The sequence below is a fragment of the Micromonospora sp. KLBMP9576 genome, from assembly GCF_050941805.1.
In the GTDB taxonomy this organism is placed as follows: Bacteria; Actinomycetota; Actinomycetes; order Mycobacteriales; family Micromonosporaceae; genus Micromonospora.
In genome coordinates this window covers 6251192-6306467 of record NZ_CP194567.1, presented here as the reverse complement: position 1 = coordinate 6306467, position 55276 = coordinate 6251192, and the positions used below count along the sequence as shown (strand labels likewise).

57 protein-coding genes and 1 pseudogene (1 of these 58 only partly in view) are annotated in these 55276 nt (G+C 73.4%); 21 read left to right on the top strand and 37 right to left on the bottom strand.

The window, feature by feature from the left end; translation table 11 throughout:
* The 3 genes from ACQ452_RS28120 to ACQ452_RS28110 all read left to right on the top strand — a co-directional run.
* On the top strand, positions 1-225 hold the 3' portion of the coding sequence (locus ACQ452_RS28120; RefSeq protein ID WP_433388788.1) for an OsmC family protein. Its footprint begins 207 nt before the window's first position; 225 of the gene's 432 nt are visible here — the last part of the coding sequence; the start codon falls outside the window, past its left edge; the stop codon is at positions 223-225.
* Positions 226-378: 153 nt separating this feature from the next.
* Positions 379-723 carry a metallopeptidase family protein gene (locus ACQ452_RS28115; RefSeq protein WP_363623047.1) on the top strand — a complete coding sequence of 115 codons (345 nt, stop codon included), beginning with the start codon at positions 379-381 and terminating at the stop codon, positions 721-723.
* Positions 724-802: 79 nt separating this feature from the next.
* Positions 803-1525: an AIM24 family protein gene (locus ACQ452_RS28110; protein ID WP_433388786.1), complete on the top strand. Its 723-nt coding sequence runs from the start codon at positions 803-805 to the stop codon at positions 1523-1525.
* A 75-nt stretch (positions 1526-1600) separates the two neighbouring features.
* Here the strand turns inward: ACQ452_RS28110 and pheA are convergent, their stop codons facing one another.
* The 5 genes from pheA to ACQ452_RS28085 all read right to left on the bottom strand — a co-directional run bounded on the left by pheA (position 1601) and on the right by ACQ452_RS28085 (position 5175).
* On the bottom strand, positions 1601-2554 hold the full coding sequence (gene pheA, locus ACQ452_RS28105) for a prephenate dehydratase (RefSeq protein WP_433388784.1): 954 nt from the start codon (positions 2552-2554) through the stop codon (positions 1601-1603).
* A gap of 9 nt (positions 2555-2563) precedes the next feature.
* Positions 2564-3070 carry a hypothetical protein gene (locus ACQ452_RS28100; RefSeq protein WP_433394469.1) on the bottom strand — a complete coding sequence of 169 codons (507 nt, stop codon included), beginning with the start codon at positions 3068-3070 and terminating at the stop codon, positions 2564-2566.
* 274 nt (positions 3071-3344) lie between these two features.
* Complete coding sequence (locus ACQ452_RS28095; RefSeq protein WP_433388782.1) at positions 3345-3731, bottom strand: ACT domain-containing protein; 387 nt, start codon at positions 3729-3731, stop codon at positions 3345-3347.
* A 75-nt stretch (positions 3732-3806) separates the two neighbouring features.
* Entirely contained in the window at positions 3807-4265 is a 459-nt protein-coding gene (locus tag ACQ452_RS28090) for a hypothetical protein (RefSeq protein ID WP_433388781.1), read from the bottom strand.
* Positions 4266-4434: 169 nt separating this feature from the next.
* On the bottom strand, positions 4435-5175 hold the full coding sequence (locus tag ACQ452_RS28085) for a hypothetical protein (RefSeq protein WP_433388779.1): 741 nt from the start codon (positions 5173-5175) through the stop codon (positions 4435-4437).
* Between the two features lie 163 nt (positions 5176-5338).
* Between ACQ452_RS28085 and ACQ452_RS28080 the strand changes: the two genes are divergently transcribed.
* Positions 5339-6568 carry an arginine deiminase gene (locus tag ACQ452_RS28080; RefSeq protein WP_433388777.1) on the top strand — a complete coding sequence of 410 codons (1230 nt, stop codon included), beginning with the start codon at positions 5339-5341 and terminating at the stop codon, positions 6566-6568.
* Positions 6569-6620: 52 nt separating this feature from the next.
* Here the strand turns inward: ACQ452_RS28080 and ACQ452_RS28075 are convergent, their stop codons facing one another.
* The 12 genes from ACQ452_RS28075 to ACQ452_RS28020 all read right to left on the bottom strand — a co-directional run bounded on the left by ACQ452_RS28075 (position 6621) and on the right by ACQ452_RS28020 (position 18760).
* Positions 6621-7505 carry a DUF5926 family protein gene (locus ACQ452_RS28075; protein WP_433388775.1) on the bottom strand — a complete coding sequence of 295 codons (885 nt, stop codon included), beginning with the start codon at positions 7503-7505 and terminating at the stop codon, positions 6621-6623.
* 61 nt (positions 7506-7566) lie between these two features.
* Positions 7567-7983: an ATP-binding protein gene (locus ACQ452_RS28070; RefSeq protein WP_433394468.1), complete on the bottom strand. Its 417-nt coding sequence runs from the start codon at positions 7981-7983 to the stop codon at positions 7567-7569.
* A 67-nt stretch (positions 7984-8050) separates the two neighbouring features.
* Positions 8051-9508: an ATP-binding protein gene (locus ACQ452_RS28065; protein ID WP_433388773.1), complete on the bottom strand. Its 1458-nt coding sequence runs from the start codon at positions 9506-9508 to the stop codon at positions 8051-8053.
* 61 nt (positions 9509-9569) lie between these two features.
* On the bottom strand, positions 9570-10361 hold the full coding sequence (locus ACQ452_RS28060; RefSeq protein WP_433388771.1) for a glycerophosphodiester phosphodiesterase: 792 nt from the start codon (positions 10359-10361) through the stop codon (positions 9570-9572).
* A 10-nt stretch (positions 10362-10371) separates the two neighbouring features.
* A complete protein-coding gene (locus ACQ452_RS28055; RefSeq protein WP_433388770.1) occupies positions 10372-10707 on the bottom strand; it encodes a rhodanese-like domain-containing protein in 336 nt (111 codons plus the stop codon).
* A 55-nt stretch (positions 10708-10762) separates the two neighbouring features.
* The gene (locus ACQ452_RS28050) at positions 10763-11701 is read right to left on the bottom strand and encodes an LCP family protein (RefSeq protein ID WP_433394466.1); all 939 of its coding nucleotides are present in this window, start codon (positions 11699-11701) and stop codon (positions 10763-10765) included.
* Positions 11702-11920: 219 nt separating this feature from the next.
* On the bottom strand, positions 11921-13135 hold the full coding sequence (locus tag ACQ452_RS28045) for an LCP family protein (protein WP_433388769.1): 1215 nt from the start codon (positions 13133-13135) through the stop codon (positions 11921-11923).
* 233 nt (positions 13136-13368) lie between these two features.
* Positions 13369-14604: an LCP family protein gene (locus ACQ452_RS28040; protein WP_433388768.1), complete on the bottom strand. Its 1236-nt coding sequence runs from the start codon at positions 14602-14604 to the stop codon at positions 13369-13371.
* 66 nt (positions 14605-14670) lie between these two features.
* Complete coding sequence (locus tag ACQ452_RS28035; RefSeq protein ID WP_433388766.1) at positions 14671-15648, bottom strand: UDP-glucuronic acid decarboxylase family protein; 978 nt, start codon at positions 15646-15648, stop codon at positions 14671-14673.
* A gap of 88 nt (positions 15649-15736) precedes the next feature.
* Positions 15737-17410: a solute symporter family protein gene (locus tag ACQ452_RS28030; RefSeq protein WP_433388764.1), complete on the bottom strand. Its 1674-nt coding sequence runs from the start codon at positions 17408-17410 to the stop codon at positions 15737-15739.
* The gene (locus tag ACQ452_RS28025; RefSeq protein WP_433388762.1) at positions 17388-17759 is read right to left on the bottom strand and encodes a DUF485 domain-containing protein; all 372 of its coding nucleotides are present in this window, start codon (positions 17757-17759) and stop codon (positions 17388-17390) included. Before ACQ452_RS28025 ends, ACQ452_RS28030 begins: the two co-directional genes overlap by 23 nt.
* 248 nt (positions 17760-18007) lie before the next feature.
* Entirely contained in the window at positions 18008-18760 is a 753-nt protein-coding gene (locus ACQ452_RS28020; protein ID WP_433394464.1) for a flavin reductase family protein, read from the bottom strand.
* Positions 18761-19443: 683 nt separating this feature from the next.
* On the opposite strand from ACQ452_RS28020, the gene ACQ452_RS28015 reads away from it, so the two are divergent.
* The gene (locus tag ACQ452_RS28015) at positions 19444-20229 is read left to right on the top strand and encodes a helix-turn-helix domain-containing protein (protein ID WP_433388760.1); all 786 of its coding nucleotides are present in this window, start codon (positions 19444-19446) and stop codon (positions 20227-20229) included.
* Positions 20226-20423: a DUF397 domain-containing protein gene (locus ACQ452_RS28010; protein ID WP_433388758.1), complete on the top strand. Its 198-nt coding sequence runs from the start codon at positions 20226-20228 to the stop codon at positions 20421-20423. The genes ACQ452_RS28015 and ACQ452_RS28010 overlap by 4 nt, the downstream gene beginning before the upstream one ends.
* Positions 20424-20567: 144 nt before the next feature.
* On the opposite strand, the gene ACQ452_RS28005 is transcribed toward ACQ452_RS28010, so the two are convergent.
* The 3 genes from ACQ452_RS28005 to ACQ452_RS27995 all read right to left on the bottom strand — a co-directional run bounded on the left by ACQ452_RS28005 (position 20568) and on the right by ACQ452_RS27995 (position 23584).
* A complete protein-coding gene (locus tag ACQ452_RS28005) occupies positions 20568-21062 on the bottom strand; it encodes an SRPBCC family protein (RefSeq protein WP_433388757.1) in 495 nt (164 codons plus the stop codon).
* A gap of 81 nt (positions 21063-21143) precedes the next feature.
* Complete coding sequence (locus ACQ452_RS28000; RefSeq protein ID WP_433388755.1) at positions 21144-22835, bottom strand: ABC transporter permease; 1692 nt, start codon at positions 22833-22835, stop codon at positions 21144-21146.
* Positions 22820-23584 (bottom strand): ABC transporter ATP-binding protein, encoded by a 765-nt coding sequence (locus tag ACQ452_RS27995; RefSeq protein WP_433388753.1) that lies wholly within the window; start codon positions 23582-23584, stop codon positions 22820-22822. The genes ACQ452_RS28000 and ACQ452_RS27995 overlap by 16 nt, the downstream gene beginning before the upstream one ends.
* A 181-nt stretch (positions 23585-23765) precedes the next feature.
* Between ACQ452_RS27995 and ACQ452_RS27990 the strand changes: the two genes are divergently transcribed.
* Positions 23766-24266 carry a SigE family RNA polymerase sigma factor gene (locus tag ACQ452_RS27990; RefSeq protein ID WP_433388751.1) on the top strand — a complete coding sequence of 167 codons (501 nt, stop codon included), beginning with the start codon at positions 23766-23768 and terminating at the stop codon, positions 24264-24266.
* Positions 24259-25110, top strand: coding sequence for a hypothetical protein (locus ACQ452_RS27985; protein ID WP_433388749.1), 852 nt, complete (start codon positions 24259-24261; stop codon positions 25108-25110). Before ACQ452_RS27990 ends, ACQ452_RS27985 begins: the two co-directional genes overlap by 8 nt.
* Positions 25111-25149: 39 nt before the next feature.
* Here ACQ452_RS27985 and ACQ452_RS27980 read toward each other — a convergent pair whose 3' ends face one another.
* The 3 genes from ACQ452_RS27980 to ACQ452_RS27970 form a co-directional block, all read right to left on the bottom strand.
* Positions 25150-26790: a cation acetate symporter gene (locus ACQ452_RS27980; RefSeq protein ID WP_433388747.1), complete on the bottom strand. Its 1641-nt coding sequence runs from the start codon at positions 26788-26790 to the stop codon at positions 25150-25152.
* 1 nt (position 26791) lies between these two features.
* Entirely contained in the window at positions 26792-27142 is a 351-nt protein-coding gene (locus ACQ452_RS27975) for a hypothetical protein (protein WP_433394462.1), read from the bottom strand.
* Positions 27143-27451: 309 nt separating this feature from the next.
* Entirely contained in the window at positions 27452-28111 is a 660-nt protein-coding gene (locus ACQ452_RS27970; RefSeq protein WP_433388745.1) for a DUF5701 family protein, read from the bottom strand.
* A 497-nt stretch (positions 28112-28608) separates the two neighbouring features.
* Here ACQ452_RS27970 and ACQ452_RS27965 point away from each other — a divergent pair, with 497 nt between their 5' ends.
* The 3 genes from ACQ452_RS27965 (at position 28609) to ACQ452_RS27955 (ending at position 30385) form a co-directional block, all read left to right on the top strand.
* Positions 28609-28917: a hypothetical protein gene (locus ACQ452_RS27965; protein ID WP_433388743.1), complete on the top strand. Its 309-nt coding sequence runs from the start codon at positions 28609-28611 to the stop codon at positions 28915-28917.
* Between the two features lie 137 nt (positions 28918-29054).
* Positions 29055-29516, top strand: a complete 462-nt coding sequence (locus ACQ452_RS27960; RefSeq protein WP_433388742.1) for a sigma-70 family RNA polymerase sigma factor — start codon at positions 29055-29057, stop codon at positions 29514-29516.
* Positions 29513-30385, top strand: a complete 873-nt coding sequence (locus ACQ452_RS27955) for a hypothetical protein (protein WP_433388740.1) — start codon at positions 29513-29515, stop codon at positions 30383-30385. Before ACQ452_RS27960 ends, ACQ452_RS27955 begins: the two co-directional genes overlap by 4 nt.
* Before the next feature lie 25 nt (positions 30386-30410).
* Here ACQ452_RS27955 and ACQ452_RS27950 read toward each other — a convergent pair whose 3' ends face one another.
* The 4 genes from ACQ452_RS27950 to ACQ452_RS27935 form a co-directional block, all read right to left on the bottom strand.
* On the bottom strand, positions 30411-31172 hold the full coding sequence (locus ACQ452_RS27950; RefSeq protein ID WP_433394460.1) for a LytR/AlgR family response regulator transcription factor: 762 nt from the start codon (positions 31170-31172) through the stop codon (positions 30411-30413).
* Positions 31173-31195: 23 nt separating this feature from the next.
* Entirely contained in the window at positions 31196-32446 is a 1251-nt protein-coding gene (locus tag ACQ452_RS27945; protein ID WP_433388738.1) for a sensor histidine kinase, read from the bottom strand.
* Between the two features lie 38 nt (positions 32447-32484).
* Positions 32485-33996, bottom strand: coding sequence for a sugar transferase (locus ACQ452_RS27940; protein WP_433388737.1), 1512 nt, complete (start codon positions 33994-33996; stop codon positions 32485-32487).
* Between the two features lie 324 nt (positions 33997-34320).
* Positions 34321-35181, bottom strand: a complete 861-nt coding sequence (locus ACQ452_RS27935) for an Fpg/Nei family DNA glycosylase (protein ID WP_433388736.1) — start codon at positions 35179-35181, stop codon at positions 34321-34323.
* A gap of 136 nt (positions 35182-35317) precedes the next feature.
* Here ACQ452_RS27935 and ACQ452_RS27930 point away from each other — a divergent pair, with 136 nt between their 5' ends.
* Positions 35318-36586, top strand: a complete 1269-nt coding sequence (locus ACQ452_RS27930; RefSeq protein ID WP_433388734.1) for a glycosyltransferase family 4 protein — start codon at positions 35318-35320, stop codon at positions 36584-36586.
* 315 nt (positions 36587-36901) lie between these two features.
* Here the strand turns inward: ACQ452_RS27930 and ACQ452_RS27925 are convergent, their stop codons facing one another.
* The 5 genes from ACQ452_RS27925 to ACQ452_RS27905 all read right to left on the bottom strand — a co-directional run bounded on the left by ACQ452_RS27925 (position 36902) and on the right by ACQ452_RS27905 (position 40877).
* Positions 36902-37339, bottom strand: coding sequence for a hypothetical protein (locus ACQ452_RS27925; RefSeq protein ID WP_433388732.1), 438 nt, complete (start codon positions 37337-37339; stop codon positions 36902-36904).
* A gap of 201 nt (positions 37340-37540) precedes the next feature.
* On the bottom strand, positions 37541-38266 hold the full coding sequence (locus ACQ452_RS27920) for a CDP-alcohol phosphatidyltransferase family protein (protein ID WP_433388730.1): 726 nt from the start codon (positions 38264-38266) through the stop codon (positions 37541-37543).
* Complete coding sequence (locus ACQ452_RS27915; RefSeq protein WP_433388729.1) at positions 38241-39308, bottom strand: iron-containing alcohol dehydrogenase family protein; 1068 nt, start codon at positions 39306-39308, stop codon at positions 38241-38243. The genes ACQ452_RS27920 and ACQ452_RS27915 overlap by 26 nt, the downstream gene beginning before the upstream one ends.
* Positions 39296-40027 (bottom strand): sugar phosphate nucleotidyltransferase, encoded by a 732-nt coding sequence (locus tag ACQ452_RS27910; RefSeq protein ID WP_433394458.1) that lies wholly within the window; start codon positions 40025-40027, stop codon positions 39296-39298. The genes ACQ452_RS27915 and ACQ452_RS27910 overlap by 13 nt, the downstream gene beginning before the upstream one ends.
* A 79-nt stretch (positions 40028-40106) precedes the next feature.
* Entirely contained in the window at positions 40107-40877 is a 771-nt protein-coding gene (locus ACQ452_RS27905) for a hypothetical protein (protein WP_433388727.1), read from the bottom strand.
* A gap of 201 nt (positions 40878-41078) precedes the next feature.
* Between ACQ452_RS27905 and ACQ452_RS27900 the strand changes: the two genes are divergently transcribed.
* The 4 genes and pseudogenes from ACQ452_RS27900 to ACQ452_RS27885 all read left to right on the top strand — a co-directional run.
* Positions 41079-41537, top strand: coding sequence for an ester cyclase (locus ACQ452_RS27900; RefSeq protein ID WP_433388725.1), 459 nt, complete (start codon positions 41079-41081; stop codon positions 41535-41537).
* A gap of 130 nt (positions 41538-41667) precedes the next feature.
* A complete protein-coding gene (locus ACQ452_RS27895; protein WP_433388724.1) occupies positions 41668-42762 on the top strand; it encodes a PLP-dependent aminotransferase family protein in 1095 nt (364 codons plus the stop codon).
* Positions 42763-42996: 234 nt separating this feature from the next.
* Complete coding sequence (locus tag ACQ452_RS27890) at positions 42997-44310, top strand: CorA family divalent cation transporter (protein ID WP_433388722.1); 1314 nt, start codon at positions 42997-42999, stop codon at positions 44308-44310.
* Positions 44311-44401: 91 nt separating this feature from the next.
* Positions 44402-44573: pseudogene (locus tag ACQ452_RS27885) on the top strand (B-box zinc finger protein); the annotation flags it as partial.
* A gap of 105 nt (positions 44574-44678) precedes the next feature.
* Here the strand turns inward: ACQ452_RS27885 and ACQ452_RS27880 are convergent.
* Positions 44679-45110, bottom strand: coding sequence for a PH domain-containing protein (locus ACQ452_RS27880; protein WP_433388720.1), 432 nt, complete (start codon positions 45108-45110; stop codon positions 44679-44681).
* Between the two features lie 89 nt (positions 45111-45199).
* Between ACQ452_RS27880 and ACQ452_RS27875 the strand changes: the two genes are divergently transcribed.
* The 3 genes from ACQ452_RS27875 to ACQ452_RS27865 all read left to right on the top strand — a co-directional run bounded on the left by ACQ452_RS27875 (position 45200) and on the right by ACQ452_RS27865 (position 48022).
* Positions 45200-46372 (top strand): thiolase family protein, encoded by a 1173-nt coding sequence (locus ACQ452_RS27875; protein WP_433388718.1) that lies wholly within the window; start codon positions 45200-45202, stop codon positions 46370-46372.
* A gap of 52 nt (positions 46373-46424) precedes the next feature.
* Entirely contained in the window at positions 46425-47426 is a 1002-nt protein-coding gene (locus tag ACQ452_RS27870) for a phosphotransferase (RefSeq protein ID WP_433388716.1), read from the top strand.
* An 83-nt stretch (positions 47427-47509) separates the two neighbouring features.
* Positions 47510-48022, top strand: a complete 513-nt coding sequence (locus tag ACQ452_RS27865) for a hypothetical protein (protein ID WP_433394456.1) — start codon at positions 47510-47512, stop codon at positions 48020-48022.
* A gap of 89 nt (positions 48023-48111) precedes the next feature.
* Here the strand turns inward: ACQ452_RS27865 and ACQ452_RS27860 are convergent, their stop codons facing one another.
* Together ACQ452_RS27860 and ACQ452_RS27855 are read right to left on the bottom strand one after the other, a co-directional pair.
* Positions 48112-49713: a ricin-type beta-trefoil lectin domain protein gene (locus tag ACQ452_RS27860; protein ID WP_433388714.1), complete on the bottom strand. Its 1602-nt coding sequence runs from the start codon at positions 49711-49713 to the stop codon at positions 48112-48114.
* A gap of 126 nt (positions 49714-49839) precedes the next feature.
* On the bottom strand, positions 49840-52125 hold the full coding sequence (locus ACQ452_RS27855) for a hypothetical protein (RefSeq protein WP_433388712.1): 2286 nt from the start codon (positions 52123-52125) through the stop codon (positions 49840-49842).
* Between the two features lie 58 nt (positions 52126-52183).
* On the opposite strand from ACQ452_RS27855, the gene ACQ452_RS27850 reads away from it, so the two are divergent.
* Positions 52184-52888 carry a glycosyltransferase family 2 protein gene (locus ACQ452_RS27850; RefSeq protein ID WP_433394454.1) on the top strand — a complete coding sequence of 235 codons (705 nt, stop codon included), beginning with the start codon at positions 52184-52186 and terminating at the stop codon, positions 52886-52888.
* Positions 52889-53014: 126 nt separating this feature from the next.
* On the opposite strand, the gene ACQ452_RS27845 is transcribed toward ACQ452_RS27850, so the two are convergent.
* Positions 53015-53917, bottom strand: coding sequence for a transketolase family protein (locus ACQ452_RS27845; protein WP_433388710.1), 903 nt, complete (start codon positions 53915-53917; stop codon positions 53015-53017).
* Positions 53918-53919: 2 nt separating this feature from the next.
* Complete coding sequence (locus tag ACQ452_RS27840) at positions 53920-54681, bottom strand: transketolase (protein WP_433388708.1); 762 nt, start codon at positions 54679-54681, stop codon at positions 53920-53922.
* A gap of 47 nt (positions 54682-54728) precedes the next feature.
* Here ACQ452_RS27840 and soxR point away from each other — a divergent pair, with 47 nt between their 5' ends.
* Positions 54729-55193 (top strand): redox-sensitive transcriptional activator SoxR, encoded by a 465-nt coding sequence (gene soxR, locus ACQ452_RS27835; RefSeq protein WP_433388706.1) that lies wholly within the window; start codon positions 54729-54731, stop codon positions 55191-55193.
* Positions 55194-55276 lie beyond the last annotated feature (83 nt).

Below are 55276 nucleotides of genomic sequence, written 5' to 3'. Positions count from 1 at the left end.
GGCTCGCCGCCCACCTCCGTGGAGACCACCGCCAAGGTCCACCTCGACAAGACCGACGCCGGCATGGCGGTGACCCGGATCGAGCTGGAGACCGTCGGCCAGGTGCCCGGCATCGACGAGGCGGAGTTCGCCAAGCTCGCGGAGACCGCCAAGGACAACTGCCCGATCTCCCGACTGCTCGCCCCGGGCGCCCGGATCAGCCTGACCGCCCGCCTCGCCTCCTGACCGCCCGCCCGGCCCCACCCGCCGGGCCTTGCGGGCCTCCGCGTGCCCGGCCTCCCGGCCGGCCGCCCGGGTCCGCCTGAGCGCCGTACCGCCCGCGCCGGTCCCGACCGGCGCGGGCGGGCCCGGTCGTCGGGCAGAATGGGCGAGGTGCCGGTGGAGATGAGTCGCGAACGCTTCGAGGAGCTGGTCGGCGACGCGCTCGACGAGGTGCCCGAGGAACTGCTCGCCCTGATGAGCAACGTCGTGATCCTGGTGGAGGACGACCCGCCCCCCGGCGAGGACCTGCTCGGCCTCTACGAGGGGCACGCCCTCACCGAACGGGGCTGGGACTACGCCGGTGTGCTGCCCGACCGCATCCTGATCTATCGCAACCCCATCCTGCGGATCTGCCACGACGACGAGGACGTCGTCGACGAGGTCGCGGTGACGGTGGTGCACGAGATCGCCCACCACTTCGGTATCGACGACGCCCGCCTGCACGAGCTGGGCTGGGGCTAGGGCGGGCCGGCCGGCGGGCGGGCGGTTGTCGCGGTCGCCTACCGTCGACCCAGGTACGACGACTTCAGGAGGCACTTCCATGCGCAGCGAGCTGTTCTCGGCGGAGAACCTCGAGAAGGAGTCCGCGCAGCCCGGCATGCGGCTGCAAAACTCCAAGATGTTGAAGATCGAACTCAACGGCGAGGCGATGGCCCGGGTCGGGTCGATGGTCGCCTACCAGGGGCAGGTGCAGTTCCAGGCGCTCGGCTCCGGCGGGCTCGGCAAGTTTCTCAAGCAGAAGCTGACCGGCGAGGGCGTCCCCCTGATGAAGGTCTCCGGCCACGGTGACGTCTTCCTCGCCGACTTCGCCAAGGACGTCCACGTCATCGACCTGGAGCCCGGCGACGCGCTCTCCATCAACGGTTCCAGCGTGCTGGCCTTCGACTCCAGCCTCCAGTACGACATCCGCATGGTCAACGGGGCCGGCATGGCCTCGTCGTCCGGCATGTTCAACTGCGTCTTCAGCGGTCACGGCCGCATCGCCATCACCACCAAGGGCACGCCGGTGGTGCTCAACGTAGACGCCCCCACCTATGTCGACCCGCAGGCCGTGGTCTGCTGGTCGGCCAACCTCCAGACCGGCTACCACCGGGCGGAGCAGCTCGGCCTCGGCACGCTGCTCGGCCGCCGCACCGGCGAGTCGTTCACGATGAGCTTCGCCGGCCAGGGCTTCGTGGTCGTCCAGCCCTCCGAGGAGCCGCCCGTCATGGGCAGCGGCACCCAGGAGCAGCAGGGCGGGCTCCTCGGCGGCCTGCTCAGCTGACCCGCACCTCCCCGCACGCCCCGCCCGCGCCGGCCGGCCACCACCGGAACCGGAGCGGGGCCGGGGGCGGCGCCGTCAGGTGAGGTCGCCGGCGCGGAGACGGGTCAGCCAGGCGCCCGCGTCGACGTAGTCGACATCCGAGAGGCCGGGCGGGGCCGGGACGGGGCGGTCGCCCGTGCCGGCGAACCGGTGCCGGGGGTACGAGCCCAGGAAACGCACGTCGGCGCAGACCCGGCGCAGCCCCTGCAACGCCTCGCCGAGCCGTACGTCCGCCACGTGCCCGGCGCAGTCGAGGAAGAAGACGTACCGGCCGAGTGCCTCCCCCGTCGGTCGGGACTCGATCCGGCTCATGTTGATCCCCCGGACGGCCAGCTCCATCAGCACCGACAGCAGTGCGCCCACCCGGTCGTGCGCGATGTAGACGGCCAGGGACGTCACGTCGTCGCCGGTCGGGGGCGGGGGCGGCCCGGGGCGCGACACCAGCGCGAAGCGGGTCACCGCGTCCGAGTGGTCGGCGATCTTGTCCGCCAGTACGGTGAGCCGGTGCCGGGCCGCACCGATCGGGGCGCAGATCGCCGCGTCGTGCTCGCCGGCGGCGGCTCCGGCGGCAGCCGCACCGTTGGAGAGCACGTCGACCACCACGGCGTCGGGCAGGTGCGTGCGCAGCCAGCCCCGGCACTGGGTGGAGGCCTGCGGGTGGGCGGCGACGCTGCGTACCTCCGGCGGCGTCGTGCCGGGCCGCGCGGCGAGCACGAACTCCACGGGCAGGACCACCTCGCGGGTGATCACCAGGGGCTCGCCCTCGGCGAGTTCGTCGAGGGTCACGCCGACCGCGCCACCGATCGAGTTCTCCAGCGGCACCAGGGCCGCGTCCGCCTCCCCGGTCCGTACGCTCTCCAGCGCCTCGGGCACGCTGCGGGCCGGCGTGCGGCTGCCCCGCTCGGCGGCGGGAAGGGTGTTCAGGGCCTGCTCGGCGAAGGTGCCCTCCGGCCCGAGGTAGACGAAGCGCGTCGGCGGTGTTCCCGGCATGGCGACAGCCTACGCACCCGGTACGGGGAGCGACCCGGCGTCGCAGACGCGCGACCGGATGCCCTCCGGGCCGGTGGCGCGGACCTCGGCGGTGCAGACGTCGGTGCCGGCGGTGACCAGTCGCGGTGCGCGGGGTTTGCCCTGGGTGACGACCTGGAGCACCTCGTACCCGGTCACGTCGAGCACCGTGTAGTGCCACTCGCCGGCACACAGCGGCCCGGTGCGCACCCGCACCCGGACGCCGGCGGGGAGCACGCCGCCCCGACCCCGCACCAGGTCGACGATCCGTGCCCCGGAGGGGCCGTCCGGGCAGGGGACCGCGACGAGCCCGGGGTCGACGGTCGGGGTGACCGGGCCGGGGGTGGGCGGGCCGGTGGCGGGCGGGGGCGTCGGTGTGGTGCTGGGCGTGCCGGGCGCGGTGGGTGCGGCGCTGCGGGTCGGGGTGGGGCGTTGCAGCTCGGGCGGGGTGCCGCAGCCGGCCAGCGGCAGGGCGGCCAGCAGCACGGCGACCGCCAGCCGGCCGGGCCGGGCGACGGTGCCGGCCGGGCGGGGGGCGGCGTGGCGCGAGGGGGTGGGCGGCACGGGCCGTTCCTCGGGGACATCGGGGGGTATCACTGTGGCCGGGAGGCCGAGCCAATCCTAGGACGTGTCTGCCCGGTGGCGGTGGGAGCCACTCGGGTCGTCCTGGTGAGGCCGACCCGGCGCGGGTCGTCCCGGGCCGCCCGGCCCGCCTGCGACGGGCAGGTCAGCGTGGGCGGAGGTGGCAACGGGAGGGTGACCCGGCAGGGCTTCAGAGGAGGCGGTGGCCGGCGCGTTCCAGCGCGGCGGTCGCCTCGCCGAGCCGCACGGCGGGGACCAGCAGGTAGTCGGTGTCGTACGTCGAGAAGGCGACCACGCTGACCCGGGCCGCGGCGAGCGGGTCCACCAGCGCGGCGAGGGTGCCGCTGATCGCCAGGTCGAGCGGCCCGGCGACGCGCAGGCAGCGCCAGGCGGTCTCGGCGACGGCCTGTGCGGGTGCCCGGTCGGCGGGGCAGATGAGTGAGATCCCGTCGGCCGTCCAGCTCACCGTGACGACGTCGCCGTCGTTCAGCCCGCCCGACAACTCGGGTGGCAGGGCGGAGCCGGCGGCCAGGCGGCACACGGCGTACGTCCCCGGCAACAGAGCGATATCGAGCATGAGGGCACCTTACGGCCTTGGTGCGGGCCTGCCCCAGCTTCGCCGCGTGCGGCGAACGCCACACCCCGCCGCTGGTCAGACCGGGGAGAAGAAGGTGAGTGAGCCGGCGACCACCTCGCCGGTGAACACCGGGGTGGAGATCGCGTCGACCGTCGGGTCCGGCGCGCCCGCCGACGCGCCCTGGACGCGGATGAGTCCCCGGGCCAGCCGGCCGGAGGAGAGGGCCAGCAGCGGCGGGATCTTGTCGAGTTCCTGCTCGGTCAGCTCGCGCGGGTTGGCGGTGAAGTCGAGCAGGCGCAGCCCGCCGTCGAGCAGCGGCAGCCCGACCACGTCCTCCGGGTCGCCGAGGCAGAGCAGCTCGCAGCCGGTGGCGGAGACGGAGACCACCCTCGTCCCGGCGTCGATCAGCAGGCACGGCTCGGCGGCGTGCGAGACGGTCGAAGACCACCGGGCGAGGTTGTCGGACTCCTGCCCTGTCGATGGCCCCGCCGCCGGCGCGAACACGTCAGAGAGCGAGAGTTCGACGTGGGCCACCGCGCCTCCTATGTACACCGACGGAGCTTCCACGCTAGCCGGTCGTCGCGCAGAACACCGACCGCGCGGGTCTCCGGGCCGCCGCTGCGTGCGGGAAAGGCCCTGACCAGGCGGCCGGCGACAGCGCGACCGACGGGTGTCGACCGGGTGCGTGGCGTCGCCGGTGAGGTTACCGGCGGTTGGCCGGCTTGTCAGTGGCCGTTCGGCCGCCCTCGTACCACCGGTAGTCGGCGGCCGGACGGTACGCGCCGTTCATCCACGTCTCCGGGTGCTGGGCGACCCGGGAGAGCTTCTCGGCGGTGGCCGGACTGATCCGGTTGCCCCCGGCGACGAGCAGGCGGTCCAACTCGCGGTGGGTGGCCATGAGGCAGTCCTTCGGCAGGCCGTAGACGCTGATCACGCCGGAACCGACGAAGGTCAGCACCGGCGAGACCGGGATCGACAGCCCCACCGCGGCGGAGAGGGCCTTGCTGGCGCGCTTGGCGTCGCGGCGGGCCTCGGCCACGTAGGGCGGGCGCTTGCCGTTGATCTGGACGACGTCGCCGGCCACCAGCACCCGGGCCCGACCGTGGTCGGCGATGGTGACCGCGAAGAGCCCACTCGGACCGATGGCGAGGAATCCGGCGCGTTCGTCGCGCTCGTGGTCGAGCAGCAGGTCCGCGGCGTCCGTGCGGGGCCACTCGATCACGTGCCACGCGGGCCCGAGATGGTCGAGCCGCCCGAGCGCCCGGGCACCGGCCGCCTCCAGCCGGCGGGCGCCCCGCTCGGCTCGGCGTCGTCGGGCCCATTCCATCGGGGACGTACGCACGGGGGTGAGTGCCCCCGGCGGCTCCACCCGGGGGTGTGGCACCGCCGCGGGTGGCAACGCCCGGGCGGACGGTACGGCTTGACGAGCGGGAAAGACAGTCATCGCGACCTCCGGCAAAAGGTCCCTCGAAGTTATGTCCTCACTACCCTACGTCGCCAGTCCCCCGTGTCGGCAAGTTGGAACGCCGGAGTGAGTGCGGATGAATGCCATATTCACCCACCCCTGTTTTACCGGATGCCGCCAAACCCTGCCCTACGCTGCGAGGGTGACCCACTACGTGGACAGCGAAGTCGGTCGGCTCGGCACGGTGCTGCTGCACCGACCCGGCCCTGAACTCGCCCGGCTCACCCCCCGAAACAACGACTCCCTCCTCTTCGACGCCATCCCATGGGTCGGACGCGCCCAGGAGGAGCACGACGCCTTCGCCGGTGCCCTGCGGGAGCGCGGGGTGGAGGTGCTCTACCTCGCGACCCTCCTCGCCGAGACACTCGCCGTCGCCGACGCGCGCGCCGAACTCACCGAGCGGGTGCTGCGCTCGCCGAGGCTCGGCGACTCGCTGCGCGCCCGGGTCGCCGACCACCTCTCCTATCTCGACCCCGTCGCGCTCGCCGACGTGCTGATCGCCGGGCTGGCCCACGAGGAACTGCGGGTCAGCCGGGACCGACCCGGCGGCCTCGTGTACACCCTGATGGACCGGCACGACTTCGTCATCGACCCGCTGCCCAACCTGCTGTTCACCCGGGACTCGTCGTTCTGGGTCGGCGACCGGGTCGGGGTCACCAGCCTGGCCATGCCGGCGCGGCGACGGGAGACCACGCTGACCGACGCCATCTACCGGCACCACCCGCGCTTCGCCGGCACCGAGCACGTCTACCACCCGGGGCTGGAACACCTGGAGGGTGGCGACGTGCTGCTCCTCGCGCCCGGGGTGCTGGCCGTCGGGGTGGGCGAGCGGACCACCCCCGCCGGCGCGGAACGCCTCGCCCGGCAGGTCTTCGCCGCCGGGCTCGCACACACCATCCTCGTCGTCCCGATCGCGCAGGAGCGGGCGACGATGCACCTGGACACCGTCTGCACCATGGTGGACGTCGACGCCGTGCTGATGTACCCGAACATCGCCCAGACGCTGTCGGCGTACACGGTCATCGCCGGCGCGGACGGCGCGGACCCGCGGGTGGACGGCCCGGCGCCGTTCCTGCGGGCCGCCGCCGACGCCATGGACCTGGACCAGCTCCGCGTCATCGACACCGGCCTGGACCCGGTCACCGCCGAGCGTGAGCAGTGGGACGACGGCAACAACACCCTGGCCCTCGCGCCCCGGCTCTGCGTGGGCTACGAACGCAACACGGAGACCAACGCGCAACTGGAGCGGGCCGGCATCGAGGTCGTCCCGATCGCCGGCTCGGAGCTGGGTTCGGGCCGGGGCGGGCCGCGCTGCATGTCGTGCCCCCTGGTCCGCGAACCGCTGGGCGGGGAGGGATGGGCACCTTCCTGACGGGTCCGGTGGCGGAAGGTGCCCTCGCCGACCTCTCAGCCGGGCGGGCGGCTCAGCGCAGGGTGAGTTGGCGGCCGAGCAGGCCGTGGCGGGCCCGCCGCCCGGCGGCGTCCAGGGGGGCGGGATCGGCGAGCGCCTCGGCGTACCGCTTCGCGAAGTCGGCGACCGGCTGCTCCCAGTCGGCGGCCGGGACGTCCTCCGGCAGGTCCCACACCGGCACCAGCCGGCCGTGGGCCCGGAACATGCCCGCGAAGCGGGTGCGCTCGCCGAGGACCAGCGTGCCGGCCACGCTGAGGCGGGCCAACGCGTCCAACGCGGCGTCCTCGTCGTCGGGCAGCACCCAGCGCACGTGCCCCTTCTCCGGCACCTGGCACCAGTAGGCGGCCCGGACGGCGGCGAGCCGTACGGTCGGGTAGATCGCGGCGTTGGCCCGTTCCAGGGACGCCTGCACGTTCGGGTCGTCGCCGGCCCCCGGGTCGAGCCAGAACTCGAACCCGTCGTGCATGTCGATCTCCAGCGGGGCGTCGGCCAGGACGTCCTGCAACCGGGGGCCGGGACCGGGCAGCGGCGGCACGGGCACCTGGCCGCCCGGCTCGGCCCGCAGCGCGCAGAGCAGCGCCTCGGCCAGGTCCCGGGAGACGTCGCCCGACTGGAGGTGACGCTGGAGCCCGATGAAGACCCGCCCGTCCGGTTTGGTCATGGCCGGGGCGGCCATCGGCAGCACGGTGGCCAGGGTGACCTCCCGGTCGCCGAACTCCTCGACCAGGGCGGGGGCGAGCCGCAGCGGCGCCGAGGCGGCCGGCACCAGCTCCCGTAGGGCGATCCACTCCGCCTCGTCCGTCAGCCCCTCGAACGGTCGGGGCACGAAGACGTCCCGTACCTTCTGCCGCTTGGGGGTGGCTTCGGCGGCCCGCTGGGTCTTTCGACGCTTGCTCACGGCGACACAGCCTAGAGGCCCCGGTCGCCGGGCGGGGGCAGGACCCGCCTCCGGCGGCCCGTCAGCCGGCGACGGCCAGGTCCGCCCGGGTCACGCCCGCCGGGTCGAACTCGGCCCACACGCTCTGGCCCAGGCCGTCCCGTTCGACGCCCCAGCGGTCGGCCAGGCCGGCGATGATGTGCAGCCCTCGGCCGTCGACGGCGTCGGTGCCGGCGACCCGCATGGTGGGGACGGCGGTGGCGCCGCCGTCGGTCACCCGGACCTGCACCTGCTGGCCGCCGGCCGCGTCACGCAGCCGCCAGGCCACCCGGACCACGCCGCCGGGGAGCGGGTCGGCGTGCCGGACCGCGTTGCCGACCAGCTCGGCCAGGACCGCGACGAGGTCGGCCAGAAGAGCCGGGGGCACGACACCGGTCAGCTCCTCGGCGAGCCGTCGCCGCGCCAGCCGTGCTCCAGCGGCGTGGTGGGGTACCACCACGCACCACGCCCGATCGGCAGCCTCCGTCGACACCTCTGCCCCTTCACGCCCCCGTTGCCCGTCGCCGTCACCCGCGGGGCAGCCGCACTTCTGCGACCGTACCGCCACCGGCCCTCGGCCGTAGGGATACCCATCCATCCTGCTGTTCAACGATCCGGCGGACGAGATAGAGGCCGAGCCCGGCCCCGGGGTAGCGGCGGCGGTCACCCGACTCGCCCTGCCAGAACCGGTCGAAGGCCCGTTCCACGTGCTCGGGCCGGATGCCGACGCCCCGGTCGCCGACCTGGAAGGAGACAGTCGACCCGTCCGCCCCGGCGGTCACCTCGATCAGCGAGCCCGGCGGGGAGTACTTGCCGGCGTTCGTGCACAGCTCGGTGAGCACTGTGGCGAGGCTCGCCCGGTGGCCGAGCGCCTTCGGCAGGTCGGCGGGGAACTGGAGGACGAGCCGCTGCCGCAGCTCCGCCGGCAGGTCGGCCGCCGCGGTGCGCAGCGCGCCCCCGAGGTCGTACGGGGCCGCGGGCTCGTCGCCCGGTCCCGCCTCGGCGGCGGAGGAGAGCAGCCGGTCCACCAGCCGGGCCAGCTCGTTGGCGCGTTGGCCGATCACCCGGGCGGCCTGCCGCCGGTCGGTCTCGGTCAGCGACTCCCAGTGGTCGGTGAGCGTGTCCGCGTAGCCCTTGATCACGGTCACCGGGGTGCGCAGCTCGTGGCTGGTCACCGCGACGAAGAGGTCCCGGTCGTGGTCGCGGCGCTGCTGGTCGGTGATGTCCCGGAAGGTGACCACCCGCAGGGCCCCGGGGCCGGGCAGCTCGCCGGAGGTGACCTTGATCCAGCGGCCGTCCGGCAACCGGTGGTCGAGCACCTGCCCGGACGGGGGCAGCGGGAAGGGCAGCGGCCGGTTGAGCGCCTGTGCCGCGCAGCGCCCGGTGACCTGGGCGGCGGCCGGGTTCCAGAGCCGGACGTGTGCGTCCCGGTCGACCACGGCCAGGCCGTCGGCCAGCGCCGCCACGACCGGGCCGTCGCCGTGCACGGGCAGCCCCGTCCGGTCGCCGTAGAGGTGGGCGATGCAGGAGGCCATGTAGTTGACGACCGCGTGCTGCCCGGCGTCCGGCGGGTCGTCGGAGTCGGGATGGAACACGTGCAGGCTGCCGACGGTGCGGGCGCCGATCTCCGCGCGGGCGACCACCATCCGCAGCAGGCCACGCTCGGCGAGTTCGCCGGCGAGCCTGCCGGTGATCTCGTCCGTCCGGACCTGGCGTACGCGGTCGCCGGAGAGCAGGCAGACGGTGGCGGGGTCGTCGGCCGGCACTGGACGGCCGACGGCCCACTCGGCGGCACCGGTCGCGGCGATCACCCGCCCGCCGGTCGGTGTGAACTCGACGAACGCGGTGCCCGCCGCGCCGAGCGCCGACCGGGCGACGCGGAGCAGATGGGTCAGCACCGGGATGCCGGCGTCACCGGAATTGATCATCTCGATCGCCGCGGTGTGGCCGACGACGAGGGCGGAGAGGTCGGTGCGCTCCGGCATGCTCCGAGTGTCCCCCGTCGGCCGGTTCCGCGGCGCCCCCGCCCGCCCGGCGCTGCCCCGCTCAGCGGCCCAGGCGGGCCAGCGCGTGCGCCGGCCGGTCGGTGATGACGCCGTCCACCCCGGCGGCCAGGACGAGATCCAGGTCGGCCGGCTGGTTGACGGTCCACACGTAGACCTGGTTGCCCGCCGCCCGCAGCGCGGGCACGAGCTGCGGGCGGGCCCGCACCAGGGCGACGCCGGGGCCGGCGATCCGGGTGCCGAACGGCAGCCGCCCCTGCGGCAGCCAGCGCGGCAGCACCTCCAGCAGCAGCACCGTGGGCAGCGCGGGGGCCAGTTCCCGGAGCCGGCGTAGGGCCAGCGGGGAGAACGACATGACGGTGACGCGTACCGGATGGTCCGGCGTCGGTTCGGCCAGGCCGTACCGGCGCAGCAGCGCGACGAGCCGGCGCTCGACGTTGCCGCCGTGCCGGGAGGGGTGCTTGGTCTCGATCAGCAGCCGCACGGGCCGGCCGGCGGCCAGCACCGCGTCCAGCAGCCGTTCGAGGGTCAGCAGCCGGGTGTGCGAGTCGTCCAGCGCCTCGTCCCCGTCGGCGGGTACGCAGCCGGGGTGCCAGGAGCCGAAGTCCAGCGTCTCCAGCTCCGCGAGCGTACGAGCGCTGACCAGCCCGTGGCCGTTGCTGGTCCGGTCGAGTCGGCGGTCGTGTACGCAGACCAGGTGCCCGTCGCGGGTCAGCCGGACGTCGCACTCCAGCCCGTCGGCACCCTCGTCGAGGGCCCGCAGGTAGGCCGCGAGGGTGTGCTCGGGCAGGTCGTGGGAGGAGCCGCGGTGCGCGAATACCAGGGGGTCGCCCATCTCCGCCGGCCTAGAGGACCCGGCCCGGCTGCCCGTCCCCGTCGACCACGGGTCGGCCGGCGGCGGCCCACTCGCCCATCCCGCCCTCGACGTTGCGTACCTGGTCCCAGCCGTTGCGCATGAGGTAGGTGACGACCTGCGCGGAGCGCCCGCCGGAGCGGCAGATGACGGCGACGTCCCGGTCGGTCGGCACCTCGGCGATCCGGGCCGGCAACTCCATCATCGGCAGGTGGTGCGCGCCGGGCGCGTGGCCGGCGTTCCACTCGTCGTCCTCTCGGACGTCGAGCAGGTACGCGTCGTCGGCGACCTCGGTCACGGGCACGGTGGGAACCTGGGATCCGAACACGGGACAAGCCTAGATCCTCGCCGGGACGGCCGCTGGCGGGCCGGGCCCCCCGGCGTCACAGGCGGGTGATCCAGCGCGGGTTGGCCCGCGCCCAGTCCGGTACGCGGGCGCCCCGTACCGCCTCGAACAGGCCGCTTCCGCCGGCGTCGAGCAGCACGTACGACACCTGGTCGATGGTCTCGGGGTGGGAGGGGATCCGCACCCCGCGCAGCGCGTCGGCCGGCAGGTCACGCAGCGCGAGGACCAGTTCCTCCAGCGGTACGCCGTTGGTGTCGACGGTCAGCGAGCCACCCACCGCGCGGATTACCTGGTCGAGCTTGACGGGGTTGGTCCGCAGCGACGTCTCGCTGGCGCGCTCCAGCACGGCCCGCAGCAGTTGCTGCTGGTGGGTCTGCCGGTCGTAGTCGCCGCCCGGCAGGTCGTAGCGCTGCCGCACGTAGTCCAGCGCCTGGCCGCCGTCCATCCGCTGGCAGCCGGGCGGGAAGACCCGGTTGGTGTGGATCGAGCGGACCTCCGTCTCGACGCACATGCGCACCCCGCCGAGCAGGTCGATGACCTTGCGGAAGCCGGAGAAGTCGATCAGGGCCGCCCCGTCGAAGCGGATGCCGGTCAGCCGGGCCAGGGTGGCCGAGAGCAGCCGGGTGCCCGGCTGGCCGCCGCCGCCGTGCTCGTACGCCGCGTTGATCTTGTCCTGGCCGCCGCCGTAGCCGTTGCCGGCGGGGATGGCGACGAGCAGGTCCCGGGGCACGGAGACCAGGTAACCCTCCCGCCCGCCGGCCGGGACGTGCACGATGAGGATGGTGTCCGACCGTCGGTCCGCGGCGCTGCCGCTCTGCCACCGGTCGGTCCCCACGAGCAGGTAGTTCAGCGGCCCGTCGGGGTCGGTGCGTTCCTGGCGGGCGGTGGGGTCGAGCAGTTGCTCCTGGGAGACGCTGCGCTCGTACCGGTCGCTCAGCGACCGCAGGCCGAACACGGCGAGCCCGGCGAGCAGCACCAGGGCGAGGCCGAGGCCGAGCAGCAGGCGGGGCCAGCGGGCGCGGCGGGACCGCCCGGTCGGGGCGTCGGCCCCGGCCCGGCCCGGACCGTCGCCCACCGATCTGGACGTGACGCCTCCCCGCGGCCTGTACGCGAATTTCCCTCACGTCAGGCTACGAGTCGGCACGGGTGCCCCGGGCCGCTTCGCCGGAATCGCCCCGGCCCGCCGGGGCCGGTGTCACTCCCGGCCGGAGACGACCTCGGGGTTCGCGAAGACGAACTCGGCGAGCTTGTCCTCTTTCACGGCGCGGAACATGTCCAGCGTCTGCGGGCTCAGCGTCTCGCGGGTGCCGTCGCTGTGGAAGGTGCCGCCGTTCGTCTTCAGCATGACCAGGTCGTTGCCGGTCACGCCGCGCATGGTGAAGACGAAGTCGGCGACGGGCACGTTGCCGGTGTCGAGGATGAGCGCACCGCCGGCCGCGTCCATCAGCTTGTTGAGCTTGAGCGGGTTGGTCAGCGTCCCGTCCTGGGTGGCCTTCTTCGCCATCGCCTTGATGAGCTGCTGCTGGTTCTGCTGCCGGTCGTAGTCGCCGTTCTTGAGGGACTTGCGCTGCCGGGAGTAGTCCAGCGCCGCCCAGCCCTCCATCTCGCGGCAGCCCTTCTTGTGCACCACGGGCGTCATCCGCTTGCCGGTCTTCTTGGCGTCCGCGTTCCACATCGGCTTGCCGTCGACGTACACCATGTGCATCGACTCGACCTCCTGCTTGACGCAGATGCGCACCGAGCCGAGGGTGTCGATGATCTTCTTGAAGCCGCCGAAGTTGATGATCGCGGCGCCGTCGAAGCTGACCCCTGTCATCTTCTTGATGGTCTGGGCCATGAGCTGGGCGCCGCCGTCCCAGCCGCCGCCGTTGCGGGCGCCGGCCTGGAACGCCGCATTGATCTTGTCGGTGCCGCCCTGCCAGTCGGTCTTCTTGAAGGCCGGGATCTGCGCCTCGGTGTCCCGGGGGATCGAGATCAGGTAGGCCTGGTCGTGCGACGCCGGGATGTGCAGCACGATGATGCTGTCCGCCCGCACGTCGTCGGCGGCCCACCGCTCCCGGGCGTCCACGCCGAGCAGCAGCATGTCGATCGGGCCGTCCAGGTTGGCGCCGCCCTCGGCGTCCGACTTGCCCGCGTCGCCGAGCAGGTTGCGCTGGGCGATGTTGCCGGTCGCCTGGCTGATCAGCGTCTTGCTGCCGACGATGGCGGCACCGCTGGTGAGCATCAGCACGGCGCCGAAGACCAGCGTGATCCGGGCCCAGAGCGGGTCCCTGCGGCGCGACCGCTTCTTTCCCGACCCGGCACGGGACCTGCCGCCCTTGGCGGGCTGCTTGGGAATGCTCGGGGAGACCCGGGCGGAAGCACGGGAGGACTCCGGCGCCGGGGGGCGACGGCTGGCCTGAACCGGCATGCGTGCTCCAGTTCGCGTTAGCAAGGGGGGCGGGATCACCTTACGGACGCTTTCCCATCCTGGCGAGGTCGTCCGGGCGTCGAATGTCGTTCTCCCGGCCGTTACAAAGGAAAACTGACCGAATGGCCAGATCGTTGCGGCCGGTCGGCGGTTGGCTCACAGAAAAGTGGGCGGCCGGCCCCCGGGCCGTCACGACCGCTGTCGATGACGGGAGGGCCGGCCGGCGTGGTCGGTCAGTTTCCGGTGCCGTCCTTCTTCTGGTTGGCCTCGACCCAGGCCGTCATGGTGTCGGCCGACATCGCCTTGTACATGGCCAGCGCCTTCTCCTTGTCCGACACCACCACCGACTCGCCGTTGATGGTCTGGCTGCCGACGTGCGGGCTGGTCACGAAGGTCAGGTTCTCGCCGCGCAGGTTGCGGAACTGGACCCCCATGTCGACGAGCGAGAAGTCCTGGTCGACGGTGACCGCGGCGGTGACCGACTTGAGGAAGTCGTTCAGCTTCTTCGGGTTGGTCAACGTGCCCGTGCTGGCCGCCTTGTCCATCAGGGCGCGAAGGAACTCCTGCTGGTGGCGCATCCGGGCGAAGTCGCCGTCCGGGAACTGCTTGCGCTGCCGGATCCAGTCCAGCGCCTCGGCGCCGTCCATGTGGTTGGTGCCCTTGGTGAACGTCCGGTACGGCTTGTGGATCGAGGTGACGGTCCGTTCCACCTTCAGGTCGACGCCGCCGAGGGCGTCGGTCACCTGCTTGAAGCCGGCGAAGTCGATCGCCATGACGTTGTCGAGCCGCACGTCGGTGAAGCACTCCACCGTCCGGACGGCCAGCGGCAACCCACCGAAGGCGAAGGCGGCGTTGATCTTCCCCCGCTGCCCGGAGCCGCAGTCCGCGTTGGCGCTCTCCGGGATGGGCACATAGAGGTCGCGGGGGATGGAGACCAGGTAGGCCCGCTGGTGGTCGGCCGGAATGTGCATCACGATGATCGTGTCGGCCCGCCACTTGCTGGACTTGTCCACCGGGGCGTCCGGGTCCCGGGAGTCGCTGCCGACCAGCAGGATGTTCAGCGCGCCGTCCACCGCCTTGGCGGGGCGGCCCCCGGTGATCTCGGAGAACGGGTCGGTGCGCGCCAGGTCGTCGTTGAGGCCCCGGGCGTAGAACCAGGCGCCCGCGCCGCCGAGCAGCGCGAGCACCAGGACGGCCACGCCGGCCACCAGGGCGATCCGGCCCCACCGGGGGCGCGCGCCGCGCCGGCCCGGCCGGTCCGGTCCGCCGGGGCCGCCCGGCCCACCGGGGCCCTCGGGCCCGACGGGACCGCCCGGGCCGCCGGCCCGTGGCTCACCCGACGAGGGGGACCAGCGGGCCTCCGCCGGCCGGGCGCGTCCGGCGTCCCGGCCGGAGCCGGGCACCGAGGCACGCCCGGCGCTGCGGTGCAGGTTCGGGAGGGGAAGACCGACGGGCATGGTCGCTGACATGTAACTCAGGGTACGTAGGTGCGGCCACCATCGCCCTGTGGCGCCGCCGAGGGGCGGGACGCGGTGTTACACCATCCGCTCGCGGAAATACTCGATCGTGCGTCGGAGGCCGTCCTCGGGCAGCACCGTGGGCTCGTATCCGAGCAACTCGCGGGCGAGGGTCAGATCCGGGCGGCGCATCTCGGGGTCGTCGGCGCTGCGGGTGATGAACGTCACCTCGGAGCTGCTGCCGGCGAGCGACACGATCGTCTCGGCAAGCTGCCGCATGCTCATCTCGTGCTCGGTGCCGCAGTTGATCGGCCCCGTCTCGCGGGAGTCGAGCAGCAGCAGGATGCCGCGCACCAGGTCGGAGACGTAGCAGATCGAGCGGGTCTGGTTGCCGGTGCCGTGCACGGTGATCGGCTCGTCCCGCAGCGCCTGGGAGATGAACGTCGGGATGGCCCGGCCGTCGTCGGGGCGCATCCGCGGGCCGTACGTGTTGAAGATCCGGACGATGGCCGTGTCCAGCCCCCGGCTGCGGTGGTAGGCCATGGTGGCCGCCTCGGAGAAGCGCTTCGCCTCGTCGTAGACGCTGCGGATGCCGATCGGGTTGACGTTGCCCCAGTACGACTCGCGCTGCGGGTGCTCCTTCGGGTCCCCGTACGCCTCCGAGGTGGAGGCCATCAGGAACCGGGCGCCGTCCGCCACCGCGCGCTCCAGCAGGTGCAGGGTGCCCGCCGAGCCGACGCGGAGGATCTCCACCGGGAGCTTCTCGAAGTCCGTCGGGCTGGCCGGGGAGGCCATGTGCAGGATGGCGTCGAACCGGTCGGCCAGCGCGGGGTCACCGGCCGGCAGGCCGTCGGAGATGTCGGCCTCGACCAGGCTGAACCTTGGCTCGTCCTCAAGGTGGGCGACGTTCTCCTTCGACCCGGTGACGAAGTTGTCGAGCGCGACCACCGTGCAGCCGCGGGCGATCAGGGCGTCCACCAGGTGCGACGGTACGAAGCCGGCGCCGCCCGTGACGAGGATGCGGTGACCGGGTCCGAAGCGGGCATCAGCGTTCATGCCGGTCAGCCTACCCACTGCCCCGGGTCGCCTCCGGCACGGAAGGGGCCCCCGTCGACGAGGGCCCCTTCCGTCACCTGTCGGGTCGTCAGTGTGCGCCGGCACCGGTGACGGCGCGCACCTCCAGTTCCGCGTACTTCTCCTCGTCGTGCTCCTTGGAGATCACGGTGCCGATCCAGCCGCACAGGAAACCGAACGGGATGGACAGCAGCCCCGGGTTGGACAGCGGGAACCACTGCCAGTCCTGCCCGGGGAACATCGCCGTGGGTGCCCCGGAGACCACCGGCGAGAAGAAGACCAGCAGTACGGCGGCGAGCAGGCCGCCGTAGATGGCCCACACCGCTCCCGAGGTGTTGAACCGCCGCCAGAACAGGCTGTAGAGGATCGCCGGCAGGTTGCCCGAGGCGGCGACCGCGAAGGCCAGCGCCACCAGGAAGGCCACGTTCAGGTTCTGCGCGTAGATCGACAGCAGGATCGAGACCGCTCCGATCACCAGGGCGGAGATCCGGGCGACCCTGACCTCCTGCCGCTCGGACGCCTGGCCCTTCTTGATCACGTTGGCGTAGAAGTCGTGCGCCAGGCTGGACGAGGAGGCGAGGGTCAGGCCGGCCACCACGGCCAGGATCGTGGCGAAGGCGACCGCCGCGATGATCGCGAGCAGGGCGGCACCGCCGAGCTCACCACCGAGGAAGTCGATGCCGAGCGCCTCGGCGAGCTGTGGCGCGGCCGTGTTGCCGGCCTTGTCCTGCGCGATGATCGCCTCGCTGCCGACCAGCGCCGCGGCACCGAAGCCGAGGGCCAGCGTGAGCAGATAGAAGGTGCCGATGATGCCGATCGCCCAGAGCACGCTCTTGCGGGCCGTCTTCGCCGTCGGGACGGTGTAGAAGCGGATCAGGATGTGCGGCAGGCCGGCGGTGCCGAGCACCAGCGCGATACCGAGCGAGAGCAGGTCCATCTTGTTGTAGAAGGTCTGCGTCGCGTCGCCGGCGACCTCGACCCCGTAGCGCAACCCTGGTCCGAGGAGCCCGTCGCCCTTGCCGGAGGAGGCCGCGGCGGCACCGAGCAGCTCCGACAGGTTGAAGTTGTACTTCGCCAGCACGAGCACCGTCATGATCGTCGCGCCGCCCATGAGCAGGAACGCCTTGACGATCTGCACGTAGGTGGTGCCCTTCATGCCGCCCACCGTGACGTAGACGATCATCAGGGCGCCGACCATGATGATGGTGGCGATCTTGGCGGTGTCCGCGTCCATACCGAGGAACGTGGTGCCCGGCTTGATACCGAGCAGCAGGGCGACCAGTGCGCCCGCGCCGACCATCTGCGCCAACAGGTAGAAGATCGACACCGTGATGGTGGAGACGGCGGCGGCGGTCCGCACCGGACGCTGGCGCATCCGGAAGGCCAGCACGTCGGCCATCGTGTACCGGCCGGAGTTGCGCAGCAGTTCCGCGACCAGCAGCAGTGCCACCAGCCAGGCGACCAGGAAGCCGATCGAATACAGGAAGCCGTCGTAGCCGTAGAGGGCGATCATGCCGGCGATGCCGAGGAACGAGGCGGCCGACATGTAGTCGCCGCCGATGGCCATGCCGTTCTGGAAGCCGGAGAAGGACCGGCCGCCGGCGTAGAAGTCGGTGGCGGTCTTGGTCTGCCGGCTGGCCCAGATGGTGATGGCCAGGGTCACCGCCACGAAGACCAGGAAGAGCGTGATGGTCAGGTTGCGGGCGGTGGTGCTGCCCGCCTCAGCCGCGAGGACCGTGTTCATGGCTCACCTCCCCCATCTCGGCGCGGATCCGGTCGGCGACCGGGTCGATCTTGCGGTCGGCGAACCGGGCGTAGAGCCAGGCGATCAGGAAGGTGGAGACGAACTGGAGCAGGCCGAAGACGAGCGCGACGTTGATGTTGCTGTCGAAGAGCTTCGTGCCCATGAAGTCCCGCGCGTACGCGCACAGGATCACGTAGAGCGCGTACCACAGGAAGAACGCGACGGTCATGGGGAAGACGAAGCCGCGCAGCGTACGCCGCAACCCGGCGAACTCGTCCGACCGTTGTACGGCGAGGTACCGCTCCGCCGTCGAGGCGGAGGGGGCGGACGGAGGTGTGTCCGTGGACATTATGTGGATCACCACCTTCACAGGCGTAGGGAGTTTTGCGCACGGTAGGAAGCGCGCTCCCCGCCGGGGAAGAGCAGGATCGACGCCGGTCGCCGGCTGCGCCGAACGGCATGATGGCTGCGCCGAGTGACCCAGCTCACTCCGCTGAACGGTCGCGCGGCTCGGGTTCGCCACCGCTCCGCCCCGCCGCACGGCGGACGCGTGCGGTCACCGCTCGGTCGCCGCTTCGGCGCGGCGGTCGCCGATCCTCAGGTCAGCTCGCGGTACCGGCCCCGGTAGTGCAGCAGCGGGTCCGTCTCGCCAGCCAGCTCGACGGCCTCGATGGTGGCCTCCACCAGCAGACCCCACCCGTACTCGCGGGCGGTGTCGAGCCGGCACCCCGCCCAGCCGCCGGCGTCGGCGGGCACCGGACCGTAGGGGGTGTCGGTCCACGTTCCCCCCGCGAACAGGCCACCGGGGGACGGGAAGAGGCCCGCGAAGCGGTCGGCGAGTTGCCGGTGCGCGGGGTTCAGCGGCGTCACGGCGAACCGTCCGGCGGACTCGACGGCCGCCCACAGGTCGGACTCCGGGTCGACCAGGCCGAGCAGCCGGTCCGGCTCGCCCTCCGCGACCAGCGTGGACGACACCGTGAGACCCGCCGGTTCGGGCGCCGTCCAGAGCGTCACCGGCGACGCCAGCCGACCCCGCAACCGGCGTACGGGGGAACGCTGGTCGGCGGGCACGGCGAACGGGTCGATGTGGTGGATCTCTGCACCCGGCTCTTGATTCACGTGAAACATTGTGCCGCCCATCCCGCCCCGCCGGGCGGGTACCGCAGCGCGGCGGTCCACCCACTCGGACCCGTGCGGCTCGCCCCCGTGTGGTTCCGCCCTGTGCGGTTCGGCCGCGTGCGGTCCGGCGTCGGGAACTCGGGCGCGGGCCCAGCCGAGGAAGCGGTCATGCAGGCCGGTCGGCGTGGCGTGCCCGTTGAGCTGGGCGAGCTGGCCGGCCGCCTCGGTCATCAACGTGCCGAGGTGGACCAGTAGGGACGAGCGGTCCGCCCGGTACTCCGCGAGCAACGCGAGCCGGGCCGGCTGGCACGGCCAGTGCGCGCCGCAGGCCCGGCACCGCCAGAGCGGTCTCATCGGCACGTGCGGAACGAACCTGCTCACCGTCTCGCCCCCGCACGCCCTGCGGTCCCGTCGCGCGAGATCTTGGAAGATTTCGGCCCCTCCAGGGGCCATTTCTTTCCAAGATCTATCCAGCAGGCCGGCCCGCGATCAGGCCCGCGATCAGGCCCGCGATCAGGCCCGCGATCAGGCCCGCGATCAGGCCCGCGATCAGGCCCGCGATCAGGCCCGCGATCAGGCCCGCGATCAGGCCCGCGATCAGGCCCGCGATCAGGCCCGCGATCAGGGCCGGGACCTGGGCCGGGACCTGGGCCGGGGCTCGGGTCGGGGTGCGGGGGGTTGGGCATGGTGGCCTCCTTGGCGTTGGGGGCCGCCCCGGTCGGGGGTTGACCCGGCCGGGGGGAGTGACCGGGGTGGGGGAACCGACCGGGGCGGCCCGACGCAGGACCGGCCGCCGGGTCGTCGCCTCCACCGGCCGGGCCGCGCACCTCCACCCTGGACTCGCCGGCTGGGAGGCGGGAGGATGCCAGCGGTTACTACGTATCGTGTTCGCATACTTACCGGATAGGTGGGCGATGAACTTCGACATGTGGATCCGGGCGCTGAAGGCCGCCCGCGCCGGGGCGGACGTCTCCCAGGAGGGTCTTGCCGCGCTGGTCAAGTGGAGCCCGTCGCTGATCGCCGCCATCGAGACCGGTCGTCGCCGCCCGACGATGGAGTTCGCCGTGGCCGCCGACGAGGCCCTGAACACCGGTGGGCTCCTCGCCGAGCTGCTCAAGGAGGCCGATCGGGAACGGGGTCCCTCCTGGTTCGTGCCCTGGCGGGGTTACGAGCAGGAGGCGACCCGGTTGCGCGCCTTCGAGCCCTGCCTGGTGCCGGGTCTGCTCCAGACCGAGCAGTACGCGCGGGCGGTCATCTCCGCCGGTGGGTTGCATCCGCCGGCGATGGTGGACGAGTTGGTCTCGATGCGGCTGGAGCGTCAGGAGCTGCTGCACCGGGCAGTTCCACCGCAGACGGTCTTCCTGCTCGACGAGACGGCGGTGCGTCGCCCGGTCGGCGGTCCGGCGGTGCTCGACGCGCAGCTCGGGCGGCTGCTGGAGGCGGCCGAGTTTCCGCATGTCCGGCTGCACGTCGTTCCGCTCGGCGTCGGGCAGCACGTCGGCCTCGGTGGCGGCTTCGTGCTGGTCGAGTTGGCGGACGGCGAGCGGGCGGTCTACCTGGAGAACGCCGCCCGAGGCCACGTGATGAACGACCCCGAGATGGTGGGCTTGATCGATCGGAAGTGGGATAGCGTGCTCGGCGAGGCGCTGTCCACGACCGCCTCGCTGGATCTGATCCGAAAGCTGAAGGTGACGCCATGACCGCTGCCCAGCCCCGTTGGCGCACGTCGACCCGTTCGACCGACTCCGGCGGCAACTGCGTGGAGGTGGCCGACAATCTGCCGGGGTCCGTGCTGGTGCGCGACAGCAAGGACCGCTCCGGCCCGGCCCTCACGTTCGGCCCCGACGCCTGGCGGTCGTTCGTCGGGGTGCTCCGGTCCACCCGCAGCGGCTGACCGCAGCGCCGTAGGCCGGGAGGGCGCCTGGTGCGGCGAACGCCTGTGGAGCTGATGTCGTAAGCGACTCAGCCTCGCCCTTCCGGGGGGGCAATGCCGTCCCGGTCGAGCCCGACCCGCGAGGGTGGGCGTACCCCGGGGTGGTCAGTCGTCGGCGGCCAGCGACCGGCGGGCGGCGGCCAGCACCTCCGGGTCGGCGCAGCCGGCGGCGTACCCGGCGATGCGGCGGCGGATGTCGCGGCCGAGCAGCCAGACGCCGACCCGATCCGCGAGCGGGCGGAGGAACGCCGGGCGGCAGCGGAAGCTGTACCGCCAGGTGGCGACCGCGTGGCCGGGCTCCGGGGCGGGCGCGAACCGCCAGCCGCCGGCGAACATCTCGAAGAACCAGGGCCCGCGCACCATCTTCATGCCGACGTGGGTCGGCGGCGCCCAGGAGACGTACTCACTGACCATCACCAGGCCGTGGCGGGAGCGGGTGAAGGTGCGTACCCCCTTGCCGGGCCGGGTCGCCCCGTCGGTGAAGTGCTGTTCCCGGACGAACGGGTCCCACCGGTAGCGCACTGGCGCGGTGGTCTGGGAGACCGCGAAGGCCAGCTCGGGCGGGACCGGCACGGTCGCAATCGCTTCGACGACAGGCATCCGGCCATTGTGCCGCCGCCCGGCAAGGGCCTGTCGCGGCGGAACCAGGCAACCCCGGAGGTTGCGGGCGGGACACCGCCCTCAGCGGCGCGGGGTCACCGTCGCGAGCAGCTCCGGCATCCGGCGGTCCAGCACGTCGCCGGCCAGGTACGCGCCGAGCAGCGCCGCCCCCAGGCCGTACGCCGTCCCGACCGGCAGGGCTAGCCAGAGCCACGCGTCGCCGAGCAGGGCGGCAGCCAGCACCATCGGCACCGCCGCCACCACGGTGGCGAGCATCGCCAGCAGGGTCAGGAAGCTCTTCGCGATCCCGGCGCCGCTGTTCAACGCGAACGGGTTGCTCGTCTCCGGCAGCGAGTATGCCCCGAGCACCGAGACGAAGCAGTTCACCGCCAGCCCCGCGCCGTAGGTGGCGAACAGGGTGCCCGCCATCAGCCCGATCCAGCCGGGTTCGCCGAGGACCGCCCCGACGATCACGGAGATCACCGCCAGCAACGGCAGCAGGTAGATCGAGAACGCGGCCATCCGGGCGCGCAGCTCCTGCTGGCCGGGCACGCCCGCGACCACGTTCGCCGCGTACGCGCTGCCGTCGAAGCCGAACTGGTTGGCCAGGGTGACGGCGGCGAGCAGGCCGACGAAGAGCATCGACAGGCTGGCCAGCCCCGGCGACGAGTCGGCGCTCGCCGTGAACCCCTGCGCGCCGTCGACGGTGAAGCCCGAGCCGCCCAGGTTGACCATGACCGGCACGAAGAGACCGACGACCGCGACGGTGATCAGGTTGGCGCGGCGGCGGGCGTCCCGCCACCAGTACCGGGCCTCCCGGGCGACGAGGGCGCCGAAGCGGTCCCGCCGGGCCCAGCCGACGGCCCTCGGGAAGAGTTGGGCGACCGCGCCGCCGGTCACGCCGCGCGGGGCGCGGGCCGGGCCGGCACTGGCCGCGCCCACCATCGCGGATTCGAGGGAACGGGACCACCAGGCCAGTAGCGCGACGATCGTCACCACCGTGATCAGCAGCTTCACCGGCGCGGCCCAGAGCCGGCCCTCGGCCACGTCGATGCCGGCCGTCCAGGGCGCGCCGAACGGGGTCCAGCCCACCACCTCGGCCACCCCGTCGAGCCGGTCCCAGTCGGCGTCGCCGAGGGCGGCGACACCCAGGAGCTGCAACGGCCCGATCAGCGCGGCGAGCACGGCGAGCAGCACGGCGGCCAGGTCCCGGACCCGGCGGGAGCGCAGCGCGGTGGCGAACGCGCTGGTGACCGCCCGGGCCGCCGCGACGCAGAGCAGCAGCCCGGCGACCACCCCGACGACGGCGACCGCGGCGGCCGACCAGCCACCCAACGCCCCGGCGGTGACCACCAGCCCGGACAGGGCCAGCAGCACAGAGATCGTGGGGACGCTGACGAGCGCGGCGGCGAACAGCCCGGTGACGAGCGTGCGGCGGGGCAGCGGCAGCAACGCGAAGCGGGCCGGATCCAGTGTCTCGTCCACCCCGAAGAAGACCAGCGGCAGCAGCAGCCAACCGAGCACCGTCAGGCCACCGCCGAGGGCGGCGACCATCAGCGCGTACCGGTTCCCGTCGACCAGGCCGGGCGCGGCGAAGAGGAAGAAGCCGACGCCGGCCAACCAGAGCCCCGCCACCACGCCGCCCACGAAGAGCGCGACCCGCCAGCCCTGCCCCCGGAAGTTGTTGCCCATCACCCGCAGCTTGAGGCGGACGAAGTGCCGGGCGGAGACCCGCCGGGCGGGGGTTTCCGGCCCGCTCACCGTGACAGCCACGCCAGCTCCTCGCCTGTCGCCGTCCGGCCGCCGACCACCTCGACGAAGACCTGCTCCAACGAACGGCCGCCGCGCACCTCGTCGATGGGGCCGACCCGCTTGATGGTGCCCGCCGCCAGGATCGCCACGTGGGAGCAGAGCCGCTCGACGACCTCCATGACGTGACTGGAGAAGACGACGGTGCCGCCCCCGATCACGTACCGGTGCAGGATGTCCCGGATCAGCGCGGCCGAGACCGGGTCCACCGCCTCGAAGGGCTCGTCCAGCACCAGCAGCCGGGGCCCGTGCAGCAGCGCGCAGGCCAGGCCGATCTTCTTCTTCATGCCCGCCGAGTAGTCGACCACCAGGGTCCGGCCCGCGTCGCCGAGCGCGAGCACGTCCAGCAGCTCCGCCGCCCGCTGGTCGACCACCGCCGGGTCCATCCCCCGCAGCAGACCGTGGTACGCGAGCAGTTCCGCGCCGCTGAGCCGGTCGAAGAGCCGTACGCCGTCGGGCATCACGCCGAGGAGCTGCTTCGCGCGTACCGGGTCGGCCCAGACGTCGTGCCCGAGCACCCCGGCGCTGCCGGCGTCCGGCCGGAGCAGCCCGACCGCCATCGACAGGGTGGTGGTCTTCCCCGCGCCGTTCGGGCCGAGCAGGCCGTAGAAGGAACCGGCCGGCACGTCAAGATCGACACCGGCCACGGCGACCTTGCCGTCGAACTGTTTCGCCAGGCCACGCAGGGAGAGAGCCGGGTGCTCAGCAGTCATGCGTCGACCGTATCCGGCCGAGGCCAGCAACCGCTCCGGCCGGGGGATGATCCCCGGTCATCCCCGAGACGTACCCGGATGGCGTCGCGCCGTCGGCCGCCAGCCGCCGGCACGGGCGTCCGCTGCAACCCGTCGTCCCGCTGCGGGGTGATAGACGCAGGACCACAACGGGGAGAGACTCTTGGCAGCGGACGACGGGTTTGAGGAGTTCTACCGCACCACCCGGCATCGAGTCGTCACCGTGCTCTACGCACTCGGTGGTGACCCGTTCGAAGCGCAGGACGCGGCGCAGGAGGCGTACGCGCGGGCCTGGCAGCGCTGGCGGACAGTCAGCGGATACGGCGATCCCGAGGCCTGGGTCCGCACTGTGGGCTACCGGCTTCTCGTCAACCGGTGGCGCAAGATCCGCAACGGGATCACCGCCTACCGCCGGCACGGCCCGGTAGCCGCGGTCGATCCGCCTTCGGAGAACACGGTCGCCCTGGTGGCGGCACTACGGCAACTGCCAGCGGAACAACGCGAGGCGATCGTCCTGCACCACCTGGCCGACCTTTCGGTCGCCGAGGTCGCGACGCAGACGGCCACCCCCACCGGCACCGTGAAGGCCCGCCTCGCCCGGGGCCGCAAGGCCCTCGCCACCCTGCTCGACACCAACCTCCCGGAGGAGGTAACCAATGCCTGACCAGCCCTTCGCCGAGCTGTACCGCGACACCGAGGACCTGACCTGGGCGTCGATCGAGCACGTCCGCCGACGTGGCCGGCAACGCACCCGGCGTACCCGGGCCGCGGCGGCCCTGTCGACCGTCGTGGCCGTGGCCGTGGTCGCGGCCGGCGCGGCGGTCCTCGCCGACAACCGGGACGCGGCCCCGCCCCTTCCGCCCGCAACCAACTCGCCGGCCCCGACCCTGCCGGCCACCCCGACGCCGACGACCCCGACCCCGACGACGCCGACGCCGGGCGTGACACCCTCCAAGGCCGCGCCGTCCCGGACCAACAGCAGCCCCGGGCCGACCAGCGTGGAGATTCCCTCGGCCGCCATGCTCAGGGTGGCGGATCTGCCCGACGGGTTCCGTTCGGTGCCCTGGGTCGAGGGCGAGGGCGACTGGTCCCTGGCCGCCGCCGCCTCCGCACTGTGTCGCAACCAGTCGCCGCGGTTTTGGATGCGGGACAAGGCCGAACGGGGGCGAACTTTCTCCGCGGGCCGCGAAGAACAGCTCGTCGAACGGGTCAGGCGCTATGAGCTGGCCGACGCGAAGGCGGTGATGGACTGGGCGCGCCGGCTCGTGACCGGCTGTCAGCCGACGGGCGGGGAATACAAGTTCTCGTTCGTCGACACCGGGTTCGCCGGGGACGAGTCACTGCTGGCCGTCGCGGTCGGCGACGACACGCCGAGCCAGTCGATCATCCTCCGGCGGGGCAACCTGGTGGCGGAGATCTGGCTGAAGGGCGGGGAGGGCCCGGACGAGGCGCGGCGGATCGCGCAACAGGCGGCCGAGCGCCTCTGCGTCGGCACCGACGCCTGCTGACCCGTCGGGCGTCGCGCCGTCGGCGGGGGCGGACAGCGCCTACAGCCGCAACGCCTCCGGGGCGTGCAGGCGGAGCATGGTGGCCCCGACGTCGGCCGGCGCCCGGCGGCGGGTCGCCATCGAGACCGCCACCATCACGGTGAAGGCGAGCGGCACCGTCCAGGCGGCCGGCTGCGCGGTGAGCGTGGCCGGCCAGCCGGACAGCGGCGGGCCGAGCACCGTGACGAGCACCGCCCCGACCGCCGCGCCGCCGCCGACCAGGATCCCGGCGGCGGCGCCGAGGTCGGTCAGGCCCCGCCACCAGATGCCGAGCACCAGCAGGGGGCAGAAGCTGGACGCGGCGACCGCGAAGGCCAGCCCGACGACCTGCGACACGTCCAGCCCGGCCAGGTTGAGCGCGAGAATCGCCGGGACGGTGCCGCCGAGCACCGTGGCGAGCCGGAAGCCGCGTACCGAGCCCTGCCCGAGCACGTCCGTCGAGATGACCCCCGCGACGCTGGTGAGCAGCCCCGACGAGGTGGAGAGGAAGGCCGCGAACGCGCCGGCCGCGACCAGCGCGGCGAGCAGCCGGCCGGTGGTGCCGTCGCCGAGCGCGGCACCGGGCAGCAGCACCACCACCGCGTCCGTCTGCCCGGTGACGAGAAGCTGCGGCGTGTAGATCCGCCCGAGCACCCCGTAGACGGTGGGCAGCAGGTAGAACGCGCCGACGAGGGCGAGCACCACAAGGGTCGTGCGGCGGGCGGCGGCACCGTCGGGGTTGGTGTAGAACCGGACCAGCACGTGCGGCAACCCCATGGTGCCGAGGAACGTCGCCAGGATCAGCGAGTACGTCGCGAACAGCCCCCGGTCGTCGTCCCCGGCGGTGCTCGGCAGCAGCCAGTCGGCGGCGTCGGTGGCCACCCCGGCCACCTGCGGCACCGGGTCACCGGCCGCGAACGACAGCTCGTCGCCGGGGCGTACCTCCCGGGTCTGGCCGTCGGGGAGGGTGAGGGTCGCGCGGTGCTCGACCACGACGGTGGTCGCGGTCCGGAACGCCGGCCCGTCGGGCGGGGTCACCGCCGGCCGGGCGTCGGCCTGCCACTGCAACGCCAGGAAGATCGCCGGTACGGCCAGCGCGGTCAGCTTCAGCCAGTACTGGAAGGCCTGCACGAAGGTGATCGCCCGCATGCCGCCGAGCGCCACGTTCGCCGTGACCACTACGGCCACCAGCACGGCCCCCAGCGGGTACGGCGAGCCGGTCACCGTGGCCAGCGTCAGCCCCGCCCCCTGGAGCTGCGGCACCAGGTAGAGCCAGCCGATGAAGATCACGAAGACGGTGGCCAGGGTACGCAGCCGCCGCGACCCGAGCCGCAGCTCGCAGAAGTCCGGCAGGGTGAACGCCCCGGAGCGACGCAGTGGCGCGGCCACGAAGAGCAGCAGGGCGAGGTAGCCGGCGGCGAAGCCGACGGGATACCAGAGCACGTCGACGCCGTACTTGAGGATCAGCCCGGCGACCCCGAGGAAGCTCGCCGCCGACAGGTACTCCCCGCCGATCGCGGCGGCGTTCCAGGTCGGGCTGATGGCCCGCGAGGCGACCAGGAAGTCGGAGGTGGTCCGCGCCAACCGCAGCCCGTAGAAGCCGATGCCGACGGTGACCAGGGTGACCGCCACGATCGCCGGTACGACGAAGCCGTTGCCCACCTCAGCGCTCCGGCCGCTGGACCAGGTCGGTGAAGTCCTGCTCGTTGCGTTCGGCCAGCCGCACGTACGCCCAGCCGACCGCGATCAGGAACGGGAACGACGCCACCCCGAGCAGCAGCCAGGGCAGGTTGACGCCGAGCACGGTGACCCGACCGACGGCGGGCGCGACGGCGAAGAGCCACGGCAGCCCGCCGAGCCCGATCGCCACCACCAGGGACAGCCGCAGGGCCAGCGCGAGCTGGGCGCGGACCAGCCCCCGGACGAGCGCCTCGCCGACCCGGGTCTGCTCGGCCAGCTCGGCGCGGGTGCGTTCGGCCCGGTCCTGCCGGCGGGACACCTCGGCCAGCACGATCCGGGCCCGGGGCTGGGGCGCCGGCGCCGCACCCGGTGCCCCGGGGCGGGTCGTCCGCTCCGGTTCAGCGCGCCGGCTCGTCCGCTCCGGCGCCCCGGGCCGGCCCGTCCGGTGCCCCGGTTCGGGATCGTCGGCAGCGCTCACCCCGGCAGTCTGGCCCGATCGACGTGATTGTCAAGGGCGTCCGCCCGGCTGCGACCGCGTGGTCGGTGGCCGGCGGGGCTCTCCACAGCGGGGTTGTGCACAACCTGTGGATAACGCGCCGAGCCTGTGGATAACTCGGTGGATGAGCGCGCCTGGCCGCTCACGTCATGCCGCTGACTCCAGGCCGACGCGCTCCGGGCGGGCGGAGGCGGAGCCGAGCCAGGTGTGCGGGTTGCCGTACCAGCACCAGCCGAGCTTCGGCGCGCCCTGGCTGATCCAGAGCGCCGGCACCCGCTTGTCGCCGCACCGGGAGCCGACCAGGGAGAAGCACTTGTTCGTGGCCAGCGCCTCCGGGTGGAGGGTGACGAAGGCGAGCCCCTCGTCGATGCTGAGCGGCAGCCGGCCCTGGCCGGCGATCACCTCCATGGCGGCGGCGGGGGCCAGGTTCAGCGTCTCCTCGCCCCGGTCGACGTCGAAGAGCAGGTACGCCGGCCCGGCCGGCACCTCCAGCTCCTTGATCGGGTGGAACGTCGCCAGGTGGCCCTCGGGGTAGTGCCGGTCGACGACGCCCGGCTTGCGCTTGCCGGCGAGCGTGGTCAGCGCGACGCGCTGCTCCACCGGCACCAGGTCACGGGTGATCACCAGCAGGAACGGCACCCGTGCCTCGGTCGGGGCGGGCAGGCCCGCCGATCCGGTGACGGCCGCCGCGCGCAGCGGCCCGACCAGGTCGCGGAAGGCGGCCTCGGTCAGCCCGGCGAGGGCCGGGTATCCCAGCCGCACCAGCCGGTCGAGCTGGCGGTCGAATTCGGTCGCGGCGTCGAACATGGTGGCCTCCTTTGTCGTACGGCGTACCGTACAGCGTACGACAGGCCGGCCGTATTCCGTTCGCCGGCAGAATTCCGGCCGGAGGTCGATGCAACCCGATGCGTGGAGCGTTGCGTCGTCAGGGTGTGAAGGCCTTGAGGAAACGGTCCGGTGTCCCCCTGGCGGTGCTCGTCGGTCTGTCGGTGGCCGCCGAGGTCGCGGCGAGCGGTCCGCGACCCCCTGTCGTCCGGAGCGGACCGTCGCCGGTGGCCACCTCGGTAACCGCCCAGCCGCTTCTCCTCCCGCCGCCCGCGCGGAGCACCCGGTCGGGTTCCTCGCGCACCGCACCGGCAGAGCTGACGGCGTCGCGGCTGGCCGCGGCCATACGCCAGGCGCTCCGCACACAGGCCCCGGCAGCGCTCTGGCAGGAGCGCCGCCCCCTGGACGCGGGGCGGCCGGGCCGGGCGGTCCGTGTCGGCGCGCCGCTGGTGCACGAGGGTCGCCGCGGCGGCCTGCGCGTGACGATCACCTTCGGGCCGCAGGCGCGGCACTTCGACTGGTCCTGCCGCTCCGCCGACCGGCGCCGGGGCCAGCTCTGCGACGAGACCCCGGCACCGGACGGCACGCGGACGAAGGTGCAGAGCGTGGGTACGGGCGGCTCCGTGCGGCACCGCGTCGACGTCGAGTTGCTGGCAGGGGGCCGGCTCCAACTGGACGTCTCGAACGCGGCCGGGAAGGCCGAGGCGGCGCCCGCCTCGGACGCTCCGCTGCTGATGGAGCAGGCCCGGGCGGTCGCGCTGGGTGTCGCCGTCCAGATCGGATCCTGACCGTCGCGATCCGCGTCGGTACGGTGCAACCTCGCGGCCCGGTCGTACCGTCGTACGGCCGTGACGGTCAGCGGGGAGGAACCAGCGTGGTGAGCCGGGCCGAGGAGGACGACTTTCATGCCTTCGTATCCGCGCGGATGGATCGCTGGCGGCGCAGCGCGTACCTGCTCTGCCAGAACTGGCACACCGCCGACGACGTGGTGTCGGCCGCGATTGCGAAGCTCTACCGGCACTGGCGTCAGGTCGCCTGGGCGGAGAACCGCGACGCGTACGCCCAACGCGTACTCACCCGATGTTGGCTGGACGAGCGGCGCCGCCCCTGGTATAGCCGGGAGCAGTCCCGGGCGGCGGTGCCGGACCTCGCCGCGGCGGTGCCGGAGACGGTGACCGACCGGGACGGGCTCGCCGCGCTGCTGCGCTCGCTGGCCCCGAAGCAGCGGGCGGTGGTGGTCCTGCGCTTCTACCTCGACTACTCGGTCGAGGAGACCGCCCAACTGCTGGGCATCTCCACAGGCACCGTCAAGAGCCAGTCCGCGCGCGGGCTGGCGACCCTGCGCACCGCCGTCAAAGGCCAGTGCCAGATCGGAGGCAATCGATGAGCCACCAGCTCTTCGACGAGTTGATCGGCACGCCGCCGCCGGCCCGGGTGGACGTGGCGGGCATCATCCGCCGGGAACGGCGGGCCCGGGCCGGCCGGCGCCTGGCCGGCTCCCTGGCCGCCGTGCTGACCCTGGCCGTGGCGGGCAGCGTCGGATGGGCCGCGCGCGGTCCGCAGCCGGATCACGCGGCGGGCCCGCCACCCCCGCTGGCGGCCTCCGCCGCACCGGTGGACACCCGCTTCCGGCTGGCCTTCGACACCCGTAGGGCCGCCGCCGTGAGCACGGGGCACCTGAACGAGGCGTTCGGGAACGCACTGCGCGACGTGGTGCCGCAGGCCCGGTGGTTCCGGGCTTCCGGGGCCGACGCACGCGAGCCGGACGGGGACCTGCCGACCCTCACCTACGACGGCAGGAATGCCGTCTCCGGCATGTCCGGCGTCTTCCACCAGGGCCGGCGGGGCATCCTCAGCCTCTCCGTCCACCCGTTCGTGGCTGGCCCGGCCAGCCCGGCCAGCCCGGCCAACCCTGACAATCCGGCGCACCCGGTCAGCCCACGGCCACCCCTGGGGCAACCCTGGTCCTGCGAGGCGCCCCCGGGGCGCGGGGAGAGAGCGGCCCGGCAGGTGTGCGAGGAATCGGCGACGCCGGGCGGGCTCCGGATGGCCGTCGAGACCCTGATCCAACGGGAGTCCGGCAGCGTGCAGCACCGCATCTCGATCCGGCTGCCCGGAAACCGGGTGTTCGGGCTGACCGCCAGCAACATGACCGGCGTCGACAGAAGGGCCGAGGCGGCCCAGCCGGAGGCGCCGCTCTCCGCCGCGCAGCTGACGGCGATCGCCGTGCGGATCACCGAGCAGATCAGAGCCTGACCACTCCGCGCCGGCGCGCCCGTGGTCAGCGGCTCCAGTCCTGCTTCGCTGCGCGGACCAGCTTGTCCTTCAGTTCGCGGGTGTGCCGCCGGCTCACCGGCAGCTCGGCCGAGTCGACCACCACGACATAGCCGGAGTTGACCAGCCGCAGCTCGGCGATCAGCTTGAGCTGTACCAGGTAGGAGCGGTGGATCCGGACGAAACCGGCATCCGCCCAGCGCTCCGCGAGGGTCGCCAGTGACACCCGGACCAGGTGCGAGCCGTCGGCGGTGTGCAGCCGGGCGTAGTCGCCCTGCGCCTCCACCCAGCGCACCGCCGAGCGGGGCAGCATCCGGGTGGTGCCGGCCAGCTCGATCGGGATGGTCGGGTCCTCCTCCGCCCGCGCGAGGGCGGCCGGGTGCGACGGCACCACCCGCGAGCCGATCACCCGGCGCAGCGACTCGGCGAGGCGCTCGGCGCGTACCGGCTTGCGGACGTAGTCGGTGGCGCCCAGGTCGAACGCGTCGACCGCCCCGTCGTCGTACGCGGTCACGAAGACGATCGCCGGCGGCCGGGCGAAGCGGCGCAGGACCCGGGCCAGCTCCATGCCGTCCAGGCCGGGCATCCGGATGTCGAGGAAGACCACGTCCACGTCGCCGTCGCGGAGCACCCGCAGCGCCTCCGTCGCGTCGCCCGCCGTGCGCAGCCGGGCCACCCGGGGATCGGTGCGCAGGTGGTACGCCAACTCGTCCAGCGCCGGCGGCTCGTCGTCGACCGCCAACACCCGCAGGAACCCGACCCCGCCCACGGTGCCGGCCGCGCCGCGCTCGCTCACGAACTGACCCGTACGCCGGGGTGGAACTTCGGCACCCGCATGCTCACCTTCGTACCCGAACCGAGGCCCGTCTCGACGACCAGGCCGAAGCCGTCGCCGAAGACCGACCGGAGGCGCTCGTCGACGTTGGAGAGCCCGACGTGCTGGCCCGGGTCGTCTCCGCCGCCGGTCGGCGCGGCGTCGCCCGGGTCCCCGGCGGCGCCGGCCAGCTCGGCGATGCCGGCGGTCAGCGTGGTCGGATCCATCCCCACTCCGTCGTCCTCCACCGTGATGTGACACTCGGTGCCCGCGTCCCGGGCCTCGATGCTCACCATGCCCGTGCCCGGCTTGCGCGACAACCCGTGCCGGACCGCGTTCTCCACCAACGGTTGCAGGCAGAGGAACGGCAGCGTCACGGGCAGCACCTCGGGGGCGATCTGGAGGCGCACCTGGAGGCGGTCACCGAACCGGGCCCGCTCGATGGTCAGGTAGCGGTCGATCGACCGCAGCTCCTCGGCCAGCGTGGTGAACTCCCCGTGCGCCCGGAACGAGTACCTGGTGAACTCGGCGAACTCCAGGATCAGCTCCCGGGCCCGGTCCGGGTCGGTGCGGACGAACGAGCCGATCGCGGTGAGCGCGTTGTAGATGAAGTGCGGGCTGATCTGCGCGCGCAGGGCGCGTACCTCGGCGCGGGCCAGCCGCTCCCGGGACGAGTCCAGCTCGGCCAGGGCGAGCTGGTTACCGGCCCAGTGCGCCGTCTCCAGGGTGGCCTGCACCAGGCCGGGCGCCGGCTGGCCGTCGGCGACGGCGACCAGCGCGCCGACCCGCCGCCCGTCCGCGCCGGTCAGCGGGGCGACGACCGCGCCGCGCACCGGGCAGTCGACCCGGTCGCAGGGCAGCTCCGAGTCGCCGAGCACCGTCGAGCGGCCCGTCGCCACGGCCCGCCCGGCCGCCGCGACCAGTTGCGCACCGTGGTGACCGCCCCGCCCGTCCAGGGCGAGCAGCCCCTCCCGGTCCGTCAGCGCCAGCCCGGCCGCCCCCACCAGGGCCCGCAGGTGGCGTACGGCCTTCGCCGCGTTCGTGGCGTTCAGGCCGGCGCGCAGCGGCTCGGCGGCCAGCCCGGCGGTGTGCAGCACCTCGTACGTGGCCCGTTGGGTGGCCGTGGCGATGCCCCGCCGGCCGCGCAGCCGGACCACCGCGAACAGGGCCGCGACCAGTGCGGCGAGCAGCGAGACGACGCCGAGGAAACCCGACAGGTTGGCACCCACGCAGCGATCCTGGCCCCTGCGGGCCCCCAGGCCAAGGGTCAGTACGCGCCCTTGCGGGCGAGCACCACCCCGACGGTGCGCCACAGGATGCTCAGGTCGTACGCCAGCGACCAGTTGTCGACGTAGTACAGGTCGAGCCGGACCGCCTCGTCCCACGACAGGTCGGAGCGCCCGGAGACCTGCCACAGCCCCGTCATGCCCGGGCGGACCAGCAGCCGGCGGCGTACGTCGCCGAGGAAGTCACCGTCGTCGGCGGGCAGCGGACGCGGCCCGACGAGCGACATCTCACCGTTCAGCACGTTGATCAGCTGCGGCAGCTCGTCCAGCGAGGAGGCGCGCAGGAAGCGGCCCACCGGGAAGACCCGGGGATCCTGCTTCATCTTGAACAGCATGCCGTCGTTCTCGTTCTGGTCGACCAGGCTGGCCAGCCGGTCCTCCGCGTCCACGTACATGGTGCGGAACTTCCAGACCCGGAAGGTGCGGCCCTCGTGGCCCACCCGGGGCTGGCGGAAGAAGACCGGGCCGGGATCGGAGATCCGGATCGCGATCGCGATCGCCAGGAAGACCGGCGTCAGCAGCAGCAGGCCGACCCCGGCGGCGACCCGGTCCATCAGGTTCTTGGCCAGCAGCGCCGGCCCGGAGAGGGTCGGCTCCTCGACGTGCAGCAGCGGCAGGCCCTCGATCGGCCGGATGTGCACCCGGGGCCCGGCGATGTCGGTGAGCTGCGGGGCGACGACCAGGTCGACGCCGGAGCCCTCCAACTGCCAGGCCAGCCGGCGCAGCTCGCCCGGTTCGGAGCTGGCCGAGCCGCAGACCGCGATCGTGTCGCCGCCGACCTCCCGCACCAGGGCGAGGACGTCGCGGCCGGCGTGCACCGGTACGGGGGTCTCGATGCCCTTCGCGGCCGCGTACCCGTCGGTGACGTGGATGGCGACCGGCACCAGCCCGGCGGACGGGTTGCGGGTGACCGCCGTGTAGACCTCCAGGCACTCGGGCAGGGTGCCGATCAGCACCATCCGGTGACCGGCCTGGCCGATGTTGCGCCGCACCACGTGCAGCACGAAGCGGCAGAGGATCCGGTTGAGCAGGATCAGCAGCAGCGCCGCGAGCAGGGCGGTGCCGACCGTGTACCGGGACAGGTCCGTCTTGGTGGCGAAGGCGAGGAAGGACACGGTCGCGGCGACGGCGACGCCGCCCCGCATCACCCGCTTGTACTCGTCGGGCCCGAGGCCGAGATAGCGGCGGTCGTACGAGCGGTTGGCCCAGAGGCTGAACACCCAGCCGAGCGGCAGCAGCGCGAACGCCACCGTGTGGAACCACGTCGGGTCCTGCTCGACGTTGTAGAAACCCGCCCGCGACTGGTCGAAGGTCTGGATGGCGATGAGGCTCGCGACCGCGGCGGCGGCGAAGTCCAGCACCAGCAGCAGTGCGATGTAGGGGCGGTGCCAACGCGACACGCGGCGGCGGGCCCGAGCCCACGCCGACCGGGGCACGCCGTTGTGGGACGGCGGAGCCGGCGGCTGGATCTCGAAGCTGTCGACGTGCCGCACGAGTTTGCTCCGGCCTGTGTTGGTTACCGGGCGCTGGAGGCTTGCCGTCACCTTACCCGTGTCCTCCCGCATGACGCGGGCCGCTCACTCGCCGTGAGGGCCCGGGTCGCCCACCGTCCCAGTCTCCCACGCGGACACCGACCGCACGCTGACCGAGGGACAACGCGTCGGCAGGGTGCCGCCGGATGGCTGGCCGGCTCCACGCCATTTCAGGAGCCGGGGACCGAGCCACTATACCGATGGAAGAGCGGCCCGCTAGAGCCGCAAGTCAGACCTTCGGCGCGCGACGGTCGATTCCGCGCCGTAGCCGGGCAGCGCCGTCACTCACCGTACGAGTCGGGACAGCCGTCGGTCAGCGAGGGGCTTGCCACCGGTCTGGCACGTCGCGCAGTACTGGAGGCTGGAGTCGGCGAACGAGACTTCCCGGACGGTGTCGCCACACACCGGGCAGGGCTGCCCCGTGCGGGCGTGCACCTTCAGCCCCGAACGCTTCTCGCCCTTCAACTCGGCCGCCTTCTGGCCCACCGACCGGGCGACCGCGTCGCCGAGCACCTGGCGGGTCGCCGCGTGCAGGGCCGCCAACTGCTCCTCGGTCAGCCGGTCGGTGATGGCGAACGGCGACAGCTTCGCCGCGTGCAGGATCTCGTCCGAGTACGCGTTGCCGACGCCGGCCAGGATCGTCTGGTCGGTGAGCACCCCCTTGACCTGACCCCGGCGGCTGCGCAGCCGCTCCGCGAAGGTGCCCGCGTCGGCGGCGAGCGCGTCGGGGCCGAGCCGGGCCACCCCCGGCACCGCCTGCGGGTCGGTGACCAGGTAGACGGCGAGGCTCTTCTGGGTACCGGCCTCGGTCAGGTCGAAGCCGGAGCCGTCGTCGAGGCGTACCCGCAGCGCGACGGGGCCCTTGCCGGGCCGCAGCGGGGTGGTGGACGCGAACGCCTCCCGGTAGTGCAGCCAGCCCGCCCGGGCCAGGTGCACCACGATGTGCAGGCCGCCGTCGAGCACCACGTCGAGGAACTTGCCGTGCCGGCGGGCATCCGTCACCGTCCGCCCCGCGGCGGCGCTCGGCGCCGGGTCGTACGTCTTCAGGGCGCTGATCGCGGCGACCTCCAACCGGTCGACGCGCCGCCCCACCGCGCGCTCGCGCAGGTAGCCCGCGAGCGCCTCCACCTCCGGTAGTTCGGGCACCCGCCAACGGTAGCCTTCTTTCCCGTGAGCGCGAGGAATGAGCTGGCCAGTCCCTGCCGCGAGCGCGAGGAGTGAGCTTGCGAGCCCCGCAGCCGCGAGCAGAGACCGGCACAGCCGCGAACGAAAGGCAGGCTCCGTGAGAATCGTGGTGGCGCACAACCGGTACCGGGAAGCCCAGCCGTCGGGTGAGAACACGATCGTCGACGCGGAGATCGCCCAGCTCACGGCCGCCGGGGTGGAGGTGCTGCCGTTCATCCGCAGCTCCGACGAGATCCCGGCGATGCCGAAGACGGCCAAGGCGTTGTTGCCGATCTCCCCGATCTACGCGCCCCGGGCGCAGGAGGAGCTGAGCCGGCTGATCACCGAGCACCGGCCGGACGTGCTGCACCTGCACAACCCGTACCCCCTGCTCTCGCCCTGGGTGGTGCGGACCGCGCACAAGCACGGCGTGCCGGTGGTGCAGACGGTCCACAACTACCGGCAGGTCTGCTCCTCGGGGCTCTACTTCCGCGACGGGATGATCTGCCAGGACTGCCGGGGCAGGGCGCTGGGCGTGCCGGCGATCGTGCACCGCTGCTACCGGGGGTCGCGGGCGCAGAGCGCCCTGATGGCCACCACGCTGGCCGTGCACCGGGGCACCTGGAGGTCGGTGGACCGGTTCGTCGCGCTCACCTCGGCGGTCGCCGACCACCTGCGCGACTACGGCGTGCCGGCGGAGCGGATCGTGGTGAAGCCCAACGGCATCCCCGACCCGGGGACGCCCGCGCCGCTCGGCGACGGCTTCCTCTACATGGCCCGGCTCTCCCCCGAGAAGGGGCTGGCCCTGCTGCTGGACGCCTGGCGGCGGCACCCCGACGGCGCGCTCGGCCCGCTGCGCATCGCCGGCGACGGCGAGCTGCGCCCGTTGGCCGAGGCCGCCGCCGCCGAACGCGCCGACGTCAGCTACCTCGGCCCGCTGGACCGCGCCGGCGTGCGCGCCGCGATCGAGGCCAGCGCCGTGATCATCGCCGCCTCCACCTGGCACGACGTGCTGCCCACGGTGATCATCGAGGCGCTGGCCGCCGGTCGGCCGGTGCTCGGCACCGCCCTCGGCGGCATCCCGTACCTGCTGGGGGCCGACGCCCCTCGCGAACCCGCCGGCACCGGCCCTGCCGCCGTCGCCACCGCAGCGCCGGGAGAGGGCCGCGTCGCGCTGCCGCACGGCGTGCAGGCGGGCGAGGCGGGCTGGGTGGTGGCCCCGGAGCCGGCCGCGATGGCCGCCGGGCTGCCGGTGGCGCGGGCGGGCGCGGCGGCACTCGCCCCGGCGGCCCGCGCCCGCTACGACCGCACCTTCCACCCCGACGTGGTCACCCGCCAGCTCATCGACGTGTACGCGGGGGTGGCGCCCACCCCCGCGCCCCGCTGAGCCCTGCCTTGTCGCGCTTCGGTGGTGCGTCTGAGCCCTGCCTTGTCGCGCTTCGGTGGTGCGTCGGTTCCTGCCGGCGGCGCGCCTTGGCGCGGTGTGCCGCGCTCGATGATCGTTTGATGCTCTCCCGGCCCTGACGCACGCAGGGCCCGGGTGAGCGAAAAATGATCGTGGGGCGGCGGGTGCCGGCCGGGCAGGTCCGCATCCAGGGCGGGGTGGCCGGCAACGTGCTGCCCGACCGGTGCGGAGTGGTTCATCGGCCGGCCCGGTCAAGAGCAACTGGCGCTGTCTCCCCGAGGCTGTCAACGAGCGGCGCTACCCGCTCCCGCCACAGCCGAGGTCGTCGCCGCTCGATACGAGGCAGCCGAGGTCCTCGCCGCTCAGTACGAGGCAGCCGAGGACGTCAGCCAAGACGCTCCGCTGGAGATCCGTCAGGGTGTTCACGAAGACCACGGCGTCGATCTCCGCCTTCTGGCACGCCTCGGCGATCTCTCGGACCTTGCCGTGGGTCAGCAGCGTCCGGCGGGAGAAGGGCTGGGACATCCGGGCCGCCCCGCCCGGTCGCTCCTTCCACCGGTCGGAAGCGCCCCGGCGCTGCACGTACCGACCGACCACCCGGCCACCGCCGGCCTCGACCAGGGCCGCGAGCGCGTCCAGCCGGACCTCGTACTGCTTCTCGTTGGCCGAGAACAGACCGACGAGTACGACGTCGGCGCCGTCGAGTGGGGGCACGCGCTCCCGGTACTGCTTCACGCCGGCATGATCGCTCTCACCACGCCCCGGGGCCAGCGGTTTCCGAGACGGTCGACCCCACCCTCGCCCGATCCTTTCAACTTCCGGGAACCGGGTTCTGCTATTTGGGATAGACGTAGACCTTGGGGAGAAACGGCCCCTGTAGGAGCGCTTTTTTACCAAGATCTCTCGTGCGGCCCGGGTAGGCGGCCTGCGGGCAGCTCAGCGCAGCGAGGCGCGGGCGGAGAAGGCGATGCTGGCCAGCAGGAAGCCGCCGTTGACGATCGTGAACGCCACGATCACCCAGAACACCAGGGCGGGGGCGAACATCAGCACCAGCGCCGCCACGAAGATCACCGCGCCGTAGTCGCGGACCAGCTTCGCCAGCCGTACGGGCAGAGAGGTGGAGGTGACCATGCTGGCCGCGTTCGGGCCGGCCTGCATCACCGAGGTCACCAGGTTGACCATCCAGGTGCCGGCGAAGACCGCGACCAGCCAGGTGGGCGTCGACGGCCGCTGCGCCACCGCCGTCGCCGACAGGGCGGCGACCAGGGCGATCTGGGCGGCCACGTCGCAGAGCACGTCGACGCGGGCACCCGCCGCGCTGCCCTGCCCGGTGACCCGGGCGAGCTGACCGTCCGCGCAGTCCAGGGCGTACGCGACCTGCCAGCCGACCAGCGCGAGCAGGCCGACCGCCCAGGCCGGTACGTCACCGGCGGCGACCCGCCCGGCGAGCGCGACCACGGTGACCGAGGCGGCCAGGCCGAGGACCAGGTTGGCGATGGTCAGCGCCGTCGGGCGCAGCCCGAGCCGCTGGGCGACCAGCGCGAACACGGCCCCCAGCCACTGGCTGATCGACTCGCTGAACATGCCGCCACCCCGGTTTACCCGGTGGAAGTCGGCGACGGAGGGACGAGCGGGCTCAGCCAAGGGGGTCGCGGATTGCACCGGCGTAGTCTGCCAGCCGCTCCCGCGTCTCGGAAGGCGACATCGCCAGGTGTTCCAGGATGGTGTAGCGGTCCGGCCGGGTACGCGGCGCGAACTGCACCGCGTCGACGAACTGGTCGTCGTCGAGCCCCACGTCGGCGGGGAGCCGGGGCAGGTTGTGCCGGGACAGGCAGGCCGACATCTCCGCGAAGCGGCGCTCGTCGCCGCGCAGGAACGTGCAGAACAGCGCGCCGAGGCCGGCCAGCTCGCCGTGCGAGGCGGTGTCGGGGAAGAGCGCGTCGACGGCGTGCATGATCTCGTGGCAGCCGCCGCTGGACGGGCGGCTGGTGCCGCAGACCGCCATCGCCAGGCCACTGGAGATCAGCGCCTCGGCGAGCACGGTGACGAACGCGTCGTCGGTCATGTCGCCGGGATGGTTCAGCACGGCCTCCGCGCCCATCCTGGACAGCGAGGCGGCCAGCCCGTCGACCGGCTCGCCGCGCACCCGGCGGGCCAGCTCCCAGTCGGCCAGCGCGCTGATGTTGCTCACCACGTCGCCGATGCCGGCCCGGTTGTGCCGGTCGGGACCGCTCTCCACGAAGTCGAGGTCGACGATCACCGCGATCGGGATGTGCACCCCGTAGGAGCCCTTGATCCCGTCCGTGACCAGCGAGGCGACCGGGGAGGCGATGCCGTCGTTGGCGAGGCTGGTCGCCACCGTCACCATCGGCAGCCCGCGCCGGGTGGCCGCGTACTTCGCCACGTCGATCGTCTTGCCGCCGCCGATGCCGACCACCGCGTCGTACGAGCGGGCGCGCAGCTTGCCGCCCAGGTCGTCGGCGGCGTCGAGGGTGGCGCCCGCCACCGTGAACACGTCGGCCGAGCGCAACGACGGGCGGATCAGCTCGGCGATCTGCGCGCCCTGGCCGGGCCCCACCACCACCGCCACGTCGCCGCCGGAGGAGATCCGGCCGTCGGCCAGGATCGCGGCCAGGTCCGCCACCGCGCCCCGCCGCACGTCGATGTGCAGCGGGGTGAGGACCGTACGGGCTAGTAGCGGCACGCGATCTCCCGCGCCCGGGCCAGGTCCGCGTGGTTGTCGACCTCGACCCAGAGCACGTCGCCGATCGGGGCCGCGCGCACCTCCCCGCCACGGTCGGCGAACTCCTGGTAGCCGTCCTCGTAGTAGAGGTTGGGGTCGCGCCGCCACGTCGCCTCCAGCGCGTCGGCGAGCGCCTCCGCGACCTGCGGCTCGATCAGGGTCGCGCCGATGTACTCCCCGTACGCGTCGCCCGGTTCCATCAGCTTGGTGATGCGGGTGAGCTGGCCGGCGGCGTCGAAGGTGGTCTTCATCTCCTCCTCGGCCAGCGGCTTGATGGTGTCGACGGCGAGCAGGATGCCGGGGCCGCGCTCGGCCAGCAGGGTCTTCTCCACGCTGACCGGGTGCACGGTGTCGCCGTTGACCAGCAGCACGCCCCGGGCGAAGTGCTCGCGGGCCAGCCAGAGCGAGTAGGCGTTGTTCCACTCCTCGGCCTTGTCGTTGTGCACGAGGGTGAGCGTGACGCCGTACTTCTTCTCCAGCTCCGCCTGGCGGGCGACGACCGCGTCGGCCGCGTAGCCGACCACGATCACGACGTCGGTGAGCCCCACCTCGGCCAGGTTGCGCAGCGCGATGTCCAGGATGGTGGTGTCACCGTCCACCGGCACCAGCGCCTTGGGCAGGGTGTCGGTGTACGGGCGCAGCCGGCGCCCCGCCCCGGCTGCGAGCACCATCCCGATCATTGCGGCGTCCTCCGTCGTACGGCTCCCGGTCACCGCTGGAGGATAGCGCCGCCGGCCGGCGGCGCTTCGGCCAACCGGGTCAGCCGGGCAGCGCCGACAGGTCCGCCAGCACCCCCAGCCGTTCCTCGGCGGTGAGCGCGGCGTACGGGCCGGCGGCCCGCCGGTCGGTCTCCAGGTCGATGGCGAGCCGCTCCGGGCCGGCCGGCAGGGCGGTGGCGCTCGCCGCGTCGTGCCCGGCGCCGGCCGACGCGGCGGCGTGCGCGTCGGCCCGGTGGTAGCGCATCGTGCCGAGCCGGTTGAGCAGCAGCACGCCGGGCGGGGTGCCGTCCGGCTCGTACGGCGGGGCCGTCGCCGCGAACGCCGCACCGGCGTCGGCGCCCTCCGCGTCGGCCAGCACCAACGCGTACGCGAGCACCCGGCCGAACGCCTCCACCAGCCGCAGCACCCGGTCGTCGTGCCCCGCCCAGAGTTCCTCGGTCACCTCCGCGTGCACCTGCCAGATCTCGGCGAGGAAGGCCAGCCCGCGTTCGGTGGCCCAGAGCCCGCCCCCGGGATCGCGGTGGATCATCCCGTACGCGACCTGCTTGTCCAGGGCCCGCCGGCAGTCGACCGGGTCCCGGTAGCGGGTGACCGCCGCGAAGCCGGTCTCGTCGACCGTCCCGCCCGGCGCCGCGAGGCGGGTGCGGAACTCCAGCAGGAAACCGGTGGCCGCCGGCCCGCCGTACCGCTGGCTCAGCTCGGCGCCGCCCCCGTCGCGGCCGGCGAGGATGCCGGCGCCGAACACCCGGTCGACCGCCGGGGCGACCAGGCCGGCGAACCGGTGCGGCGCCAGCTCGACGGCGTCGCTCACAGACCGATCGGGCGCGGGGCCGCGAGGCATTCGGCCGTGCCGGCGCTGCGCAGAGGCTCGGTGGTCACCCCATGACAGTAGCGAGCGCCCGCGCGCCGGGGCGACCTGAGCGGCGGCTCCGTCGCAGGTGTGAGGCGCCGATCGACGGGTAGGGATTTCCCTGCGGGCGCGGACGGGCCGCGATCCGCGACGGAGGTTCCCATGCCTGGCGCGGATCGGTTGGTCGAGCAGCAGTACGCGATGCTCCTGCGGCGGGACGTGGCCCGGTTGCCGGACCTCTACGCGTCCGACGCCTTCTATTCCATGCCCGGCGTCACGGTGCGACCGATCGAGTTGCCCGCCCTGCTGCGCACCTGGACCGGCGCCTTCCCGGACCTGGTCGTCGACCCGCTCGGGTCGGTGCAGACGGCCGGTGGCGCGGCCGTCGAGCAGCGGCTGACGGGCACCCACACCGGGGTGCTGCACACCCCGTTCGGCACCGTCGCGCCGACCGGCCGGGTGGTGAGCTGGGACGTCGTCGACGTGGTCCGCGTCCGCCGGGGCCGGATCGCGGCGTGGCGGTCGTACTTCGACTGGGGGCAGCTCATCGCGGCGCTCGGCCTGCACGTGGACGGGCTCTCCCGCCAGGCGCAGCACGAGCCGCTGGGCCTGCCGGCCTGAGCCGCGCGCGTTGCGACCGGGCCGGCAACCGGCCACCCGGGCGGGGCGGTCACCCGTCCCGGTGGCTCAGGATGCGGACATCGCCGTGCCTTCCGCACGGACCCCGTCGCCTTCCGTACGCTGAACAGCCATGACCGCCGCGCAGCTGATCTCCTTCGCCCGTGGGGCTCCCTCGCTGGACATCGTCGATGTCGAGGGCCTCAAGGCCGCCGCCGTCCGCGCCTTCGACGCCGACCCCGCCGGGGTCACGGCCTACGGCACCTCCGTCGGCTATCTGCCGTTGCGGGAGTGGATCGCGGCGAAGCACGGCGTCACCGCCGACCAGGTGCTGATCACCAACGGGTCGTTGCAGGCCGACGCGTTCCTCTTCGACCACCTGGTCCGGCCCGGCGACGCCGTGGTGGTGGAGCGCCCGACGTACGACCGGACGCTGCTCAACCTCCAGCGCATGGGCAGCGAGCTGCACGCCGTCTCCATCCAGCCGGACGGGCTCGACACCGCCGAGCTGCGCAAGCTGCTGGAGTCGGGGGTGCGGCCCCGGTTGGCGCACGTCATCCCCAACTACCAGAACCCGGCCGGCGTGACCCTCAGCCTGGAGAAGCGCCACGAGCTGCTCGACCTCGCCGTCGAGTACGGGTTCACGATCTTCGAGGACGACCCGTACGCCGACATCCGGTTCCGGGGCGAGGCGCTGCCGTCGATGCTCTCGCTGGACACCCGTGGTGTGGTGGTGCACGCCTCCAGCTTCACCAAGACGGTCTGCCCCGGGGTGCGCGTCGGCTATCTGGTCGGGCCGGCGGACCTGATCGGCGACATCGCGAAGAAGGCGACCAGCCTCTACATCTCGCCGGGCATGGTCGCCCAGGCGATCGTGCACCAGTTCTGCGTCTCCGGCGACATCGAGCGCTCCATCCAGACGGTGTGCGCGGCGCTCGGGGAGCGGGCCCGGGTGCTGGCCGAGTCGCTGCGCCGGCACATTCCGCAGGCCCGGTTCGTGGAGCCGGACGGCGGCTACTTCCTCTGGGTCGAGCTGCCCGAGGACGTCGCGGTCGACAGGCTCGCCCCGGCCGCCGCCGAACGCGGGGTCGCCGTGGTCAAGGGCAGCGACTTCGTCGTCGACGGTGGGCGGCACTCGCTGCGGCTGGCGTACTCGGCGGTGACCGCCGACCGGATCGACGAGGGCGTGCGGCGGCTGGCGGAGGCCATGGTGGCCGTACGCGGCTGACGCTCCTGTCAGGTTCGTCACAGTTGGCCGAAGGGGTCGTCCCGGCTCTCCCGCCGGGCCGGCCCCGACCCGGTGCCGAGGTCGGCGGCTCAGCCTGCCGCCGGCGTCATCCGGCCCGCGGCACCCCCGGACGCACCCCGGGACTTCCGGCGGCGTGCCCGGCCGTCGTGGCCGGCGGTGCCCGTCGACGGCGGCGTACTGTCTACCCGCGGCAGCGGGTGGGGGTGTGGCGCGATGACGGACCGGGAGCAGCGGGGGCGGACGGCCCCGCCGAACGGCGGGCGGGTGCTCAGGCCCCGGGACTGGGTGGCGCCGGTGCGGGCGATGACCCGCCGGCTCAACTCCGAGCCCCTGCCGGGGAGCCCCGTGCCGGCCGACGGGCGACGCAGCGCGGTGGTCGACTGCGCCGTCTACGTCGACGGCCTGCGGCAGCCCGGCGACTGGCGCTACGACGAGGCGCTGGCCGCGGCCCGCCGCGAGGAGCACGGCTTCGTCTGGCTCGGCCTGCACGAGCCGGAGCTGGCGGAGATGACGGCCATCGCCGCCCGGTACGGCCTGCACGAGCTGGCCGTCGAGGACGCGGTCAAGGCGCAGCAGCGTCCCAAGCTGGAGCAGTTCGGCGACGTCAGCTTCCTGGTGCTGCGGACCGCCCGGTACTGCGAGCACGCCGAGTTGACCGAGACCTCCGAGGTCGTCGAGACCGGCCAGGTGATGCTCTTCATCGGCCCGAACTTCCTGGTCAGCGTCCGGCACGGCGGCGCCGGCCGGCTGGCCCCCGTCCGGGCCGACCTGGAGACGAAGCAGGACCTGTTGCTCCAGGGGCCGTGGGCGGTCGCGTACGCGGTCACCGACCGGGTGGTGGACCTCTACCTGGAGGTCTCCGACCGGCTGGAGGACGACCTCGACACGCTCGAGGCCGACGTCTTCGACCGCCAGTCCACGGGCCGGATCCAGCGGATCTACCAGATGAAGCGGGAGCTGGTGGAGTTCAAGCGGGCGGTGGTGCCGTTGCAGCGCCCCCTGATGACGCTCACCGCGCAGACGAACCCCGACGTGCCGAAGGAGATCCGCCGCTACTTCCGCGACGTGCAGGACCACCTGAGCCGCACCGTCGAGCAGGTCAACTCCTACGACGACCTGCTCAACTCCATCCTGCAGGCGCGGCTGGCGCAGGTCACGGTCGACCAGAACAACGACATGCACCGGGTGATCAGCGGATTCATGGTTCAGATGGGCGACCCGACCGGCACCGGCCGTGGCGGGCCGGGCTACAAGTTCGGTGACGAGTTCCACCCGGAGCTGCGCTTCGACCAGCCGTACCTGCTGGCGATGGCGAACGCCGGACCGGGCACCAACGGTTCGCAGTTCTTCATCACCGTGTCGCCGACGCCGCACCTGAACAACCGGCACACCATCTTCGGCCGGGTGGCCGACGAGGAGTCCGTGAAGGTCGTCGACGCCATCGCCAACACCCCGACCGGTCCGAACGACCGGCCGTTGCAGGACGTGGTGATCGAGCGGGTCGAGATCGAGCGAACCGCTTCCTGAGCGGTGGGCGAGGTACCTTTGCCGACATGATTGAGCGCTCCGAGGGCCGGGATCGGTTGGTGGGCCACGCCCGCGGCGGCGGGTGGGCGCGGTGAGCCAGTCCCCGCCCACCGCCCCGGTCTGCTACCGGCACCCCGGCCGGGAGACGTACGTGCGGTGCACCCGCTGTGACCGGTCGATCTGCCCGGACTGCATGCGGGAGGCGTCGGTCGGCTTCCAGTGCCCGGAGTGTGTGGCGGAGGGACGTCGTAGCGTTCGGGCTTCGGCGGCCTGATGGGGCGCGTACCGCCTTCGGGTGGCGGTGGTACCGCCTGGTCACCGCGATGTTCCGGCTGCTGAACATGTGGGCGGCACTGGAGGCCAGGCTACTATCTCACGTCGCCGCCTAAGCGCCGAACCAGCTCACCGCCGGTGCGCTGCTCGCGCTCAACGTGCTGATGATGCTGCTCTCCATCGCCTCCGACCGGGGCGGGGACGCGCTCGTCGGCGGCTCCGGCTTCGGCGGCCTGATGGGCGGCAGCACCCCGCTTCTCGATGGCCGACCAGGGCAGCCGGCGGCGCCCCGCGAAGCCCCGGATGACGGTGATCCCCTCCGGGTCGACCGCGAGCCGGACGGGCGCGACCAGGTCGCGGGCGGCCCAGCCGGCGAGCGCGGCGGCGGCGAGCACGGCCAGCGCCACCCGGACCGGGTCGCCCTCGTCGAGGAGCAGGGCCAGGGCGGGCAGCGCGAGGGCGCCGGCCAGTTTGAGCGCCGGCAGGGCGGGCGGCACCCGCCACTGCCGGGTGGGGTGTGGGTGCATCCGTTCAGCATGCCAGGGCCGCCGGGGACGGACGTCCGGCCGGCGGGCGACGTAGGATCGGGACCAGCCCAAGTTACCCGGGAGTAGTCATGAGTGACGCAGTCATCGTCGGCGCGGTACGCACCCCGGTCGGGCGGCGCAAGGGCAGCCTGGCCACCGTGCACCCGGTCGATCTCTCGGCGCACGTGCTGCGCGCCCTCGCCGAGCGCACCGGCATCGACCCGGCACAGGTCGACGACGTGGTCTGGGGCTGCGTCTCCCAGGTCGGCGACCAGTCGTGGAACGTCGCCCGCAACGGCGTGCTCGCCGCCGGCTGGCCCGAGTCGGTGCCCGGCACCACACTCGACCGGCAGTGCGGCTCCAGCCAGCAGGCCCTGCACTTCGCCGCCGCCACCGTCCTCTCCGGCCAGGCCGACCTGGTCGTCGCCGGCGGCGTCGAGTCGATGACCCGGGTCGCGATGGGTGCCAGCGTGGCCGGCGGTTCGCCCTTCAGCGACCAGCTACGCGACCGCTACCGCGGCGTCGAGGGTTTCGCCGACGACGCGCCGCTGCCGTTCAACCAGGGCGTCGGGGCGGAGCTGATCGCCGCGCGGTGGCGCTTCTCGCGCGCCCAGCTCGACGAGTTCGCCCTGGCCAGCCACGAGAAGGCCGCCGCCGCGCAGGACGCCGGCGCCTTCGACGGCGAGATCGCCCCGGTCGCCCTGGCCGACGGCGGCAGGTTCGCCGCCGACGAGGGCATCCGGCGGGACACCTCGCTGGCGAAGCTCGGCGAGCTGGCCACCCCGTTCCGGCCCGACGGCGTGGTCACCGCCGGCTCGGCGTCGCAGATCTCCGACGGCGCGGCGGCGCTCGCCGTGACGACCAGCGAGTGGGCCAGCCGGCACGGCCTGCGCCCGCTGGCCCGGGTGCACACCGCCGTCGTCGCCGGCGACGACCCCGTCGCCATGCTCACCGCGCCGATTCCGGCCACCGCGAAGGCGCTGCGCCGCGCGGGGCTGGGCATCGAGGAGATCGGGGTGTACGAGGTGAACGAGGCGTTCGCGCCGGTGCCGCTGGCCTGGCTGGCGGAGACCGAGGCGGACCCGGAGCGGCTCAACCCGCGCGGCGGCGCGATCGCCCTCGGCCACCCGCTCGGCGGCTCCGGTGCGCGGATCATGACCACCATGCTCGCCCACATGCGCGACAACGACATCCGCTACGGCCTGCAGACCATGTGCGAGGGTGGCGGCATGGCCAACGCCACGATCGTCGAGCTGCTGTAGGCGGGCGAAAACGCGTGGCCCGGCCGCGTGGCCGCCGGCTAGGTTGCCGGGCATGACCGATGCCACGAGGCCGGGCGAGGGCTGGGCCGACCCGCGTTGGCGGGGCGCCGCGCTCGACTGGATCGGCGACCGGCTCGGCCGGCACGGCCGCCGGATGGTCGGGCCCGTCGAGCCCCGCGTCCGGCCGTGGTCGCTGGTCTGGCGGGTGCCCACCGACTCCGGGGACGTCTGGTTCAAGGCGAACAACCCGGGCACCCGGTACGAGGCCGGGCTGTCGGCCGTGCTGGCCCGGCTGGCCCCCGGCCGGGTGCTCGACCCGATCGCCGTGGACGCCGGACGGGGCTGGTCCCTGCTGCCCGACGGCGGCCGGACGCTGCGCGACGCGTCGGGCGGCGGAGGCGACCCGCTGGCCCGTTGGGAGCGGGTGCTGCCGGAGTACGCCGACCTCCAGCGCGCGGTCGCGCCCGACGCCGGGGAGTTGCTCGCCCTCGGCGTGCCCGACCATCGGCCGCAGGCGCTGCCGGAGCTGTTCGGGGCGCTGCTCGACGACGGGGAGTCGCTGCTGCTCGGGTCGGCGGACGGGCTCACCGTCGAGGCGTACGAGCTGTTGCGCGCCCACCGGGCCGGGTTCGCCGAGGACTGCCGGCGGCTGGCCGGGTCGGGCGTCGCGCCGACCATCCAGCACGACGACCTGCACGACGGCAACGTCTTCGTGGCCGACGGCGGATACCGCTTCTTCGACTGGGGCGACGCCTCGGTCGCTCACCCGTTCGGCACCCTGCTGGTGACGCTGAACTCGGTCGCGGACGCCCTGGGGCTCGCCGAGGGCGATCCGGCGCTGGCGCGGCTGCGCGACGCCTACCTGGAGCCGTGGTCGGACGGGCACGATCCCGCGACGCTGCGCGAGGCGGCCCGCCTGGCTGTGCGCGTCAGCCGGGTCAGCCGGGCGCTCTCCTGGCGGCGCGCGTTGTGCGGCCCCGACCCGGCCCGGGCGCAGTACGCCTCCGCCGTGCCCGGTTGGTTGCGGGAACTCCTCGCCCCGGACCCGCTCTGAGCCGCCTCGGCGGCTGGCGTGGAAGTTCCAGGATTCCGAGGGTGACCCACGTCACCTACGGGTCGCGCCTCGTTGGGCAGGGCATGGACGTCTTCTCCCGAACGTTCCTCCCGGCCGCCGCCGAGGCCGGGCTGGCGGCGCAGACCGTCGCCCGGCACATGCCGGTGTTCCGCCGCTGCGTCGGTTCCGGTGACGCCACCATCCTCGTCGTCCGGTGCGCCCGGCCGGACCGCCCGATGGCCGGCGAGTACCTTTTCCTGCTGACCCACCGGCGACTGGTCGTCACCCGGCAGACCCGCGTGCTGCACCGGCTGCGCCTGCACCTCAACACCGAGCTGGGGGAACTCAGCAACGTCACCTGGAGCCCCGACCCGCGCCTGCAGTCCGTCGAGTTGGCGGCCACCGCGATCGACGGGATCCGCGAGCGGTTCCTGATCCGCACCCGCCAGCCGAAGCAGGTGTGGCAGCTCGACGCGCTGCTCAACCACGCCTTCCGGACCCGGCTGCGTACGCCCCGGGAGCGGCTGGTCGCCACGGTCGGCGATGCTCCGGCGGCGACCCGCCCCGCCGCCTTCCGCCCCGCCGTGGCGCGCTGACCGCGACGGGCACACCGACCGCAGCCGGTGCCCTGACCGCGACGGGCGCGTTGCCCGTCGCACGTGCCTTGACCGTCGACGGGTCCCGGTCAGTAGACGCGGGAGCCGATGAAGTCGTCGTGCCCGTAGCCCACCGGGTTGGCGAAGTTGCGGGATTGCAACGACCACTGCTGGCGGGTGTTGTTGGCGCAGGTCGCCAGGCGCAGCCGGGGGGTGCCCGACGACGGGCTGTCGAACGCCAGGCAGAGGTTGCTGTTGCCGGCCGTCTTGATCTGGCTGCCGGCGAAGACGAACTTCTGGTTGGCGCCGCCGTGGCAGTCGTGGATGTTGACCGCCGTGCCGGCGCTCAGCGTGCCGCCCGTGACGTCCAGGCAGCGGTCGTGGGAGAGCTCCGAGTGCAGCGACTGGCGGGCCGGGTCGTACCAGAAGCCCTGGTTGCGGCCGCCGTGGCAGCCGTGCGACTGCTGGGGTGTGCCGTTGCGCGAGTCGTAGCCCTTGCCGTCGACGCAGGTGCCGGTCGCGGTGTTGCGTAGCTGCTTGAACTCGAGCAGCCCGTTGAAGAGCACGCCGTTGCCGGTGCTGGCCGGGTCGGCGCAGGTGGCCCGCTGCTGCCCCGAGTTCCAGAACTGGGTGACGCACTGGGCGAACATGCCGTGCCCCCGCTTGTTGGGGTGGAACGACTGCCGGGCCGCGTTCTCGTCCCAGATGCCGACCTCGATCTGGAGCCCCCGGGCGGAGGTGTTGTCGGTGCACACCTCGTGGCCGTGGAAGAGCCGGCTCGCGTCCAGGTAGCGGGTGCCCGTGTTGGTCGCCGCCGCGCGCAGCGCCTTCTCGAACAACGGCACGGCCTTGTTCCGCCCGAACGCGGCGTCGGCCAGGTAGAGCAGGCAGCCGCCGCCGTACCAGCCGGGGAAGTTCGGGTTGTCCTCCACGTCGGGGCTGAAGGGGCTCGGGTACGACATGAGCACCAGCTCGTAGTCGGTCCGCAGGTAGCCGGCGCCGGTCATGGTCTGCCGGATGTCGGCGAGCGCCCCCTCGACGGCCTGCCGGCTGCCGTCGGTGCGCACGCTCCACTGGTCGGTGTAGCTGGAGTAGCAGTCGCCCTGGAGGAAGACCCGGCTGACGGCGCAGTCGGTGGCGACGGGGCCGAACTGGATCGTGCCCTCACCGTTGGCGCCGACCACCACCCAGATCAGCTTGATGTGCGTGTTGCGGGCCTTGATGGCCAGGTGGTCGCCCTGGTTCAGCTCGTTGTGCTGGGTGGGTCCGCCGCGGATCAGGTTCCACGGGGTCGCCCCGGAGCAGGCGATGTTGTATTTCTCGTTGGCGGTGATGCCGGTGCGGAACACCGCCTGGTCGTACGAGCGGTCGCACCAGTTGCCGGGCTCGTGGCTGCCGGGGATGTAGTTGCCCACACCCTCGCCCGAGATCTGGCTGTCGCCCATGGTGATCAGCGCGCTGCGGCGCTGCTCGATGGGGCGGACGGCGGGCGCGCCGTAGAGCGCGGTGGCCTCGGCGGCGCGGATCGACTCCAGGTTGGCGGAGAGGGGCTGCACGGCCGGGCGATCGACCGCGCTGGCGGGGGCGGCTGTTCCGACAAGCATCGGCAGGACGACGAGAGCGGCGGCGGCGGCGACGGTGAACAACCGTCGAGGGGCCGTGCGTTCGCGCCCGGTGGAGGAACCAAGCATCGACGAACTCCTTTCGACCCGATCGTGGACGTCGATCGAGTTACCAGAAGGTAGCGTCGGCTTCGAGATATGTGAATACGTCTCGGATCGTTACGCGCAGAGTGCAGAACCGGGCGATCCGGGCGCTCAGCCGGCCGGCGGAAGGGCGTAGCCCACGTACTCCCGGAACTGCACGCGCCAGCCCGGCGGGACCAGTTCCGCGCACGCCGCCCGACTGCCGGTGCAGACGATGGCCTGCACCGAGGTCGGGTCGGCCGGCGGGCGCCCCGGCAGCACCGACTGGAGCGCCACCAGCTCCGGCGGGCGTCCGGCCGCGTCGCGCAGCAGCAGCCACCAGGGGTACTCCCAGTTGTCGTTCTGCTGCACCAGGCCGACCCGGCGGGCGTCCGTCGCGTGTACCGCCTGGGCCGCCCAGCGGAACTCCTCGGCCCAGTGCGGGCGCCGCAGGAACCGGGTGTCCCACTCGGAGGTGGTGAAGACCGAGCCCGCCCCGACCAGCCGGCGCGGGAAGCCGTACGACACCGTGAGCACCCCGGCCAGCGCGCAGGCGGCCAGCACGCTCACCGCGAGCCCGGCGGCCACCGGGCGCCGTCCGGCCGTGCCGCCGGCCCGCCGCCGGAACAGCGCGTCCAGCCAGAGCCCCGCCAGCGGCACGGCCAGCACCAGCGCGTAGAGCAGCAGGCGATTGCCCCACGGCTGCCACTTGATCATGGCGGTGTGCAGCAGCACGGCCGCCACCACGACCAGCGCGTACGCCCGCAGTGGCCCCGCCTGGGTGGCGCTGACCCGGCCCGGCCGGGCCAGCGCGACCGCCGCCCCGATCACCGCCAACCCTCCGGCCAGCGGGTAGGCCACCCGGTCCTCGTCCGGATACCAGGACGGCACCGGAAAGCGTTCCTGCCCGAAGGTGATGGCCCGGTCCTGCGGATCCACCCCGATCAGCCCGGCGCCCCCGACGATCGCCTCGGCCCCCGCCCGACGCAGCGGCGCGAGCGGCGTGTCGAACGCGGTGTGCGCGATCCGCAGCGCGTTGACCAGCACCGACGGCGGGTCGTGCCGTTCCATCGGGATGGACTCGCGCAGCCGGGGCGGCCCGAGCGGATGCCCGAACTCGGCGGTCACCCGGGCCAGGAAGGGCCCGACGACCACCACCGCGACCACCAGGATCAGCGCCGACCCGGCGACGGTCCGGCGCACGCCGCCGGCCCGGGGCGCGGCGGCGTCCCGCCGACTGTGCGACCAGCCGGCCCGTGCTCGCCGCGAGAGCGGGATCAGGGGGCGGTCCCCGGTGGAGCCGGCCCGGGCCAGCCGGAGCTGGGCCACCCCCCAGAGCAGCAGCAGCGGCCCGACCGCGACCAGGCCGCTGGTCTTGGTCAGCGCGGTCAGCCCGGTGGCCGCCCCCAGCGCCAGCACCGTGCCGATCCCGGCACGCCGGCGCAGCCCGTCCAGCGCCAGCGTGGCCGCGCAGGCCACCCAGGCGGCGCAGACCAGGTCGGTCTGGGTGCTGGTCGCCTGGAGCGCCACCATCGGGGTGGTGGCCAGCACGAACGCGGTGAGCAGCTGGGCCCGCCGTCCACCGCCGAGCTGCGCGGTGATCCGGGTGGCCGCCAGCAGTACGCCGACGCCGGCCGCCCACTGCACCAGGTTGTGCAGCGCGTCGCCGCCGGTGAACAGGCGCAGGTGCAGCAGCAGGTACTCGGCGCCGGGCGGGATGGTCACCTGCCGGTGGATGGCGGTGGGCCAGAAGTCCAGCGCGCCCCGGGCCACCCAGTGCTCCACCTTGGGCAGGTGGTAGGTCTGCGAGTCGAAGTTGTTGGGCTCGGCCAGCAGGGCGATGAGCAGTTCGACAAGCAGCAGCCCGCCGACCGTGCCGGCGAGCATCCGCTCGCCGCGACCCGCCGTACGCCAGGCGTGCGCCAGCCGGGCCGGCCAGCCGGCGCGGCGCGGCGCGGCGGCGGCCGGCGGCGCGGCAGGGGCCCAGGTGTCGACGGCCGGGCCGGGTGCGGCGCCGACCAGCGCTAGCTGCGGCGCGGCCCGGACCGCGCGCCGCGCGCCGACGGCCCGGACCGCGGGGCGCGCGGCGTCCCGGCGGCGGCGCCGGGCGGCGGCGAGGACCGCACCGGTGAGGAAGAGCAGCCACGCCACGGCGAACACCGGGAGGGTGAGCAGGCGCAGCGCGCCCAGCAGTTCCACCGTGAGCACCGCGAAGACGCCGGTGATCAGGGCCGCCCGGAGCAGTGCGAGGCGGCGACCCGCCACGGTGCCGGCGGCCACCGGCCGCAGGGCGTGGGAGAGTGTGCCGATCGCGGCGGCCGGGGCCAGGGCGAGCAGGTAGCCGACTGCCGACATGGCGGCAGTAAACACCATGAAGCTGAGGTCGCCGCGCCGGGCGGCCGCACGGCTGAACACCACGTCGCCACCAGCCAGGCTAGGCTAGGGCCGCTATATCGTCGCCACCGTGGAGATTTCCGTGAAGCTCTCGATCCTCATGCCGGTCTACAACGAGGAAGAACGCATCGCGGATGCCCTCAAGCAGGCATTGGCGGTCGACTACCCGTGCGAGATCGAGCTGGTCGTGGTCGACGACGGCAGCCGCGACGGCACGGGCGAGATCCTCGGTCGGGCCGACGACGCGCGCCTGCGGGTAATCACCCACCAGCGCAACGCGGGCAAGGGTGCGGCGATCAAGACGGCGGTCGACAACGCCGAGGGCGACTACATGGTCATCCTCGACGCCGACCTGGAATACGACCCGATGGACATCCCCAAGCTGCTCGACCCGGTGCTCGACGGGCGGGCCACGGTGGTCTACGGCAACCGCACGTTCGGCAGCCACAGCGCCTACAGCTTCTGGTACGTGATGGGCAACAAGGGCGTCACGATGGCCGCGAACGTCCTGTTCAACTCCTACATCGGCGACCTGGAGACCTGCTACAAGCTGATGCCCGTGCAGCTCTACCGCTCGCTCGACGTCCGCTCGCGGGGCTTCGGCATGGAGGCCGAGGTCACCGGCAAGCTGCTGCGCCGTCGCATCCGCCCCTACGAGGTGCCGATCAGCTACCGCGCCCGGGGCCGCGAGGAGGGCAAGAAGATCACCTGGAAGGACGGCGTCGAGGCCCTCTGGATCCTCGGCCGCGAGCGCACCCGCCGCTCTGCCGGCGCCCCGGCCCGCTGACCCGTCCCACCCTCCTGCCCCACCCTCCTGCCCCACCCTCCTGCCCGCCCGCCCGCCGACCGGCCGGGCGTGACTCAGCCGCCGACCGGCCGGGCGTGACTCAGCCGCCGATCGGCCGGGCGTGACTCAGCCGCCGACCGACACGGGCGCCGGGTCCAGGAACCCGCCGACCGCGCGGCGCAGCCCGGCGGCGTCCAGCCCGTGCCAGCGCGTGTGGTCCTCGGCCGAGCCGTAGCGGCGCAGATCCTCGTGCCCCACGCCGAGCGCCAGCAGCCGGTGCGGCCGGTCGGCCAGCGCCGCCGACACCACCCGGGCCGACGTGCCGGCCAGGTAGGGCTCCACCAGGATCACCGCGTCGCCGGCCAGCGCCCGCAGCCCGGCGGTGTCGAACGGGCGCGGCCGGTGGGTGTAGGCCACCGTCACCCCCAGGTCCGCCACGGCCGCCAGCGCCGCGTCCAGCACCGGTCCCACCGCGACCAGCAGCGGCGCGCCCGGCCCCGCGTCCCGCAGCACCCGCAGGTCGCCGTCGCCGCCGTACGGGCGGGCGTTGTGCAGGATGGACAGCCGCAGGTACGCCGAGCCGTCGGCGGCCACCGCGGCGCGCAGCAGCGCCGGCACCTCGTCGGGGTGGCCGGGAACGTGCACGGTCCAGCCGTGCAGGGTGTCGATCAGTGCCACGTCGGCGGGGGACAGGTGGGTGCGGCCCGCGTCGGGCCGGTCGTACGACGCGCCGACGCTGACCAGCACCGCGCCCACCCCCTGGTGGTCCAGGTCCAGCTTGAGCTGCTCGTAGGCCCGCTCGACGAGGAACGGGGCGTAGCTGTGCGCGATGGGCCGGAGCCCGGTCAGGGCGAGTCCACCGGCCACCCCCACCATCAACTGCTCCCGGATCCCGACGTTGAGCACCCGGTCCGGGTGGTGGTGCGCGGCCGGGGCGAACGCGTCGGCGGAGATGTCGGCCAGCACCAGAGCCGTACGCGGATCCTCCGCCAGCAGCGCGGTGGTGGTGTCGGCGAAACGGTCCCGCATGTTCACTCCCCCTGCTCGACGACCGCGACGACGACGTGCGGCCGGTGGTTGTCGTGCCCGGTCAGGGCGGTGTGCAGGGCGTCGTGGTCGTGCCCGTCGACGGTGGTGGCACCCCAGCCGTTGACGGTGAACCGGGCGGCGACGCCGCCCGGCCACCCGTGTGTGGCGGAGCCGTTGTCGATCACGATCGCGGTCAGGCTGCCCAACCCGGTCGCCCCCGCGTACGCGATGGCCTCGTGGTTGGAACCCTCGTCCAGTTCGGCGTCGCCGAGCAGCACGTGGACCCGGGGCGTCAGCAGGCCCTGGGCGCGCAGCCCGAGCGCGGTGCCCACGCCGAGGCCGAGCCCGTGGCCCAGCGAACCGGAGCCGATCTCCACTCCCGGCACCAGCACCCGGTCGGGGTGCTCGCCGAGTCGGCTGTCGGGCCCGCCCTGGCCGTCCAGCCAGTCGATGGGGATGAACCCCTTCGCGGCGAGCACGGCGTAGTAGCCGGCGACGGCGTGCCCCTTGGAGAGCAGGAACCGGTCCCGCCCGGGGTCGTCGACGGTCTCCGGGGTGACCCGGAGGACCCGGTCGTAGAGCACCCAGAGCACGTCGACGGTCGAGCGGACGTTCGCGCCGAACTCCCGGCCCGCGCGGATCCGCTCGTACAGCGGCGCGACGGGTGCCGGCAGGGGTGGGGCGGTCGAGGGACGGGGCGGTGGGGCGGCCGGTTCGCGCAGTGGCGCGGCGTACGCGGCCGTGCTGGCGGTGGTGGTGGTCATGCCGCTAGCCTGCAAGTTGAAGTCCGCTTCAACTCAAGGGCGATGTGATGCACGAATCCCTGACCATCGGTCAGCTCTCCGCCCGCAGCGGCGTGGCACCCTCGGCGCTGCGCTACTACGAGCGGCTCGGCCTGATCCGGGCGGAGCGCACGGGCGGCAACCAGCGCCGCTACGCCCGCACGGAACTGCGCCGGGTGGCGTTCGTCCGGATCTCGCAGCAGGTCGGGATCTCGCTGGAGGAGATCCGGGAGGCGCTGGACTCCCTGCCGGCGTCCCGCACGCCCAGCACCGAGGACTGGGCGCGGCTCTCCGCGACCTGGCGGGCCCGGCTGGACGAGAAGATCCGGCTCATGACCAAGCTCCGCGACGACCTGGACGGCTGCATCGGCTGCGGCTGCCTGTCCCTGCAACGCTGCACCCTCTACAACCCGGGCGACTCGCTCGGCGGCGAGGGCCCCGGCGCCCGCCTGGTGCTCGCCGGCCCGGCCGGGCAACCGACGCCGGCACGCTGAGGCCGCCGGCGCGGCGGCACCGCGCGCCACCCGTTCCGGCCGGTCGGGACCGGCCACCTCCGGCACCGCGCGCCACCCGTTCC

Excerpts from the sequence above, each read along its gene's own strand:
- ACQ452_RS28110 (WP_433388786.1), top strand. The coding sequence starts at position 803 with ATGCGCAGCGAGCTGTTCTCGGCGGAGAACCTCGAGAAGGAGTCCGCG.
- pheA (WP_433388784.1), bottom strand. The coding sequence starts at position 2,554 with ATGCCGGGAACACCGCCGACGCGCTTCGTCTACCTCGGGCCGGAGGGC.
- ACQ452_RS28095 (WP_433388782.1), bottom strand. The coding sequence starts at position 3,731 with ATGCTCGATATCGCTCTGTTGCCGGGGACGTACGCCGTGTGCCGCCTG.
- ACQ452_RS28085 (WP_433388779.1), bottom strand. The coding sequence starts at position 5,175 with ATGACTGTCTTTCCCGCTCGTCAAGCCGTACCGTCCGCCCGGGCGTTG.
- ACQ452_RS28065 (WP_433388773.1), bottom strand. The coding sequence starts at position 9,508 with ATGCCGGAGCGCACCGACCTCTCCGCCCTCGTCGTCGGCCACACCGCG.
- ACQ452_RS28060 (WP_433388771.1), bottom strand. The coding sequence starts at position 10,361 with ATGGGCGACCCCCTGGTATTCGCGCACCGCGGCTCCTCCCACGACCTG.
- ACQ452_RS28045 (WP_433388769.1), bottom strand. The coding sequence starts at position 13,135 with ATGCCGGTTCAGGCCAGCCGTCGCCCCCCGGCGCCGGAGTCCTCCCGT.
- ACQ452_RS28040 (WP_433388768.1), bottom strand. The coding sequence starts at position 14,604 with ATGTCAGCGACCATGCCCGTCGGTCTTCCCCTCCCGAACCTGCACCGC.
- ACQ452_RS28035 (WP_433388766.1), bottom strand. The coding sequence starts at position 15,648 with ATGAACGCTGATGCCCGCTTCGGACCCGGTCACCGCATCCTCGTCACG.
- ACQ452_RS28030 (WP_433388764.1), bottom strand. The coding sequence starts at position 17,410 with ATGAACACGGTCCTCGCGGCTGAGGCGGGCAGCACCACCGCCCGCAAC.
- ACQ452_RS28025 (WP_433388762.1), bottom strand. The coding sequence starts at position 17,759 with ATGTCCACGGACACACCTCCGTCCGCCCCCTCCGCCTCGACGGCGGAG.
- ACQ452_RS28020 (WP_433394464.1), bottom strand. The coding sequence starts at position 18,760 with ATGACCGAGGCGGCCGGCCAGCTCGCCCAGCTCAACGGGCACGCCACG.
- ACQ452_RS28015 (WP_433388760.1), top strand. The coding sequence starts at position 19,444 with ATGAACTTCGACATGTGGATCCGGGCGCTGAAGGCCGCCCGCGCCGGG.
- ACQ452_RS28010 (WP_433388758.1), top strand. The coding sequence starts at position 20,226 with ATGACCGCTGCCCAGCCCCGTTGGCGCACGTCGACCCGTTCGACCGAC.
- ACQ452_RS28005 (WP_433388757.1), bottom strand. The coding sequence starts at position 21,062 with ATGCCTGTCGTCGAAGCGATTGCGACCGTGCCGGTCCCGCCCGAGCTG.
- ACQ452_RS27995 (WP_433388753.1), bottom strand. The coding sequence starts at position 23,584 with ATGACTGCTGAGCACCCGGCTCTCTCCCTGCGTGGCCTGGCGAAACAG.
- ACQ452_RS27985 (WP_433388749.1), top strand. The coding sequence starts at position 24,259 with ATGCCTGACCAGCCCTTCGCCGAGCTGTACCGCGACACCGAGGACCTG.
- ACQ452_RS27970 (WP_433388745.1), bottom strand. The coding sequence starts at position 28,111 with ATGTTCGACGCCGCGACCGAATTCGACCGCCAGCTCGACCGGCTGGTG.
- ACQ452_RS27960 (WP_433388742.1), top strand. The coding sequence starts at position 29,055 with ATGGATCGCTGGCGGCGCAGCGCGTACCTGCTCTGCCAGAACTGGCAC.
- ACQ452_RS27955 (WP_433388740.1), top strand. The coding sequence starts at position 29,513 with ATGAGCCACCAGCTCTTCGACGAGTTGATCGGCACGCCGCCGCCGGCC.
- ACQ452_RS27910 (WP_433394458.1), bottom strand. The coding sequence starts at position 40,027 with ATGATCGGGATGGTGCTCGCAGCCGGGGCGGGGCGCCGGCTGCGCCCG.
- ACQ452_RS27900 (WP_433388725.1), top strand. The coding sequence starts at position 41,079 with ATGCCTGGCGCGGATCGGTTGGTCGAGCAGCAGTACGCGATGCTCCTG.
- ACQ452_RS27895 (WP_433388724.1), top strand. The coding sequence starts at position 41,668 with ATGACCGCCGCGCAGCTGATCTCCTTCGCCCGTGGGGCTCCCTCGCTG.
- ACQ452_RS27890 (WP_433388722.1), top strand. The coding sequence starts at position 42,997 with ATGACGGACCGGGAGCAGCGGGGGCGGACGGCCCCGCCGAACGGCGGG.
- ACQ452_RS27880 (WP_433388720.1), bottom strand. The coding sequence starts at position 45,110 with ATGCACCCACACCCCACCCGGCAGTGGCGGGTGCCGCCCGCCCTGCCG.
- ACQ452_RS27875 (WP_433388718.1), top strand. The coding sequence starts at position 45,200 with ATGAGTGACGCAGTCATCGTCGGCGCGGTACGCACCCCGGTCGGGCGG.
- ACQ452_RS27870 (WP_433388716.1), top strand. The coding sequence starts at position 46,425 with ATGACCGATGCCACGAGGCCGGGCGAGGGCTGGGCCGACCCGCGTTGG.
- ACQ452_RS27865 (WP_433394456.1), top strand. The coding sequence starts at position 47,510 with ATGGACGTCTTCTCCCGAACGTTCCTCCCGGCCGCCGCCGAGGCCGGG.
- ACQ452_RS27860 (WP_433388714.1), bottom strand. The coding sequence starts at position 49,713 with ATGCTTGGTTCCTCCACCGGGCGCGAACGCACGGCCCCTCGACGGTTG.
- ACQ452_RS27845 (WP_433388710.1), bottom strand. The coding sequence starts at position 53,917 with ATGCGGGACCGTTTCGCCGACACCACCACCGCGCTGCTGGCGGAGGAT.
- ACQ452_RS27840 (WP_433388708.1), bottom strand. The coding sequence starts at position 54,681 with ATGACCACCACCACCGCCAGCACGGCCGCGTACGCCGCGCCACTGCGC.
- soxR (WP_433388706.1), top strand. The coding sequence starts at position 54,729 with ATGCACGAATCCCTGACCATCGGTCAGCTCTCCGCCCGCAGCGGCGTG.